A 55573-nucleotide genomic window follows, 5' to 3' on the forward strand; every position below is an offset into this window, starting at 1 on the left:
TCGTAGCCGAGTACTCTATCCAGCTGAGCTACGGATGCATCGGGAAATGCTTTTAGAAACAGTAAATGGTGCATCCGGGAGGATTACTCGGCTGCGCCTCGCCCTGCGGGCCGTTGCTGAAGCAACGTTATCCTCCCTGGTGCTTGCGATTAACTCGCAGACCTTGAAACAACAGCGTGGCTATTATCTCGGAGAATATGGTGCATCCGGGAGGATTCGAACCTCCGACCGCTCGGTTCGTAGCCGAGTACTCTATCCAGCTGAGCTACGGATGCATCAGGGTACTGCTTTCAGAAATAGTAAATGGTGCATCCGGGAGGATTCGAACCTCCGACCGCTCGGTTCGTAGCCGAGTACTCTATCCAGCTGAGCTACGGATGCATCAGGGTACTGCTTTCAGAAATAGTAAATGGTGCATCCGGGAGGATTCGAACCTCCGACCGCTCGGTTCGTAGCCGAGTACTCTATCCAGCTGAGCTACGGATGCATCGGGATTTACTACTGTACTGCTCGATATTCATATCACTTCTAAAGCAATATGAAGTAATAGATGGTGCATCCGGGAGGATTCGAACCTCCGACCGCTCGGTTCGTAGCCGAGTACTCTATCCAGCTGAGCTACGGATGCAAAATGGCGGTGAGGCGGGGATTCGAACCCCGGATGCAGCTTTTGACCGCATACTCCCTTAGCAGGGGAGCGCCTTCAGCCTCTCGGCCACCTCACCACACAACGCCTCTTTCGAGTGCTTCGAGTTACTCATTAAGAGCTTCTCGTCGCTGCGTGGCGCATATATTACTTTCTGGGACTTATAAGTCAAACAATTTTCCAAAAGCTTTTATCGTTTGCACAAATCACACGCAATTCGCATGTAAAAGCCGCAAAGAGGGTGTTTTATAAGCGGATTTTGCAGGCATCTTCACAGAAAACCTATGCAGAAATGGCGGCGTAGGGGCGAGTTTAGGGTAACAGAGTGGTTAAAAAGAGAGCGTTTGAATTTAAACGGTAACGTTGAGCAGGAAAAATGACAGGAGGGTTGCGTCTCGCCCGACAGCGAGACGCGACAATATCAGTAACTGGACTGCTGGGATTTTTCAGCCTGGATACGCTGGTAGATCTCTTCACGGTGGACAGATACTTCTTTAGGAGCGTTAACACCAATACGTACCTGGTTACCCTTTACCCCTAAAACTGTCACGGTGACCTCATCCCCAATCATGAGGGTCTCACCAACTCGACGAGTCAGAATCAGCATTCTTTGCTCCTTGAAAGATTAAAAGAGTCGGGTCTCTTGTATCCCGGCATTATCCATCATATAACGCCAAAAAGTAAGCGATGACAAACACGTAAAGTGTAAGCAGTCACGGCATCACATTCTGTTAAACGTAAGTTTAGCCGATATACACAAACTCAACCTGACTTTATCGTTATCGATAGCACAGTGAACAAGACGCCATAACGTTACCGCTATGGCGTCTGCTTGTGCTTTGTAGTTATTACAGTTTCGCGCTTACCCAGCTTTCAACGCTGGCCAAAGCTTGCGGAAGTGCCGCCGCATCCGTACCACCGGCTTGCGCCATGTCCGGACGACCGCCACCCTTGCCGCCCACCTGCTGAGCGACCATACCAATCAGTTCCCCTGCTTTTACGCGGTCGGTCACATCCTTAGAGACGCCCGCAATCAGAGAAACCTTACCTTCTGCCACTGTCGCCAGCACGATAACGGTAGAACCAAGCTGGTTCTTGAGATCGTCGACCATAGTACGCAGCATCTTAGGCTCAACGCCCGCCAGATCGCTGACCAGCAGTTTGACGCCCTTAATGTTTACAGCCTTGCTGGAGAGGTTTGCACTCTCCTGCGCCGCAGCCTGCTCTTTCAGCTGCTGCAGCTCTTTTTCCAGCTGACGCGTGCGATCCAGCGCAACGCGCACTTTCTCGCCCAGGTTCTGGCTATCGCCTTTCAGCAGCTGCGCGATGTCGTGCAGCTGATCGCTCTGCGCATGCAGGCTGGCAATCGCACCTTCACCGGTCACCGCTTCAATACGACGCACACCTGCCGCCGTTCCCGACTCGGAAACAATGCGGAACAGGCCGATGTCACCGGTGCGCGATGCGTGCGTACCGCCGCACAGCTCGGTAGAGAAGTCGCCCATGCTCAGCACGCGAACGCGCTCGTCGTATTTCTCACCAAACAGCGCCATCGCACCTTTTTTCTTCGCGTCCTCGAGCTCCATGATGTGGGTCTCGATTGGCAGGTTACGACGGATCTGCGCGTTCACCAGATCTTCCACCGCGCGGATTTCAGACGGTTTCATCGCTTCAAAATGCGAGAAGTCGAAGCGCAGCACTTTGTCGTTAACCAGAGAACCTTTCTGTGCAACGTGGGTACCGAGCACGTCGCGCAGGGCTGCGTGCATCAGGTGGGTTGCAGAGTGGTTCAGACGAATGCGCGCGCGGCGAGCTTCATCCACGTTAGCCTGTACGCCCTCGCCCACTTTCAGAGAACCGGAAACCAGTTTGCCCTGGTGACCAATCGCCTGACCGTATTTCTGGGTGTCGCTGACGCTGAAGCTGAAACCGTTGCCTTTCAGTTCGCCTTTATCGCCAACCTGACCGCCGGATTCCGCGTAGAACGGCGTTTTGTCCAGAATGACAACCGCATCCTGGCCCGCGCTGATGCTGTCCACGGCTTTACCGTCAACAAACAGAGCGGTCACTTTGCCGGTCAGTTCCAGCGCGTCATAACCTTTGAATTCTGACGCACTATCAACGCGGATCATCGCGTTGTAGTCTGCACCGAAACCGCTGGATTCACGCGCACGACGACGCTGCTCTTCCATCGCGGCTTCGAAGCCCGCTTCGTCAACTTTGATGTTGCGCTCACGGCAAACGTCTGCCGTCAGGTCAACCGGGAAGCCGTAGGTGTCGTACAGGCGGAAAGCGGTTTCGCCATCCAGCGTGTCGCCCTTAAGTTTCGCCAGCTCTTCGTCCAGCAGCGCCAGACCGCGCTCCAGCGTACGCGCAAACTGCTCTTCTTCGGTTTTCAGAACCTGCTCTACCTGTGCCTGCTGGCGTTTCAGCTCATCACCGGCAGCACCCATCACGCCAATCAGTGGCCCAACGAGTTTATAGAAGAAGGTGTCCTTCGCGCCCAGCATGTTGCCGTGACGGATGGCACGACGAATAATACGACGCAGCACGTAGCCACGGTTTTCATTCGACGGGATAACGCCGTCGGCAATCAGGAACGCACAGGAACGAATGTGGTCCGCGATAACGCGCAGCGATTTGTTGTTCAGATCGGTCGCGCCGGTAACGTCCGCAACGGCTTTGATCAGGGTGCTGAACAGATCAATCTCGTAGTTGGAGTTAACGTGCTGCAGAACCGCGGCAATACGCTCCAGGCCCATACCGGTATCGACGGAAGGCTTCGGCAGCGGCTCCATCGTACCGTCAGCCTGACGGTTGAACTGCATGAACACGATGTTCCAGATCTCAATGTAGCGATCGCCGTCTTCTTCCGGGCTGCCCGGAGGCCCACCCCAGATGTGGTCGCCGTGATCGTAGAAGATCTCGGTGCACGGACCGCAAGGGCCGGTATCACCCATCTGCCAGAAGTTGTCAGACGCGTATGGCGCGCCTTTGTTATCACCGATGCGAATAATACGCTCGCGCGGGATCCCGACTTCTTTTTCCCAGATTTCGTAGGCTTCGTCATCGGTTTCATAGACGGTAACCCACAGACGCTCTTTCGGCAGGTTGAACCAGTTTTCACCGGTCAGCAGTTCCCACGCATATTGAATAGCATCGTGTTTGAAGTAGTCGCCGAAGCTGAAGTTACCCAGCATTTCGAAGAATGTATGGTGACGCGCGGTGTAACCGACGTTTTCCAGGTCGTTGTGTTTACCGCCCGCACGCACGCAACGCTGTGAGGTTGTGGCGCGGGAATAATTACGCTTGTCGAGACCAAGGAACACATCCTTGAACTGGTTCATCCCGGCGTTGGTAAACAGCAGAGTTGGATCGTTGTTCGGTACCAGGGAGCTGCTGGCAACAACCTGGTGTCCCTTACTATGGAAAAAATCGAGAAACGCCTGACGGATCTCAGCGGTGCTCTTGCTCATAATTATCCTGAAATCAAGCTAACGAAATGTCGTAGCCAGCCTGTATCGGTAAACCGTTGGACAGACCAGCTACTGGAAAAAGTGGGAATAAGATAAGTTTTCTTTAGTGGGAAGTAAAATCCCGCATGCGTTCAATCGGCAAAATTACGCCAGATATCCTGAATATCTTCCATCAGAAAGCCGCGGTAGAGCAAAAAGCGCTGGATTTTGACTTTTTCTGAAAATTCACGCGGCAGCGGTTCGCCGTATTTACGAATCGCCTGTTCTCTGGCCAGCTCGCACCAGTCAGTATCGCATTCGCGCATCGCTTTTTCGATGGACTCCCGGGCCACCCCTTTCTGGTTCAGCTCCTGCCGGATGCGCGCGGGCCCATATCCTTTACGGCCGCGGCTGGCGAGAAACCGCGAGGCAAAACGCTCGTCATCAAGATAACGATGCTCGTAGCACCAGGCAATTACGCGGTCATAATCCTCCGCGGTGGCATCAATCTCTTCCGGCCCGTTTTTACTCATTACCGGCGCCGACAGTTTTCGCCGCAGCTCCTGTTCACTGTGGTCACGAACGGCCAGGATGCGCACCGCGCGGTCAAGTAAGCGTGCATACGCGGGTCGACGTGTTGTCGGTTCACTCATAAAAAAACCTGCTGGTTCAGAAATGCAAAAAGGGCCGCATCAGCAGCCCTTCATTTTTAAACGAAAGAATTAAAAGTCTTCGTTAGTTTCTTCAGCATCCGCGGCATCCACCACGAAATCAGGTTTGGAGTCCTGGTTGTTCAGCAGAAGCTCACGCACCTTCTTCTCAATCTCTTTCGCCGCAGCCGGGTTCTCTTTCAGCCAGGAGATCGCGTTCGCTTTACCCTGACCAATCTTGTCACCGTTGTAGCTGTACCAGGCGCCTGCTTTTTCAATCAGCTTCTCTTTCACGCCCAGGTCAACCAGCTCGCCGAGGAAGTTGATCCCTTCGCCGTAGAGGATCTGGAATTCAGCCTGTTTGAACGGCGCGGCGATTTTGTTCTTCACAACCTTCACGCGGGTTTCGCTACCGACCACGTTCTCACCCTCTTTCACCGCGCCGATACGGCGGATATCCAGACGGACAGAGGCGTAGAATTTCAGTGCGTTACCACCGGTAGTGGTTTCCGGGTTACCGAACATCACACCAATTTTCATACGGATCTGGTTGATGAAGATCAGCAGCGTGTTGGACTGCTTCAGGTTACCCGCCAGCTTACGCATCGCCTGGCTCATCATACGTGCCGCGAGGCCCATGTGAGAGTCACCGATTTCACCTTCGATTTCGGCTTTTGGCGTCAGTGCGGCAACGGAGTCGACCACGATAACGTCAACGGCACCAGAACGCGCCAGCGCATCACAAATTTCCAGCGCCTGCTCACCGGTGTCCGGCTGAGAACACAGCAGGTTGTCGATATCCACGCCCAGCTTGCGAGCATAAACAGGGTCCAGCGCGTGCTCGGCATCAATAAACGCACAGGTTTTACCTTCGCGCTGTGCCGCGGCAATCACCTGCAGCGTCAGGGTGGTTTTACCGGAGGACTCTGGCCCGTAGATTTCTACGATACGGCCCATAGGCAGACCGCCAGCGCCCAGCGCGATATCCAGAGAAAGCGAACCGGTGGAGATGGTTTCCACATCCATGGAACGGTCTTCACCCAGGCGCATGATGGAGCCTTTACCGAATTGCTTTTCGATCTGGCCCAGTGCTGCCGCCAACGCTTTCTGTTTGTTTTCGTCGATAGCCATTATTACTCCTGTCATGCCGGGAGAAGCGACTGTGCTTCACCGTGGATTTCTGTTCTGTTGGTGCAATTATACTGTATGGTCATACAGTATCAAGTGTTTTGTAGAAATTGTTGCCAGAGCGTTTTTAACGCATAAACGGTTGCCTGACGACGCACGCTTTCGCGATCGCCGCTGAAGCACTCCCGGCGGGTGATCCCTTCCCCTTTGGAGGTGGCGAACCCAAACCAGACGGTGCCGACAGGCTTCACGTCACTGCCGCCGTCCGGGCCCGCAATGCCGCTAATGGAAATGGCGTAATCTGCCCGCGCCTCTTTGAGCGCGCCAATGGCCATCTCGATCACCACCGGTTCGCTGACCGCGCCATGCTGTTCAAGCGTGGATTCACGCACGCCAATCATCTGAGCTTTAGCTTCGTTACTGTAGGTCACAAAACCGCGTTCAAACCAGGCTGAACTGCCGGCAATATCGGTAATCGCTTTCGCCACCCAGCCGCCGGTGCAGGATTCCGCGGTGGTGATTGTCGCGCCACGCTGCTTCAGCGCAAGGCCAACGATCTCGCTAAGCTGCATCAATTCATGGTCAGTCATTCTCGCTCCAGGCATCAGAAAAACGTGCTGCACAAGATAGCACTTTCTCGTCAGATGTGGGGATGCACTTCAGGTTTTACGAGGGGGCTTCAGAAAAAAGCCGGTACGGACGCACCGGCGGTGGAAAGGTTATTTCATGCTCTCAGCGAGGGTGTTCACATTGTGGCGAAACGCCTTAACGTAGGTGTCTGCCACCCCACCTTTTGCCGACAGCGCTTCGGGGTAAAGCTCCCCCCCGGGCTGTGCGCCCGTCGCCGACGCAATCTGTTTCACCAGACGCGGATCGAGTTGATTCTCCATAAACCAGGTTTTCACGCCGTCGGCTTTAATCTGATTGATAATCTCGGCGACCTGCGCCGCGCTGGCTTCGCTCTCAGACGACAGCCCCTGCGGCGCCATAAACGTCACGCCGTAGGCGCGGCTGAAATAGCCGAACGCGTCATGGCTGGTCAGCACGTGACGCTTCGCCGGCGGGATCTGGCTAAAGCGCGTTTTGGCCCAGTTATCCAGCTGGTTAAGCTGCGCGATATACGGTTTACCGGAGGCTTCCAGCGCGGCTTTGTCCTGCAGATCGGCTTTCACCAGCCCGTTCAGAATATTTTGTGCATACAGCGCCCCGTTCGCCGCGCTGTTCCACGCGTGCGGATCGGTCACAGTCTTTCCATCTTCCTCAAGCGTGTGGGTTTTCACCCCTGTTGAGGCGACAACCAGTTGCCCTTTGAACCCGGAGGCTTTTACCAGACGGTCAAGCCAGCCTTCCAGCCCCAGGCCGTTCACCACCACCACATCAGCCTTGCTCAGGGCCGCGCTGTCTTTCGGCGACGGTTCAAAGGTGTGCGGATCGCCGTCCGGACCGACCAGCGTCGTCACGTTCACATGGTCACCGCCTACCTCCTGCGTGATATCCCCCAGAATCGAAAAGCTGGTCACCACATTCAGCGTTTTCGCCATCACGCCGTGCGACATCATCCCCAGCGCGAGCGCCACTACAAATCCTGTACGTTTCATCGTTTCCCCTTGCGTTAAAAATACGCCCGCAGGCTGCCAGCGAGCCTGCTTCGCGTACCCAGTAAAATGGAAATAAAGAACAGCGCGCTGGCGGTGAGCACGATGGACGGCCCGGCCGGGAGGCTCATCGCCCAGGAGAGGCTCAGCCCCAGCCATGCGCAGAAAATACCGCTTATCCCCGCCATCAGAAGTAAGGCTGGTAGCGTGCGCACCCAGCAGCGTGCCGCCACGGCCGGAAGCATCATCAGCCCGACGGCCATCAGCGTGCCGAGCACCTGAAAACCAGCCACCAGGTTAAGCACCAGCAGCGCCAGAAACAGTCCGTGCAGCAGGCCAGGCAGCCAGCGGGCGTTCACCTGCAGCCAGGCAGTATCAAACGCTTCTGTGACCAGCCCGCGATAAAACAGCGCCAGTGTGATAAGGGTGAACATACACACGCCCGTGACAAACAGCGCGGCGTCCTTGTCCACGGCGAGGATAGAGCCAAACAGCAGATGCAGCAGATCGACATTCGACCCGCGCAGCGACACCAGCGTGACCCCCAGCGCCAGCGAGCCAAGATAAAACCCGGCAAAGCTGGCATCTTCTTTCAGCGGCGTGCGTCGACTGACCAGACCGGCCAGCAGCGCCACGGTAATTCCCGCGATAAAACCGCCAATACTCATCGCCAGCAGCGACATACCGCTGAGCAAATACCCCACGGCGACACCCGGCAAAATGGCGTGAGAAAGGGCGTCGCCCATCAGGCTCATCCGACGCAGCTGAAGAAACACGCCGAGCGCGGTGGTGCTGACGGAGAGCGCCAGGCAAACCACCAGCGCGCGACGCATAAAGCCGTACTCAATGAACGGCTGAAAAAAGAGATGCCAGATCATGCCACCCTCACCCGCTCGGTTTTCCACCGGGGAACGTCAGCATCCAGCCGCAGCGTCTGCGGAAAATGGCGCGACACGCGCTCGCTGTCGTGCAGTACCGCGAGCAGCGTTTGCCCCTGCATATACATCTCCAGCATCAAATCCATCAGCACGCTGCAGGTGGCTTCATCGACCCCGGTAAAGGGTTCATCCAGCATCACCAGCGGCGCCTGCTGCACCAGGACGCGGGCAAACAGCATGCGCTGAAACTGACCGCCGGAGAGTTCATCGATGGTGGATAACGCCATGGACTCAAGCCCGACGCGCTCAAGCGCGCTGGCAATGCGCAGCCGCGTTTCGCGACGAAACCCGGAAAAAAGCGAAATGCCCGGCCAGCAGCCCATGCTTACCACGTCCTGTACGGTCAGCGGAAACTGCGCCTCCAGGGCGTGACGCTGTGCCAGCCAGCCGATGACCGGGCGCTTACCCTGCCAGCGGAAACCGCCGCTGACGGGAGGAATAAACCCCGCCAGCGTTTTCAGCAGCGTGGATTTCCCGCAGCCGTTAGCGCCGATAATGGCGGTCATGCTGCCGCGTTCAATGGTGCCCGAGAGGGGCCGCGTAACGGGCAGGCGTTCATAACCCGCGACCAGTTCGTTCATCACGATCATGGCAATGCCACCGCCCAGCGCACGGCCAGCCCGATAAAGACAACAAGCACCAGCGCCAGCAAAAGCCGAACCATAGCAGACAGAGAAAAAAGGGACGTTGACATGTCGACACCACATTAAATGTTATAACATAACAATAATGAAAGGCGGTTAATATGTAAATGGCGGGTTTGAAAAGGGAGTGTGGCGAAATGTTTCTGAGAAAACCAGGACGGGCGCGAGGTACCCTCTCCCAAAGGGAGAGGGTGGAATAAGATGACTTACTGACTAAACGGCGACGCCGCCGGAACGCGCGCCTGAGACACTGCCAGCCCCAGCTGCCACACCGCCATTGCATAATGGGTGCTGTGGTTATAGCGGGTAATGGTGTAGAAGTTCGGCATGCCGTACCAGTACTGATAGCCGGTTCCCACGTCCAGGCGCAGCAGGCTCACCTGATCGACATTGCCCAGCGGCTGGGTTGGCGTTAAGCCCGCCGCCGTCAGCTGTGCGACGCTGTATTTGGTTTTGAAGCCGTTTTCCAGACCAAACGCCTCGCCGTTTGCCTGAACGGCAACCTGACCGCCCGGCGTCCAGCCGTGCGCTTTGAAGTAGTTCGCCACGCTGCCGATGGCATCCACCGGATCCCACAGGTTGATGTGACCATCACCGTTAAAGTCGACGGCATACTGCTTATAGGAGGACGGCATAAACTGACCGTAGCCCATCGCGCCGGCAAACGACCCTTTCAGATCGAGCGGATCGTCCTGCTCGTTGCGTGCCATCAGCAGGAAGGTTTCCAGCTCGGAAGAGAAATACTCCGCGCGCCGCGGGTAATTAAAGGAGAGCGTCGCCAGCGCGTCGAGGATGCGGGTTTTACCCATCACGCGGCCCCAGCGGGTTTCCACGCCGATAATCCCGACGATGATTTCAGGCGGTACGCCGTAGACCTGCCACGCGCGGTTGAGCGCATCTTCATACTGATTCCAGAACACCACGCCATTTTGCACGTTGTCCGGGGTAATAAACTGTTTGCGATAGCGCAGCCACGCGCCGTTTGGCCCGCTCGGCACCTGGGCGGTCGGCGCCTGCCTGTCCATCAGGCGCAGCACGTAGTCCAGGCGCTTGGCCTGAGACAAAATTTCGTGCAGTTGCTGTCTGTCAAAGCCGTGCTTGCTCACCATTTTATCGATGAACTGCTCGGCCGCCGGGTTATTCGCGAAGTCGCCGCCCATCTGCATCATATTGTGCTGCGGCTCCAGCAGGAATCCTCCGGAAGGCGCGCCCGCCGTTTGCTGAACGGCTTCGGTCTTAGGTTTGCTACTACAGGCAGACAGCAGAATAAGCGCAGGCAACAGCGCTGCATAACGACGCTTGAACATGAGACATCCATTTAACGGGTTCGATAAGAACCCAGTATGGTAAAGCATCCGCAACACCTCAAGGAAGCGGTACGCGCCTCCCCCACGCAAATCCGCGCTTTTTTCCACCGAAAATCATTCGCCCCGCCAATAAACTTTCAAAATAATCCTTTTTTCTTTCATTGTGAGATCTAATTAACACTTTAAAACCTTTCAAAGTGATTATTATTAGCCCAGTCAGACAAAAACAAAAAAGCCCCACAGGAGAGAAGAATGATAGAAACCATCACCCACGGCGCCGAGTGGTTCATCGGGCTGTTTCAGAAAGGCGGAGAAGTGTTCACCGGCATGGTGACCGGGATCCTGCCCCTGCTGATCAGCCTGCTAGTGATCATGAACGCGCTGATCAACTTTATCGGCCAGCAGCGCATTGAACGCTTCGCCCAGCGCTGTGCCGGGAATCCGCTGTCCCGCTACCTGGTACTGCCGTTCATCGGTACCTTCGTGTTCTGCAACCCGATGACCTTAAGCCTCGGCCGCTTCATGCCGGAAAAGTACAAGCCGAGCTACTACGCCGCCGCCTCCTACAGCTGCCATTCGATGAACGGCCTGTTCCCGCACATTAACCCCGGCGAGCTGTTTGTGTATCTCGGGATCGCCAGCGGTCTCACCACCCTTGGCCTGCCGCTCGGCCCGCTGGCGGTGAGCTACCTGCTGGTTGGCCTGGTCACCAACTTCTTCCGCGGCTGGGTGACCGACCTCACCACCGCCATTTTTGAGAAAAAAATGGGCATCCAGCTTGAACAGAAGGTCCATCTTTCAGGAGCCACAGCATGAACCGGATCCGCATTGAGAAAGGCACGGGCGGCTGGGGCGGCCCGCTGGAGTTCGACGCCACCGAAGGCAAAAAGATTGTTTACATCACCGCAGGCACGCGCCCGGCGATCGTCGACAGGCTTCGCGAGCTGACCGGCTGGGAAGCGGTCGACGGCTTCAAAGAAGGGGAACCACCGGAGGCGGAAATCGGCGTGGCGGTGATCGACTGCGGCGGCACGCTGCGCTGCGGCATCTATCCGAAGCGCCGCATTCCGACGGTAAATATTCACTCCACCGGAAAATCCGGCCCGCTGGCGCAGTACATCCTTGAAGACATTTATGTCTCAGGCGTGAAGGAGGACAACATCACGCTGGTGAATGACACTGCCGCGCCGCAAAAAGCGGCCCCGCGCGAGTATGACACCACTAAGAAAATCACCGAGCAGAGCGACGGCCTGCTGGCGAAGGTCGGGATGGGCATGGGGTCCGCCGTGGCGGTGCTGTTCCAGTCCGGGCGCGACACCATCGACACGGTGCTGAAAACCATTCTGCCGTTTATGGCGTTCGTCTCGGCGCTGATCGGCATCATCATGGCGTCCGGCCTGGGCGACTGGATTGCCCACGGCCTCGCCCCGCTCGCCAGCCACCCGCTCGGACTGGTGACGCTGGCGCTGATCTGCTCCTTCCCGCTGCTGTCGCCGTTCCTCGGCCCGGGCGCGGTGATTGCCCAGGTCATCGGCGTGCTGATTGGCGTGCAGATTGGTCTGGGGAACATTCCCCCGCACCTCGCCCTGCCCGCCCTGTTTGCCATTAACGCCCAGGCGGCGTGCGATTTCATCCCCGTTGGGCTGTCGCTGGCGGAAGCTCGCCAGGACACCGTGCGCGTGGGTGTGCCGTCCGTGCTGGTTAGCCGCTTCCTGACGGGCGCGCCGACGGTGCTGATTGCCTGGTTTGTCTCCGGCTTTATTTATCAATAAGAGGTTCCTGCGATGACCGTCATTTACCAGACCACCATTACCCGCATCGGCCAGAGCGCGGCCGACGCGCTGAGCGACCAGATGCTTATCACCTTCCGCGAAGGGGCGCCTGCGGATATCGAAGAGTTTTGTTTTATCCACTGCCACGGCGAGCTAAAGGGCGAGCTGAAGGCCGGGAGCCAGCTTGAGCTGGGCGAGGCGCGCTATGCCGTCACCGCCGTCGGCGACGTCGCCGAGCAAAACCTGCGCGAGCTGGGCCACATCACCCTGCGTTTCGACGGCCAGCCGCAGGCGGAATATCCCGGCACTGTTCACGTAGCGGGCCCGGTTCCGCAGGCTGTCACCCCAGGCTGCACGTTAAAATTTGTTGCGTAATTAAGGAGAAACACATGAGTCAGGTTGCCGTTGTCATTGGTGGAGGACAAACCTTAGGCGAGTTCCTCTGCCGTGGGCTTGCCGCAGAGGGCTACCGCGTGGCGGTAGTGGACATTCAGAGTGAAAAAGCCGCCCGCGTGGCGGACACCATTAACACCGAGTTTGGCGAAGGGATGGCGTACGGGTTTGGTGCCGACGCCACCAGCGAGCAGAGCGTGATGGCGCTGGCCCGCGGCGTGGACGAGATTTTTGGGCGTACCGACCTGCTGGTCTACAGCGCGGGGATTGCGAAAGCGGCCTTTATCAGCGATTTCGAGCTGGGGGATTTTGACCGTTCGCTGCAGGTGAATCTGGTGGGCTATTTCCTCTGCGCCCGCGAGTTTTCCCGTCTGATGATCCGCGACGGCATTCAGGGGCGCATCATTCAGATCAACTCCAAATCAGGGAAAGTGGGCAGCAAGCACAACTCCGGCTACAGCGCCGCGAAGTTTGGCGGCGTGGGGCTGACGCAGTCTCTGGCGCTGGATCTGGCCGAGTACGGCATTACCGTGCATTCGCTGATGCTGGGTAACCTGCTGAAATCGCCGATGTTCCAGTCCCTGCTGCCGCAGTATGCCACCAAGCTCGGCATCAAGGCTGAGGAAGTGGAGCAGTACTACATCGATAAAGTGCCGCTGAAGCGCGGGTGCGATTATCAGGACGTGCTGAACATGCTGCTGTTTTACGCCAGCTCGAAAGCCTCGTACTGCACCGGGCAGTCGATTAACGTCACCGGCGGGCAGGTGATGTTCTGATCGAGCGGGCTGATGCCCTCACCCTAACCCTCTCCCACGGGGAGAGGGAACAAAACAAGGAGCCGATATGGTCACCGCACTCATCACCATCGCCGCCCTCGCCTGGATCTGCCAGATGGCGTTTGGCGGCTGGCAGATCCACCAGTTTAACCGCGCGTTTGACGCGCTGTGTCAGAAAGGTCGCGTCGGCGTCGGACGATCCGGCGGACGCTTTAAACCGCGCGTCGTCGTGGCTATTGCGCTGGATGAAAACAATCACGTCTGCGATTCCCTCATCATGCGCGGCATGACCGTCTTCGCCCGTCCGGTGAAAATCCAGGCAATCAACGGCATTTCGCTGCAGGAATTACGGCCTGATGTGATCTTTCCCCATGATCCGCTCTGTCAGAATGCACTATCATTAGCGCTTAATCTGAAACATGGATAATTTCGTTGTGAAAGCTATAGACTTGCGAAATTATCATTTCGCAACCTAAGGAACGAAGCGCCTATGAAACCTCGTCAGCGGCAGGCGGCCATTCTCGAGCATCTGCAAAAGCAGGGAAAATGCTCGGTAGAGGATCTGGCCCACTACTTTGACACCACCGGCACGACAATACGCAAGGACCTGGTATTGCTCGAAAACTCTGGCGCCGTCATTCGAACCTACGGCGGCGTGGTGCTCAATAAGGACGAAGCGGACCCGCCTATCGACCACAAAACGCTGATCAATACCCACCAGAAAGCGCTGATTGCCGAAGCCGCCGTAAAATTTATCCACGATGGCGACTCCATCATTCTGGATGCAGGCAGCACCGTCCTGCAGATGATCCCGCTGCTCAGCCGCTTTAACAACATCACGGTGATGACCAACAGCCTGCACATCGTCAACGCCCTGTCGGAGTTTGACAGCGAGCAGACCATCCTGATGCCCGGCGGCACCTTCCGCAAAAAATCGGCGTCGTTTCACGGCCAACTGGCGGAGAATGCCTTCGACCACTTCAGCTTTGATAAACTGTTTATGGGCACCGACGGCATCGACCTGAACGCCGGCGTTACGACGTTCAACGAGGTGTTCAGCGTCAGTAAAGCCATGTGCAACGCCGCGCGGGAAGTGATTTTGATGGCAGACTCGTCGAAGTTTGGCCGTAAAAGCCCCAACATTGTCTGTAGCCTTGAAAGCGTTGATAAGCTGATTACCGACGCGGGTATCGACCCGGCGTTCAAAAAAGCGCTGGAAGAGAAAGGAATCGACGTGATCGTAACCGGAGAGAGAGATGAGTGATTTTCTGTTAGAAACGGGCCGCCAGACGCTGATGCTGGAACTGCAGGAAGCCAGCCGCCTGCCGGAACGTCTGGGCGAGGATTTTGTCCGCGCCGCCAACACCATTATCCACTGCGAAGGCAAAGTGATCGTGGCGGGCATCGGTAAATCCGGCCATATCGGCAAAAAGATTGCCGCGACGCTCGCCAGCACCGGCACCCCGGCGTTCTTCGTGCACCCTGCTGAGGCGCTGCACGGCGATCTGGGGATGATTGAAAGCCGCGACGTGATGCTGTTTATCTCCTACTCCGGTTCGGCCAAAGAGCTGGACCTGATTATTCCGCGCCTGCAGGAAAAATCGGTCGCCCTGCTGGCGATGACCGGGAAATCCCGCTCGCCGCTGGCGCTGGCCGCCAAGGCGACGCTGGATATTTCCGTTGAGCGTGAAGCCTGTCCGATGCACCTCGCCCCGACCTCCAGCACCGTTAACACCCTGATGATGGGCGACGCGCTGGCAATGGCGGTGATGCAGGCGCGCGGCTTTAACGAAGAAGATTTCGCCCGTTCGCATCCGGCGGGCGCGCTCGGCGCACGCCTGCTCAACAAGGTTCACCACCTGATGCGCACCGACGATGCCATTCCGCAGGTCAAGCTCGATACCAGCGTCATGGACGCGATGCTGGAGCTCAGCCGCACCGGTCTTGGGCTGGTTGCGGTGTGCGATGACGGCGGGAGCGTAAAGGGCGTGTTCACCGACGGCGACCTGCGCCGCTGGCTGGTGGGCGGCGGCAGGCTGGAAACCAAAGTGTCGGACGCCATGACCAAAGGCGGGCTGACGCTGAACGCCGAGAGCCGCGCCATTGAAGCCAAAGAGGTGCTGATGAAGCGCAAAATCACCGCCGCACCGGTGGTGGATGACGCCGGCAGGCTGTGCGGCGCCATCAACCTACAGGATTTCTATCAGGCCGGCATTATCTAACCCTTCAGCCCGAGACGCTTCGCCAGCCTGTGCAGGTTGGCGACGTCCACCTCCAGCGCCCGCGCGCACGCCGCCCAGCTGCGGTTATTCTGCTCCAGCGCGCGGGTAATCATCTGACGCTGAAACGCCTCCGTGGCTTCACGCAGATTTTCATTCGCTATCTCGGGTACTGCCTGGGCGATAGCCGGTGCGGTTTCATCCTGCAGCGCAAAATGCCGCGCGTGGAGCACCACTTCATCACCCGAACGCGTCGCCCGCGCCAGCACCACCGCGCGGTGAATCGCATGCTCCAGCTCGCGCACGTTACCCGGCCAGCCGTAGCTCAGCAGATGCGACCGTGCCTCCGGGCTCAGCACCACGCGGGAAAGCCCCATCCTGAGACGGCACTGCTCGCAGAAAAAGCCGGCCAGCAGCACCACATCGTCCCCACGCTCGCGCAGCGGCGGCACGGTAAGCGGGAACACGCTCAGGCGATGGAACAGGTCGGCGCGGAACTGTCCTGACAGCACCGCTTCGCGCAGGTCACGGTTGGTGGCCGCCAGCACGCGAACGTCCACTCTGTGGCTGCGGTCATCCCCCACGCGCTGGATGTCGCCGTACTGCAGCACGCGCAGCAGCTTGGCCTGCAGCGACAGGGAGAGCTCGCCGATTTCATCCAGAAACAGCGTGCCGTTATCGGCCATTTCGAACTTGCCGCTGCGGTTGCTGATGGCCCCGGTAAACGCCCCTTTAACGTGACCAAAAAGCTCGCTTTCCGCCACGCTTTCCGGCAGCGCGGCGCAGTTGAGGTACACCAGCGGATTGACCGCGCGCGGCGACGCTTCGTGAATGGACTTCGCCACCAGCTCCTTGCCGGTGCCGGTCTCCCCGAAGATCAGCACGTTCAAATCGGAGGCGGCGACAATCTCAATCTCTTTTTTGAGCTGCGCCATACCCGGAGAGAGGCCGATCATCTCCGTGTGCGTTACCTGCTCAAACGCCGCCGGGCTGCCGGGAAGGATGTTCTGGCTCTCCAGCTGTTCAATCAGCAGGGCATTGTTCAGCGCCCCGGCGGCCAGGGCGGCAATCAGGCGCAGCTCTTCGTCGCTAAAGGTGTCGAACTGGTCCGGCGAAAGGCCGTCGAGGGTCAGCGCGCCAATCAGGTTTTGTCCGGCAAATAAAGGCAGGCCGATACAGGCATGCACCTTGAGGCTCTCCTGTCCGGGAATAAGCCCGTCGTACGGGTCGGGCAAGTCGCTGTCCGCCGGGAAACGCACCACGTCACCAGCGCGGGCGATGGTTTCCAGACGCGGATGGCCCTCAAGGGTAAAACGCCGCCCGAGCACGTCCTTCGCCAGCCCGTCAATAGCCAGCGGAATAAACTGCCGCCCCTCGTAGCGCAGTAGCGCGGACGCATCGCACTCAAGCACGTGGCGCAGCGTGGAGATCAGCCGCTGAAAGCGGTCCTGATGGCCGATACCGGTCTGCAGCTCAATGGCGATCTTCGCCAGCACGTCTACGGAAAAGCTCATAGTGACCTCGCTGTCATTTTGACAATGCATATTGTCATATTGACACTTCTTTTGATAGTCATAATGACTACCCATTACGGTTCATGGAAATATTAATTAATTAAAATCAATAAATTAAGAACTGGCACGCAACTTGATATAGGCAAACCATCTTATTTGAAAATGCTGTATTACGTAGAGGTTGCTATGTCTATTCTGGTTAAAAATAACATTCATTGGGTGGGTCAACGTGACTGGGAAGTGCGCGATTTCCACGGGACGGAATACAAAACGCTGCGCGGCAGCAGTTACAATAGCTATCTCATCCGCGAAGATAAAAACGTGCTGATCGATACCGTCGATCACAAGTTCAGCCGCGAGTTCGTGCAGAACCTGCGCAGCGAAATCGACCTGGACGCCATCGACTACATCATCATCAACCACGCGGAAGAAGATCACGCCGGCGCGCTGACCGAGCTGATGTCTTACATTCCGAACACGCCGATCTACTGCACCACCAACGCCATCGACTCGATCAACGGCCACCACCACCATCCGGAGTGGAATTTCCACACCGTGAAAACCGGAGACGCGCTGGATATCGGCAACGGCAAGCAGCTGATCTTCGTGGAAACCCCGATGCTGCACTGGCCGGACAGCATGATGACCTACATGACCGGCGACGCGGTGCTGTTCAGCAACGACGCCTTCGGCCAGCACTACTGCGACGAGCGCCTGTTCAACGACGAAGTGGACCAGACCGAGCTGTTCGAGCAGTGCCAGCGCTACTACGCCAACATCCTGACGCCGTTCAGCCGCCTGGTGACGCCAAAAATCACCGAGATCCTCGGCTTCAACCTGCCGGTGGACATGATTGCCACCTCCCACGGCGTGGTATGGCGTGAAAATCCAACCCAGATTGTGGAGCTCTACCTGAAATGGGCGGCGGACTATCAGGAAGACCGCATCACTATTTTCTACGACACCATGTCCAACAACACCCGCATGATGGCGGACGCCATTGCTCAGGGCATCAACGAAGTGGACCCCAACGTGGCGGTGAAAATCTTCAACGTGGCGCGCAGCGATAAGAACGAGGTATTGACCAACGTCTTCCGTTCTAAGGGCGTGCTGGTGGGCACCTCCACCATGAACAACGTGATGATGCCGAAAATTGCCGGTCTGGTAGAAGAGATGACCGGCCTGCGTTTTCGCAACAAGCGCGCCAGCGCCTTTGGCTCCCACGGCTGGAGCGGCGGCGCGGTAGACCGTCTGTCTACGCGTCTGCAGGATGCGGGCTTTGAGATGTCTCTCAGCCTGAAGGCGAAATGGCGTCCGGATATCGACGCCCTGGAGATCTGCCGCCAGCACGGCCGCGACATTGCCCGTCAGTGGGCGCTCGCTCCGTTGCCGGAAGCGGCGGCAAAACCAAGCGGAAAGCAGGACGCCTGCCCTGCCGCGGAAGCCGCCGATCCCGGACCGCGCATGCAGTGCAGCGTCTGCCAGTGGATTTACGATCCTGAGCTGGGCGAGCCGCTGCAGGATGTCGCGCCGGGCACGCCGTGGCGCGACGTACCTGACAACTTCCTCTGCCCGGAATGCTCCCTCGGAAAAGACGTTTTTGACGAACTGGGTACGGAGGCAAAATGAGCAACGGAATCGTCATCATCGGCTCGGGCTTTGCCGCCCGCCAGCTGGTGAAAAGCATCCGCAAGCAGGATGCCAGCGTGCCGCTGACGGTGATTGCCGCCGACAGCATGGACGAGTACAACAAGCCTGACTTAAGCCACGTGATTAGTGAGAATCAGCGCGCCGAAGACCTCACCCGCCAGACGGCGGGGGAGTTCGCCGAGCAGTTTAACCTGCGTCTGTTTCCCTACACCTGGGTCACCGACATCGACGCCGCCGCCCACGTGGTAAAAGCAAAAGAGAAGACCTGGCAGTACGACAGGCTGGTGCTCGCCACGGGTGCCTCTGCGTTTGTGCCTCCGGTTGAGGGCCGCGAGCTGACGATCACCCTCAACAGCCAGCAGGAGTATCAGGCCAGCGAAACGGCGCTTCGCGACGCACAGCGCGTGATGATTGTCGGCGGCGGGCTGATAGGCACCGAGCTGGCGATGGATTTCTGCCGGGCGGGTAAATCCGTGACTCTGGTCGACCACGCGGCGAGCATTCTGTCGTCGCTGATGCCCGCAGAAGTAAGTAGTCGCTTACAGCATCGCCTGACCGACATGGGGGTGCATCTGCTGTTGAAATCGCAGCTGCAAAGCCTGAGTAAAACCGAAGGCGGCATTCTTGCCACGCTCGACCACAGGCGCAGCGTTGAAGTGGATGTCGTGGTTGCCGCAACGGGCCTGCGCCCGGAAACCGCGCTGGCGCATCGCGCAGGCGCCGAAATACAGCGTGGCGTGAAGGTAAATAGCTACCTGCAAACCACGCAACCTGATATTTACGCGTTAGGCGACTGCGCTGAAATTAACGGTCAGGCACTGCCCTTTTTACAGCCAATTCAATTAAGTGCGATGTATCTGGCGAAAAACCTGCTCGGCGGCAACGCGCCGCTGAAATTACCCGCCATGCTGATTAAAGTCAAAACGCCGGAATTACCGCTGCATCTTGCCGGTGAAACGCAACGTCAGGATCTGAACTGGCAAATTACCCTCGAACCGCAGGGAATGGTCGCGCGGGGCGCGGATAACGAGGGTCAGCTTCGCGCTTTTGTGGTTAGTGAAGACCGGATGAAGGAGGGTTTCGCTCTGCTGAAACAGTTACCTGCCTAACCCTCGCTTTGCCGGGCGGCGCTTCGTTTACCCGGCCAACAACGAGTCTACGCAGAGTTAACCTTTGAATTTTATTATTCACCGCCCCGATATTCCGGGGCTTTTTCTTACGCATTCTATTCATCAAATAAATACAAAGCAGATATATCATCGCCATCAATCCCTTATTTATTATTTTCGTAAATGCTTTACTATGAAACAGCTTAAAAACATCATCCAGTTTTATTATTGGCAGCCAACTCAGTCTGAATAGATATCATCAGCAGGAGGCAAATCATGGCGAATTTTTATAAATAACTCAATTATCTTTATCGCTATTTCACACAAGCGAAGAATGCGGAATATATTTTATTCCGCAAAAGTCCTATATTTTCAGCATCTTTTTATCGGTATGCCGCTATGCGCCAGCCATCGAGGAAGTCGCGGAGGTTGCGCCATGCAGGAGCCGGTTCAGGAACGTACCACCAGCGCGTCGTAGCCGCGCCAGCGGTAGTTGACCATGGAGATCAGCCAGCAGGCGACAAACAGCCCAACCACCACAAACCCGGCGTTGCCCAGATTGTCGTTTACCGTGCCAATCAGATCCCACACGCCGCCGCTGAGGGCAAATTTGTCCATCAGCAGACCCAGCGCTTCCAGCCCGCCGATAAACAGCGCCACCACCACGGAGGTGCCGGTGATGGTTATGTTGTAGTAGAGCTTGCGCTGCGGCTTGTTGAACGCCCAGCCGTAGGCGCCGACCATCAACAGGTTATCGAGGGTATCCACCAGCGCCATGCCGCTGGCGAAGAGCGCCGGGAAGACCATGATTGACCACACCGACATCCCGCTTGACGCGCTGGCGGCAGAGATCCCCAGCACGCCAATCTCGGTGGCCGTATCAAAGCCGAGGCCAAACAGGAAACCGACCAGGTACATCTGCCAGCTTTTATTCACCAGGCGGAAGGTTTTGCCAAACAGCCAGTTCATGACGCCACCCTGGGCAGGGAGCGTGATGTCGCCCTGCACGGGCCTGCCCTGCTTCAGCGCCTGAAAACTGCGCCAGACGCCGCGCAGGATCACCATGTTCACCAGCGCCATCGCCAGCAGGAAGGTGGCGGACACGGCGGTGCCGATCAGGCTGCCGGTTTCGTGGAACCATTCCATGTTTTTCTGAAACGCCGTCGCGGTCGCTGCGATAGCAATGGAGGCCAGCACTACGATGGTGGAGTGCCCCAGCGAGAACCACGCCCCCACGCCGGACGGACGTTTGCCCTGCTGCATCATCTTACGCGTCACGGTATCAATGGCCGCAATATGGTCAGCGTCCACCGCGTGACGAAGCCCGTAGCACCACGCCAGCAGGCTGGCGGCCATCAGCGCCGTGCTGCCGCTAAAAGCGTGCCATGCCCATCCCCAGGCCAGCAGGTTTGCCATTACCAGAGCCAGCAGCAGAAGCGCGGCGCGAGGTTCATTGCGTAAGAGTCGTAACATTTTAAGTCCTTTGTGAACATGACCGGGCAGCGGCAACCACCGCCTGCCCGAAGGAGATCGCTCCGTCACCTGCGGGCAGGCGCGAAGGAAAAAGAAGCGTAAAGTCAGAAAGATAATGACGCAGGCGCGCGCGCAGCAGACGGTTGTGCAGCACGCCGCCGCTGAGACAGATTGTCGACAGCGACAGTCGTCGGGCATGGCGCGCGGCGAGTTCCGCCAGCCCTTTTGCCAGCGCGTCGTGAAACGCCCACGCGCGCTCGCAGGGCTCAGCCTGCCAGGCAAGCCACTGCTGCCAGAACTGCGCGAGGTTATACACGTTCAGCGTCACCGGATGGTCGACGCCCGCACACTGCGAAGCCAGCGCTTCCAGCCGGCAGGCCGCTTCACCTTCCCAGGATTGGGTTTCAATACCCAGCACGCAGGCGACCGCATCAAACAGGCGACCACAGGACGAGGCCTGCGGCGCGTTGATGCCGCGCCGGATCGCCGTTGCCAGCAGCGGCCAGTTTTCACGCTGAACCGCGCGCGTTTCCGGGTACTGCTGCCAGTCAGGGACAAACGCCAGGCAGTGGGCGAGCAGATTGCGCCACGGCTGCCGCGCCGCCAGATCGCCCCCCGGCAGCGCAACGGCAGGCAGCCCGCCCAGACGCTCGCACGCGAGATAGCTCACCCGCAGGCACTCCCCGCCCCACAGCGCGCCGTTCTCGCCCATGCCGATCCCGTCCAGCGTCAGGGCAATCGCGTCTCCGCCGTTCAGCGGCCAGCCGTTCTCCGCCAGGCACGCCGCCGCATGGGCGTGATGGTGCAGTACGGTTTCGACCGGCAGCCCCTGCGCCTGCGCCCATCGTTGTGTGTGATAGCCCGGATGGGCGTCGCACACCACGCGCCTCGGCTGGAAGGCGTAAATTTTCTGCATCAGCGAGAGCGCGCCTCGCCACTGCGCTTCGACGCCCTCGTCACCGAGATCGCCAAAATGCTGGCTCAGCACCGCCTGGCTGCCACGCACCAGGCAGAAGGTGTTTTTCATCTCCGCGCCGGTGCACAGCATGGCGGGGATATTCTCAAAACCCGCAGGCAACGTGACGGCATCGGGCACAAAACCGCGCGCGCGGCGAAGCATCGTGCCGTCGCGATCCATCACTGAATCATCCATCCGCTGCAGGATATCGCGGTTATGCAGCAGGAAGCCGTCCGCGATGTCGCCGAGCTCATCCAGCGCCTGCTGGTTGGTCATGGCAGGCGGTCTGCCGCTGAGGTTGCCGGAAGTCATCACCAGCGGGCGCTGGAAGTCCATCATCAGTAAATGTTGCAGCGGGTTAGCGGGAAGCATGATGCCAATACAATCGAGTCCCGGTGCAATCCCTTCGGGAAACCCGGGAAGCGAGGCTTTTGGGGTCAGCACAATCGGCGCTGCGGAGGAGCGCAACAGCGTCTGGATCGCCTCCGGCACGCCGTCCGCGTTTGGGATCATCACCGCCAGCGGCTTCGCGGGACGCTGCTTGCGTACCCGGAGCGTCGCGACCGCCTGCGGATTACGCGCGTCGCAGACGAGATGAAAACCGCCCAGCCCTTTGACCGCGACTATGCCGCCGCTTTTCAGCATCGCCACCGCCGCGCGCAGCGCAGCCTCGCGGGAAGCGGTGTTGTCGCCCGCGCGCCATTCCAGCGCTGGCCCGCAGTCCGGGCAGGCTACGGGCTGGGCGTGAAAGCGGCGGTCAGCAGGGTTACGGTACTCCGCTTCGCACGGCACGCAGAGGGGAAATGCGGCCATTGACGTGGCCGGACGGTCATAGGGCATCGCGCGGATAATGGTAAACCGCGGCCCGCAGTGCGTGCAGTTGATAAACGGATAGCGATAGCGGCGCTCGCCGGGGTCGCGCATTTCAGCCAGGCACGCCGGACAGGTCGCGGCATCGGGGACAATCTGCGTGTCCATCGTCCCGCCCGCGCTGTGGCGGATGGTAAAGTCCTCCGGCACCTGCGCCCAGGTAAACGGCTGCGTTTCCACGTGGTCAATGCGTGCCAGCGGCGGACAGTCCTGATGCAGCCTCGCGGTAAAGGCCCCCCCATTACCCGCGAGGCGCACCAGCACGCCCTCTCCATCATTGCAGACGTCACCGGTCAACTGAAGCGCCTGCGCCAGCTGCCAGACGAAGGGGCGAAACCCCACGCCCTGCACCTTGCCGCGCACGCGCAGCTGTACGCCGTTGCTGCACATAGGGTTCAGAACAGCAGCGATGACGACGTGTCGAATGCCGCGCGACGGCGCTTTTCGGCGCTCATCTGCTCAAGCTTGTCGCGATCCACGCAGACAAGCGCATGCGTCGGGCAGGCTTCCATGCAGGCCGGACCGGCGTCGCGGTGATAGCAAAGATCGCATTTGTTGGCTTCGGCTTTCTCCGCACGTACGCTCAGCCCCATGCCGCTGTTGCGTACAACCGGACGAACAACCACCTCCATCGCGCCGTACGGGCAGGCGACCACGCAGGTTTTGCAGCCAATGCAGCGCTCCTGCATGACGTGCACAAAGCCTTTCTCGCGTTTAATTGCCCCGTTCGGGCAGACGTTCGCGCACGGTGCGTCTTCGCACTGGCGACAGATGGCGGCGGTGGAAATATTCACGCCTTTGATGACGTGGATACGCGGCAGGAAGGTGTCAGGGGTAAGCGACGCGCAGTCCTGCTCCGCCTGATGGGAAACCACGCACGCCACTTCACAGGTACGGCAACCAATACACTTACTGGCATCGGCCATAATAAAACGGTTCATCTGCTTCTCCAGCATTACAGTTATGCGCGGAGATATTCATAAACCGTGCCAATAATTAACTTATTGATTTCATATGAATTTAAAAAATACGGAGGCGCTGTCATCGTCACTTATGACGATGACAGCTGTCGACATCAGCGGTGCGGGCCGTCAATAACGGAGTCGCGCAGGACAAGCTCGCCGGAGAAGGTTTGCTGATACTTAAACTCACCGCCGTCGAGCATGAAGATCAGGCGGCTGATGGTCTCTTTGATCATCTCCGTTACCGGGATGCGGACGCTGGAAAGCGACGGCACGATGTAAGGCGCGATAGCCACGTCGTCAAAACCGATCACCGACACCGCGTCCGGTGCGGCCACGCCGCTGTCGTGCAGCTGCTTCATGGCGCCGATCGCCATGTCGTCATTACTCGCCACCAGCGCCGTAAACCGTTCACCGCGAGCAAGCAGTTCGGCAACCGCCGCCGCGCCGCTGGCGGGGTTCCACTTCCCACGCGCAATAAGGCCCTCGCGCAGCGGAATACCGTGCTGCGCCAGCGCGTCCTTGTAGCCGGAGAGACGCTCAACCCCGGTGGGAGAATCCAGCGAGCCGGTGATAAACGCGATCTCCCGGTGCCCTTTCGCAATCAGCTGCGACACCGCCTCCTGGCTGGAGGCTTTATGATCTGACCAGACGCAGTGGCTGCTGTTTTTCCGCAGGCGACGGTTGAGCACCATGATGGGCTGCTCGCACTTCTCGACGATCTCATCCATCTCTTCCACGCTCAGAAAACGCGGATAGATAATCACCGCGTCGCAGCGCATATCGAGCAGGTACTGGATCGCCTCGCGCTCTTCATCCGCGCTGTGCTTGCCGTCCGCGAGGATCAGCTGCCGCCCCTTTTCTTCCGTCATGCGCGCGGCGTGAAACAGCAGTTCGCTAAAGTAGACGCCGTGATAGAGGGTGTTCGTCACCACCAGCCCCAGCGTCTGGGTACGTTTGGTTGCCAGGTTTCGCGCCAGCAAATTCGGGCGATAGCCGCTCTCTTCAATGGCCTGAAACACCCGGTCTTTGGTCTCCTGGCTGACGTAGCCATTTCCCGACAGCACCCGGGACACCGTGGCTTTCGAAACGCCTGCCCGCTTCGCCACTTCAAGCATCGTGGTCATGTTGTTATTCCATCTGAATCTGATGAAGCGCAGTGTACTGCACTGCAAAAAAATTGTCGCAGCGGTGAATTCACGCTTTCGATACCCCATTGAGATCTGCATCACGAAACGAAAAAATGGTCAAAAAGCGATCTTGTTTCATTCATAGAAACTCATGATGATTATGTGGAACCGGTTTCCTACATGTCTCACAACAATAACAGGATCACATCCGATGGCCAAAAACTACGCTGCGCTGGCGAACGACGTTATCAGCGCGCTGGGCGGCAAAGAGAACATCGTCGCCGTCACCCACTGCATGACGCGTCTGCGTTTCGTACTGAAAGACGAAAGCCTGACCGACGCTGCGCGCCTGAAAAGCATCAGCGGCGTCCTCGGCGTGGTGCGCAACGACAACCAGTGCCAGGTGATTATTGGCAACACGGTTTCACAGGCGTACCGCGAAGTGGTGAGCCTGCTGCCCGCTGACCTGCAGCCCGCAGTGCCGGAAGGTCCGCAGAAGATGACCTTACGCCGAATTGGCGCCGGGATCCTCGACGCGCTGATCGGCACCATGTCCCCGCTGATCCCGGCGATCATCGGCGGCTCGATGGTCAAGCTGCTGGCAATGATCCTCGAGATGACCGGTGTGCTGCCAAAAGGCGCGCCGACGCTCACTATTCTGACCGTCATCGGCGACGGTGCCTTCTTCTTCCTGCCGCTGATGGTGGCAGCCTCGGCGGCGGTGAAATTCAAAACCAACATGTCGCTGGCCATCGCCATTGCCGGCGTGCTGGTGCACCCGAGCTTTATCGAGCTGATGGCGAAAGCCGCACAGGGCGAGCACGTTGAGTTCGCCTTCATTCCGGTGACGGCGGTGAAGTACACCTACACCGTCATCCCGGCGCTGGTGATGACCTGGTGCCTGTCATACATCGAACGCTGGGTGGACCGCATTACCCCAGCGGTGACGAAAAACTTCCTCAAGCCGATGCTGATCGTGCTGATTGCCGCCCCGCTCGCCATCGTGCTGATTGGCCCGCTGGGGATCTGGATCGGTAGCGCCATCTCCGCGCTGGTCTACACCATTCACGGCTACCTGGGCTGGCTCTCCGTCGCCATCATGGGCGCGCTTTGGCCGCTGCTGGTGATGACCGGGATGCATCGCGTGTTTACGCCGACCATCATTCAGACCATTGCCGAAACGGGCAAGGAAGGGATGGTGATGCCGTCGGAAATCGGCGCCAACCTGTCGCTCGGCGGCTCGTCGCTGGCGGTGGCGTGGAAAACCAAAAACCCGGAGCTGCGCCAGACGGCGCTGGCGGCGGCAGCCTCCGCAATTATGGCGGGGATCTCTGAACCGGCCCTGTACGGCGTGGCGGTGCGTCTGAAACGTCCGCTGATTGCGAGCCTGATCAGCGGCTTTATCTGCGGGGCGGTCGCCGGCATGGCCGGTCTTGCCAGCCACTCGATGGCGGCACCGGGGCTGTTCACCAGCGTGCAGTTCTTCGACCCGGCGAACCCGATGACCATCGTCTGGGTGTTCGGCGTGATGGGGCTGGCAGTCGTGCTGTCGTTTGTTCTGACCCTGCTTTTAGGGTTTGAGGATATCCCGGTCGAAGACGAGGCTGAAAAAGCGCGCGCCCTGCAGACCGCACCGATACAGAACAACGCAGCAAAAGCATAAAATTGAAAGCGAGGTAAGAATGTCTGTTTTTCCACAAGGATTTTTATGGGGCGGCGCGCTTGCCGCCAACCAGAGTGAAGGTGCTTACCGTGAAGGCGGCAAAGGACTGACGACGGTCGATATGATCCCCCACGGCGCGAATCGCCTGGCGGTGAAGATCGGTAAGGAAAAGCGTTTCTCGCTGCGTGACGACGAGTTCTACCCGAGCCACGAAGCGATTGATTTTTACCATCGCTATAAAGAAGACATCGCCCTGATGGCGGAGATGGGCTTTACGGTGTTCCGCACCTCAATTGCCTGGAGCCGCCTCTACCCGAACGGCGACGAACCTTTGCCGAACAAAGAGGGCATTGCCTTCTATCGCGCAGTGTTCGAGGAGTGCAAAAAGTACAACATCGAGCCGCTGGTAACGCTCTGCCACTTCGACGTGCCGATGCACCTGGTGACGGAATACGGCTCGTGGCGCAACCGCAGGATGGTCGATTTCTTCGCCCGCTACGCCCGCACCTGCTTTGAAGAATTTAACGGGCTGGTGAAATACTGGCTGACCTTCAACGAAATCAACATCATGCTGCACAGCCCATTCTCCGGCGCGGGGCTGGTGTTTGAGGAAGGTGAAAACGAAGACCAGGTGAAATACCAGGCCGCGCACCACGAGCTGGTGGCAAGCGCGCTGGCGACCAAAATCGCCCACGAGGTGAACCCGGAAAACCAGGTCGGCTGCATGCTGGCGGGCGGAAATTTCTACCCGTACTCCTGCAAGCCGGAAGATGTGTGGATGGCGCTGGAGAAAGACCGCGAGAATTTGTTCTTTATCGACGTGCAGGCGCGCGGCAGCTACCCGGCCTACTCTGCCCGTGTGTTCCGCGAGAAAGGCGTGGTGATTGTGAAAGATCCGGGCGACGACGACCTGTTAAAGAACACCGTCGACTTTGTCTCGTTCAGCTATTACGCCTCGCGCTGCGCGTCGGCGGACATGAACGCGGGCAACACCAGCGCGGCGAACATCTTGAAGTCCCTGCGTAACCCGCATATTCAGGTGAGCGAATGGGGCTGGGGCATCGACCCGCTCGGCCTGCGCATCACCATGAACATGATGTACGACCGCTACCAGAAGCCGCTGTTCCTCGTGGAAAACGGCCTCGGGGCGAAAGACGAGATTGACGTCAACGGCGAGATCAACGATGACTACCGCATCAGCTACCTGCGCGAGCACATCCGCGCGATGGGCGACGCGATCGAGGACGGCGTGCCGCTGATGGGCTACACCACCTGGGGCTGTATCGACCTGGTGTCGGCCTCAACGGGCGAAATGAGCAAGCGCTACGGGTTTGTGTACGTTGACCGCGACGACGCAGGTAACGGCACGCTGGACAGAAAACGCAAGAAATCGTTCTGGTGGTATAAGAAGGTGATTGCGAGTAACGGGGCGGATCTCGAGTAGCCTGTCCTTACCCCTCACCCTAACCCTCTCCCCATAGGGGAGAGGGAACCGTTTGGTGCGGTTTTCACCCTCTTTACTCCGGGAATAAAGGACTGCTCGGCGCGGTTTTCACCCTCTCCCCTCTGGGGAGAGGGCCGGGGTGAGGGGTTCAAACCCGCCGTCCCCAACCCACTCCGCAAGCCGTGAATACACCACGTCCACCGCCTCTTTCACCGGCGGCGTCATCGGGTAATAAAACCCCACGATGTCCGGCTGAATCCCCAAAAACAGCACCTCGCCCACGTCGTCTTTAATCTGATCGACCAGGTAGTTCAGCGGCATATTGTGGGTGGTCATCATAAACATCTCGGCGATGTCGTCCGGGTCAATCAGGCGGATCTCACCGGGGTTGAGCCCCATATCGGTGGCATCGACGATTAACAGCCTCTCCGGGCGCAGCTCGCGGATGGCGACCACGTCGTTTTCCGGCGCGCTCCCGCCGTCAATCACCACCCAGTTGCCCTGCGGATTCGCGGCGCACATCTCTGCCAGCAGCGGGCCCGCGCCGTCGTCGCCCATCATGCTGTTGCCGACACACAGTAAAACGTCAGTCACGTAATCTCCTCACCATCAGGTAGATGGCGCTCTCCTGATGAATATCATGCAGCATGCCGAGCAGCGTTTTGCTCCACGCCTGCTGCTCGTGGGTTTGCCTGGCGAGCGCCGCGTCAAAGGCGTTGGCGAGCATCGCAATGTGGTTGGCGTCGATGACGATCTCGCCGTACTTCGGCACGCCCTCCATTTTGCGCCGCGCCGTGCTGCCCTCCTCCAGCGTGGCGATCCACGCCAGGTACTCGGGCCACGGGCAGCTCAGCGCGGCCTCCAGGCAGTCAATCACCCCGAGGTGATGCCCAATCGCCAGGCTGTAATAGACCACCTGCTGCGCCGCATCCGGCGTGGCATCGTTCTCATCAATAAACTTACGGCTCAGCTGGCTGAACACCACCGTTTCACTCATCGGATACGCGCCTCATCCACGATGCTGTTCAGGTTCGCCACGATCTCATTGAGACGCGGATCGTTTTCCGCCTCCAGCCAGCGCGCCACCTGATGGTCGCCCTGGCTCAGCAGGCGCAGATAATCATCGGCAATCTGACGCCCGTAACGATAGCCCGCCAGCCTGCGCGCCGTGCGGTCAATCTTCACCCGCAGCGGCTGCACCATGTCCGGGTGCAGAATGGCCGCCGGCCGGTTGTCCAGCTCGCCCGGCTCGCGCGCGTGGATTTTCTGCTCCAGCAGGCCAAGCGCCATCGCGAAGCCGTACAGCGTCGCGGCAGGCGTCGGCGGACAGCCCGGAATGTAGACGTCCACCGGCACAATTTTGTCGGTGCCGCCCCAGACGCAGTAGAGGTCGTGGAAGATGCCGCCGCTGTTGCCGCAGGCGCCGTAGGAGATGCAGATTTTCGGGTCCGGCGCGGACTGCCAGGCGCGCAGCGCCGGCGAACGCATGGCGCGGGTGACGGCCCCGGTAAACAGCAGAATGTCCGCATGACGCGGGGACGGCACCACTTTGATGCCGAAGCGCTCGGCGTCAAACAGCGGCGACAGCGTAGCGAAGATCTCAATCTCGCAGCCGTTGCAGCCGCCGCAGTCCACGCGGTAGACGTAGGCCGAGCGTTTGATTTTTTTCAGCAGCGATGCCTTCATGCTGGCGATGGACTCCTCCATCGTCATCGGCACCGGAATGCCGTTAGCGTCGCGCGGGCCCAGTAGGTTTTCCATCAGCTGGCCTCTCTCATATGGCGGGTGATATCAATGCGGTCGGACGGCAGGAGACACTTCTGACGCTTGCACTCCGGGCAGGTTTCAAAGCTTTCGCGGTGGTGCTCCGCGCGAGCGTCGCCGTTGTGCTGCAGCAGCGCGATGGCGTAGTCGATCTCTTTTTGCACGGCGAACGGGCGCCTGCAGACGCGGCAGCTACACAGGTCAAAGCGCGACTGCTGCAGAAAATCCTCTTTCTTCCACACCGCCAGCTCGTACTCCTGCGACAGGCGAATGGCGACCGTCGGGCAGACCTCCTCGCAGCGGCCGCAGAAGATGCAGCGCCCGAGGTTAAACTGCCAGGCCAGCTCGCCGGTTTTGAGATCCGTTTCCACCGTTAAGGCGTTCGACGGACAGGCATTCACGCAGGCCGCGCAGCCGATGCACTGCTGCGGGTTGTGCTCCGGCTTGCCGCGAAAGTTTTTATCCACCGGCATCGGCTCCAGCGGGTAGCTGCTGGTCTGCGTGCCGGTTTTGATTACTTTTTTGATAAAGGTAAACATGGCGAGTCCTTATTTCAGCGGCGAGTTTTTACGCTCGATGCTGTAGCGCTCAAGCTCTTTGTAAGGCACCACCTGGCTTTTCTTCTTGCGCACGTCGACCACGGTCATGCGGTCGGTGCACGAGTAGCACGGGTCGAGGCTGCCGATGATCAGCGGCGCATCGGAAACCGTGTTGCCGCGCAGCATATAGCGCAGGGTTGGCCAGTTGGCGTAGGTGGCCGCACGGCAGCGCCAGCGGTAGAGCTTCTGGTTGTCGCCGGTCATGCTCCAGTGGATGTCGTCCCCGCGCGGCGCTTCGGCAAAGCCGAGGGCGAAGCGGTTCGGAATGTAGGTGAAGCCCTCCACCATCAGCGGACCGCCCGGCAGGTTATCGAGGCCGTAGTCGATCATGTTCAGGGCAGTGAACACCTCGTTGATGCGCACCTTGAGGCGCGAGATGACGTCGCAGCCCTGCTCGCTGTGCACGGTCATCGGCAGCAGCCCGTAACCGACGAACGGGTGATCGGCACGGGTGTCGCGGGCGTGGCCGCTGGCGCGCACCATCGGGCCGACGTTGCTGAAGTCGCGGGCAATTTCCGGGTCAAGACGGCCGATGCCGACGGTGCGCTGCTCGATGTTTGGCGTGCTGAGCAGCATGTCCACCAGCTCCTGCACGTCGCGGCGCATCTGCTGCGCCAGCTGGCGGGTCTGGATCATGTCGTCCTTCAGCAGGTCGCGGCGGATCCCGCCGATCAGGTTCAGGCCGTAGGTTTTACGCGCCCCGGTGAGGATCTCCGCCATCTTCATTGACGCTTCACGCACGCGGAAGAACTGCATAAACCCGGAGTCAAAGCCGACGAAGTGGCAGGCCAGGCCGAGGTTCAGCAGGTGCGAGTGCAGACGCTCCACCTCCAGCAGAATGGCGCGGATCATCTGCGCGCGCTCCGGCACCACGATCCCCATGCCGTTCTCCACCGAGGTGGTGTAGGCGGTGCTGTGGGCGAAGCCGCAGATACCGCACACGCGGTCAGAGAGGAACGTGACCTCGTTGTAACCCATGCGGGTTTCCGCCAGCTTTTCCATGCCGCGGTGGACGTAGAACAGGCGGTAGTCGGCGTCGATGATGTTTTCGCCGTCGACGAACAGACGGAAGTGGCCCGGTTCGTCTGAGGTGACGTGCAGCGGGCCGATCGGCACCACGTTGTTCTTCTTGCTGCCCAGCTCGTTGATGAACTCGTAGGTTTCGCTGTCGGTGGTCGGCGCCGGGCGCTGGCGGTAGTCCATGCTGTCTTTGCGCAGCGGGTAGAGTTCGTCCGGCCAGTCGTCCGGCAGCACCAGGCGGCGCTCGTCCGGCAGGCCGACCGGCACCAGGCCGTACATGTCGCGCACTTCGCGCTCGCCCCAGACGGCGGCGGGCACGCGCGGCGTGACGGACGGGTATTCAGGCTTAGACGGGTCGACTTCGACGCGCACGGTGAGCCAGCACTTCTCGCCCTGCTCCATCGACATCACGTAGTACACGGCGTAATTGCCGCACAGCTGGCGCTCGTCGTTGCCGAACAGCACCGACAGCCAGCCGCCCTGCTGGTAGTAGAGAAACTCCACCACTTCCGGCAGATAGTTCACCTTAATGGTGACGGTTACCTGGTCTTTGGTTTGCCAGGACTCCTCCAGCACCACGCCGGGGAAAGCCTGATGCAACGCGGCGAGATACTGCTGACCTTTCTTTTCTTCAGACATAAACACTCTCTTTAATCACGCCACCAGCAAGGAGACGAACGCTAAAAATGCAAAACCAAAACCGGCCCAGGTAATGCGAGACGTTTCCACAAAACGCAGACGCGCCATGCTGTTTTCGAACAGGGCAATGACCAGCACGCCGACCAGCAGCTTGAGGACGGCAACCACGACGGCCAGCAGCAGACCGCCCGCGGAGAAGTGCGTCATCTGCCCCCACGGGAAGAAGACGCCGACAAACATCTGCAGCACCACCAGCTGTTTGAGGCTGATGCCCCACTTCAGTACCGCAAAGCCATAGCCGCTGTATTCGGTAAGCGGCCCTTCCTGCAGCTCCTGCTCGGCTTCTGCCAGGTCGAACGGCAGTTTGCCCATCTCAATAAACGTCGCGAACGCGCAGGCGCACAGCGCCAGCACCAGCGGGATCGAGCGCGCCACCGGCCAGTGGTAAACGGTGTGGGTGATAAAGCTGATGTGGGTAGAGCCCGCGACCTGCGCGGCGACCCACAGCCCCAGCAGCAGGATCGGCTCCACCAGCACGCCGAGCATCGCCTCGCGGCTGGCACCGATGCCGGTAAAAGGACTCCCGGTGTCCAGGCCCGCAATCGCAAAGAAGAAGCGGGCGATGGCGAAGAGGTAAATCAGCGTGATCAGATCGCCAAGCACGGGCAGCGGCGACGCCACCGTCACCACCGGCAGCGCGGTGGCGATGGTCAGCATCACGCCCACCATCACGAACGGCGTCAGGCGGAAGACCCAGCCTGCAGCATCCGGGGCCACGCTCTGACGAGAAAGCAGTTTGAAGAGATCGCGATACTCCTGGAGCACCCCGGGCCCGCGACGGTTATGCATTCGGGCGCGTGCCACGCGCGTGATGCCCGACAGCAGCGGCGCAGCGGCGAACAGCACCAGCGCCTGAAGAATGGCCAGTAACAAACTCATGTCAGGCTCCTCGTGAAATCACAATGATCACCAGCACCGCCAGTTCGATCAGCGCCAGACGACGGAACACCATGGGCGCGGCGGCGCTCTGCCAGCCGGGTACCCAGTCCACCGGGTTCAGCCAGTGGCGCAGCTTCAGCACGACGGCGAAGTTCTCCTTCACCGGCATGGCGAAACCGTGGGCGGTGATGACCATCGACTGTTCGTGTTCGTAACCGCAGGCCCACGCCGCACCGCGCGAGCGGGAGGCGAGCCGGTCGCGTTTGAAGAACAGCATCAGCACCAGCGGCAGCAGCGGTGCGCCTATCAGCAGCAGCGCGATCATGGGCTGGGAAACGGTGGTATTCGCCACGGTCAGCGGCAGCGGAATGGCATTGCCCAGCAGCGGCAGCAGCCACGGCGCGGCGACGCCGCCCGCGATGCAGCACTGCGCCAGCGCGACCACGCTCACGCCCATCAACAACGGTGCGCAGCAGGCGTTTTCCGCTTCGCGGGTGCGCGGCGCGCCGAGGAAGGTCACGCCGTAGACTTTCGCCATGCACATCACCGCCAGCGCCCCGGTAATCGCCAGACCGACCGCCAGCAGCGGGCCGAGCAGACGCGCGATAAAGACATCGCTCTGACCGAGCGCGAAGAAGGACTGATAGATCACCCACTCCCCGGCAAAGCCGTTCAGCGGCGGCAGCGCGGCCATCGCCATCAGCCCGACCAGCATCGCCAGCGAAATCACCGGCATCTTTTTGCCAATCCCGCCGAGCTTTTCAATATCCCGATGGCCGGTGCGGAACCAGACGCTGCCCGCCCCGAGGAACAGGGTGCTTTTAAACAGGCTGTGGTTGACGAGGTGATACAGACCGCCGATAAACCCGGCGGCAATCAGCGCCGGATGATTGAGCGCCAGCCCGGTCACGCCCGCGCCAATGCCGAGCAGGATGATGCCGATATTCTCCAGGGTGTGGTACGCCAGCAGGCGCTGGATATTGTGCTCCATCAGCGCGTACAGACCGCCGACGAACGCGGTAATCATTCCGGCGACCAGCAGCACGACGCCCCACCACAGCGGCGGTTGTCCGCCGGTCAGCGTAATCGCCAAAATCCCGAACAGACCCACTTTCATCACCACCACAGAAAACAGCGCGGCGGCAGGCGCGGAGGCATTGGCGTGCGCCTGCGGCACCCAGCCGTGCAGCGGGATGATGCCAGCGAGCAGGCCAAAGCCGAGCACGCCCAGCAGCCAGACGTCGTTCCCCAGCGGATGCCCGTTGAGCGCAGCGAAGTCCAGCGTGCCAAAGCGGTGCCACACCATCCAGCAGGCCAGCGCCAGCAGCAGCGTGCCGAGGCGACCCAGCGCAAACCACAGCTTGCCGGAGGCGCTGCAGCCCGTCAGGAACACGCCGCACAGCGCCATGATCTCCGCCATCACCACCAGCGCGCCGAGGTTGCTGGCGATAACGGTGCAGACCGCCGCCGCCATCAGCAGGTTAACCAGCAGTCCGTTAGCCCTGACGTGCGGATGGCGGTGCCAGTCGATATTGAACAGGCTGATAAACACCCCGCACAGGCCAAACGTCACCAGCCAGATGGCGTTCAGCGGCGTGATCTCAACCGTGTGGCGAATCAGCGGCATCACGGTCTCTGCGGACTGGCCGCCGAGCAGGACAACGCCGCCTGCCGCCAGCGTCATCAGGCTAGCGGCCGCCCCGCCGATCCCGGCGATCGCGCCGCTGAGCATTTTATGGAATGAGAAGATCAGCGCCAGAACAGCGGCGGCAGCAAAACAGGCTACCGCGCCGGTAATCATCATCGCCGCGTTCATTTCGCCCCCTCGTTAAGCGCCTGTAGCAGAGAAAGGTCGCCAAAATCACTGTTGATGGTCAGCTCGCGTTTACGCTTGCTGGTACGGGCGATGTCGCGAATGTTAACCAGAATCAACGCCTTAGTCGGGCAGGTGCGCACGCATGCCGGGCCCTGCTCATCGAAGCTGCACAGGTCGCATTTCACCGCAACGGCACGAATGCCGGGCACCCAATCCAGCAGCGTGCTTACGCGTGCAGGTGCCGGGGGCGCGGGCGGGGCTTTTGGCGAGTTGGCGTTCGCCGGAATATGCAGCGGACGGCTGCCGGAAAATTCAATCGCGCCGAACGGGCAGGCAATGCCGCACAGCTTGCAGCTTACGCACAGGCTTTCGTTCAGCTGGACAGCGCCATCAACGCGGGTGATGGCATTCACAGGGCAAACGCCCGCGCAGGGGGCATCTTCACAGTGATGGCAGAGCTGCGGGGCAGACTCTTTTTCATTACGCATGACGTGCAGACGCGGCATGGACTGCAGCCCATGCAGGCGATGCGTTTCCGAACACGCCGCCTCACAGGTTCGACAGCCAATACAGACCGTCGAGTCGGCAATTACAAAACGGTTCACCGGGTTATCCTCTGGTGATAGTCATTTTTGACGAAAAACTGTCTTGTCGACACTTCTCGACACACATGGGTCAGGCCACGTTCGCTGAGGTATTTCCATCCATCAGCTGCTTCAGGTTGACCGGAAGATCGTGTTCAACGGCGGCGTACAGGCCGTTATAGACCGGCGCGATTTTTTCCAGATAGTGCTCCAGCACCTGCTGGCGATCGCGGTTGCTGACGTGGCCGTCCACCATGCCGTCGGCCATTAGCTGCGCCTTCGCAATACACTGTTTTTCGCCGTCTTTTGTCTCGAGGTGGTACTCAATGGTGTGGCTGTTGAAGTTATCCGCCAGGGTAACGTTGATGATGAAATGGCCGAAGAGGACAAAGCGCATGTCGCCCTGCGCCGCGCAGCTCATCGCGTGGTGAAGACGCGCTTTCGAGAGGGTTATGCCCTGAACCAGAGAGTTGCAGTAGAGGTGCCACTGGTCCTGCAGCTGCTGATGACGCTGCGCGATGTAATCCGCTTTTTCGCTGATTTCCCAAATAGTCATAGAAGGTATCCGGTTAATGGAGATAGCGGCTGTTAAGCAGATTCCATGCCAGTTTTTATCCTGCTGATTTTAAATAGATTTAATTACAAAACCGCTGTCAACGCCGCGGTGTCGACGTGTCATTTCGACAGCGTTGACATCGTCACGCCTTAACAAAAATTAAGCTGGCACCGTTATTGCATTCAATGGCGCAATTCATTGAGGAGGCGTCATGCACGAAATCACCCTCTGCCAGCGGGCTCTGGAACTTATCGAACAGCAGGCAGTGCAAAACCACGCGAAGCGCGTCACCGGCGTCTGGCTGAAGGTCGGGGCGTTTTCCTGCGTCGAGCCCAGCGCCCTGCATTTCTGTTTTGAGCTGGTGTGTCGCGGCACGCTGGCGGAAGGCTGCGAGCTCCATATCGAAGAGCAGCAGGCGGAGTGCTGGTGCGAGCAGTGCCAGCAGTACGTCACCCTGCTGTCATCAAAGGTTCAGCGCTGTCCGCAGTGTCAGAGCACCGGTCTTCGCATCGTGGCGGACGACAGCATGCAGATCCAACGCCTCGAAATCGAGAAGGAGTAAAGTATGTGTAGCACCTGCGGTTGCGCCGAAGGCAACCTGTATATAGAAGGGGATGAACACCGTCCCCATTCCGCGTTTCGCTCCGCGCCCTTTTCCCCTGCCCCGCGTCCTTCTGCGGCACTGACCGGTATCACTTTCTCTCCGCAACGGTCCGCTGCGGGCGATCTCCACTACGGCCACGGCGAAGCGGGTACCCACGCGCCGGGCATCAGCCAGCGCCAGATGCTGGAGGTGGAAATCAACGTACTGGACAAAAATAACCAGATCGCCGACCGCAACCGCGCGCGCTTTACTGCCCGCAAACAGCTGGTGCTGAACCTGGTCTCCAGCCCCGGCTCCGGCAAAACCACGCTGTTAACGGAAACGCTCAAACGCCTTAACGGGCGCGTCTCCTGCGCGGTGATTGAAGGCGACCAGCAAACCGTTAACGACGCGGCGCGCATTCGCGAAACCGGCACCCCGGCGATTCAGGTCAATACTGGCAAAGGCTGCCACCTGGATGCGCAGATGATTGCCGACGCCGCCCCGCGTCTGCCGCTGGCGGATAACGGCATTCTGTTTATTGAAAACGTCGGCAACCTGGTCTGCCCGGCGAGCTTCGATCTGGGCGAACGCCACAAGGTAGCGGTGCTTTCGGTGACCGAAGGCGAAGACAAGCCGCTGAAGTACCCGCATATGTTTGCCGCCGCGTCCATCATGCTGCTGAACAAAGTCGACCTGCTGCCGTACCTGAATTTCGACGTGGATAAATGCCTGGCGTATGCCCGTGAGGTGAATCCGGAGATCGAGATCCTGCTTGTCTCCGCCACGCGCGGCGACGGGATGGATGCATGGCTGAACTGGCTGGAGAGCGAACGATGTGCATAGGCGTACCGGGACAAATCCATTCAATTGACGGGAACCAGGCCAAAGTGGAGGTCTGCGGCATCCTGCGCGACGTCGACCTGACGCTGGTGGGCAGCAGCGATGAAACGGGCGCATCGCGTCTCGGCCAATGGGTGCTGGTCCACGTGGGGTTTGCCATGAGCGTGATTAACGAAGCGGAAGCCCGCGACACGCTGGATGCATTGCAAAACATGTTCGACGTGGAGCCTGACGTGGGCGCGCTGCTTTACGGCGAGGAGCGTTAGCCATGCGTTACGTTGATGAATACCGCGCGCCGGAGCAGGTGCTGCAGCTTATCGGGCACCTGAAAACGCGCGCGGCGCTGCTGGACTACACGAAAGAGAGACCGCTGCGGATCATGGAGGTGTGCGGCGGACACACGCACGCCATCTTCAAATTTGGCCTCGACCAGCTGCTGCCGGAGAACATCGAGTTTATCCACGGCCCCGGCTGCCCGGTGTGCGTGCTGCCGATGGGGCGCATCGACAGCTGCATCGAAATTGCCAGCCAGCCCGACGTCATTTTCTGCACCTTTGGCGACGCGATGCGCGTGCCGGGGAAAAACGGCTCTCTGCTGCAGGCAAAAGCGCGCGGAGCCGACATCCGGCTCGTCTATTCGCCGATGGATGCCCTGACGGTGGCGGAGGACAACCCAACGCGCAAGGTGGTTTTTTTTGGCCTGGGGTTTGAAACCACCATGCCCGCCACCGCCATCACGCTGCAGCAGGCGAAAGCACGCGGCGTCGATAACTTTTTCTTCTTCTGCCAGCACATTACGCTTATCCCCACCCTGCGCAGCCTGCTGGAAGAGCCGGAAAACGGCATTGACGCCTTTCTGGCACCGGGCCACGTCAGCATGGTGATTGGCACAGACGCCTACGGTTTTATCGCTCAACAGTACAATCGTCCGTTAGTGGTCGCTGGTTTCGAACCACTTGATCTACTGCAAGGTGTGACCATGCTGGTTGAGCAGAAAATAGCGGCCCTGAGTGCAGTGGAAAACCAGTACCGCCGCGTGGTGCCGGATGCGGGAAATGAACGGGCGCAGCAGGCGATAGTCGACGTGTTCAGCGTTGAGGGCGACAGCGAATGGCGTGGTCTGGGGCTGATTGCCGAATCCGGCGTGCGCCTGACGCTGGCCTATCGCGCGTTCGACGCCGAAGCGCATTTCCGCCCGCAGCCGCAGCAGGTTTGCGACGATCCCCGGGCACGCTGCGGCGACGTGCTCACCGGTAAATGCAAACCGCATCAATGCCCGTTATTTGGCAATACCTGTAACCCGCAAACGGCGTTTGGCGCGCTGATGGTCTCCTCCGAAGGGGCGTGTGCCGCGTGGTATCAGTATCGCAACCAGGAGAGTGAAGCATGAATACGGTTGAAATGGCGCACGGCAGCGGCGGACAGGCGATGCAGCAGCTGATTAACCGGCTGTTTATGGAAGCCTTCAACAACCCCTGGCTCGCCGAACAGGAAGACCAGGCGCGCATTGACCTCGCCACCCTCACCGCGCAGGGCGACAGGCTGGCCTTCTCCACCGACAGCTACGTGATCGATCCGCTGTTCTTCCCCGGCGGCGATATCGGCAAGCTCGCCGTCTGCGGCACGGCCAACGACGTGGCGGTCAGCGGCGCTATTCCGCGCTACCTCTCCTGCGGGTTTATCCTCGAAGAGGGGTTACCGATGGAGACGCTCACGGCAGTGGTCAACAGCATGGCGCAGACCGCGCGCGAGGCGGGGATAGCTATCGTCACCGGCGATACCAAAGTGGTGCAGCGCGGCGCGGCCGACAAGCTGTTTATCAACACCGCCGGCATGGGGGCGATCCCCGCCGATATTCACTGGGCGGCGCAGCAGCTTAGCGTGGGCGACGTGCTGATCGTCACCGGAACGCTGGGCTGCCACGGGGCGACCATCCTTAACCTGCGCGAAGGTCTGGGGCTGGATGGCGAACTGCGCAGCGACTGCGCGGTGCTCACCCCGCTGATTCAGACGCTGCGGGGTATTCCCGGCGTGAAAGCCCTGCGGGACGCGACGCGAGGCGGCGTGAACGCCGTGGTCCACGAATTTGCAGCAAGCTGCGGGTACGGGATTGAACTCACCGAGCGCAGCCTGCCCGTTAAGCCTGCCGTTCGCGGGCTTTGCGAACTGCTGGGCCTTGACCCGCTCAACTTTGCCAACGAAGGCAAACTGGTGATTGGCGTTGAACGCGCGGCAGCGGAAGCCGTTCTTGAACAGCTGCGGGCTCATCCGTCAGGAAAAGAGGCGGCGATGATTGGTGAAGTGGTTGAGCGCAAAGGGGTGCGCCTGGCCGGGCTGTATGGCGTTAAACGCACGCTGGATCTGCCGCACGCGGAACCCTTACCCCGTATTTGCTAGAACCGCGCCAAAAGCGGTCAGCACTGAATCTCTTTTTTGCCAGTTTCTATTGGAAAGCAATATGCCGTATACACCGATGAGCGATCTTGGACAGCAGGGCCTGTTTGACATCACGCGCACACTTTTACAGCAGCCCGACCTCGGTGCGCTGAGCGATGCCCTGACGCGGCTGGTCAGGCAATCGGCGCTGGCGGACAGCGCCGCGATTGTGCTCTGGCATAGCGGAACGCAGCGCGCGAGCTACTACTCGACGCGTGATAATGGCAAAACGTTTGAATACGAAGACGAAACGTATCTGGCGCATGGCCCGGTGCGCCGCATACTCTCCCGGCCTGAAGTGCTGCACTGCAATTTTGCGGAGTTCCGCCAGGCGTGGCCGCGGCTCGCGGAGAGCGATCTCTATCAGCCTTTCGGGCATTACTGCATGCTGCCGCTGGCGGCAGAGGGCCAGATTTTTGGCGGCTGCGAGTTTATCCGCACGACCGATCAGCCGTGGCGGGAGGCGGAATACGAGCGCCTGCATACCTTTACCCAGATTGTGGCCGTCTTTGCGGAGCAGATCCAAAGCCGCGTAACCAATAACGTCGATTACGACCTGCTGAGCCGCGAGCGCGACAACTTCCGCATTCTGGTCGCCATCACCAACGCCGTGCTCTCCCGCCTGGACATGGACGAGCTGGTCAGCGAAGTCTCGAAAGAGATCCACCACTATTTCAAAATCGACGCCATCAGCATTGCGCTGCGCGGGCATCGCAAGGGCAAGCTGAACATCTACTCCACGCACTATCTCGATGAAGCCAACCCGGCGCACGAGCAGAGCGAGGTGGACGAAGCGGGCACCCTTTCGGAGCGGGTCTTCAAGAGCAAAGAGATCCTCCTGCTCAACCTGAACGAGCAGGACCCGGTCGCGCCGTACGAGCGGATGCTGTTCAACACCTGGGGCAATAAAATTCAGACCCTGTGCCTGCTGCCGCTGATGTCCGGCAACACCATGCTGGGCGTGCTGAAGCTGGCGCAGTGCGAGGAAGGCGTGTTTACTACCGCCAACCTGAAGCTGCTGCGCCAGATTGCCGAGCGTATCTCTATTGCCCTGGATAACGCCCTCGCCTATCAGGAAATTCATCGCCTGAAAGAGCGGCTGGTGGATGAGAACCTGGCCCTGACCGAACAGCTCAACAACGTGGACAGCGAGTTTGGTGAAATCATCGGGCGCAGCGACGCCATGTACAGCGTGCTTAAGCAGGTTGAGATGGTGGCGCAAAGCGACAGCACGGTGCTGATCCTGGGCGAAACCGGCACAGGCAAAGAGCTGATAGCCCGCGCAATCCACAACCTGAGCAACCGCAACAGCCGACGGATGGTGAAGATGAACTGCGCCGCGATGCCTGCGGGACTGCTGGAAAGCGATCTGTTCGGCCACGAGCGTGGTGCATTCACCGGGGCCAGCAGCCAGCGGCTGGGCCGGTTTGAGCTGGCGGACAAAAGCTCGCTGTTCCTCGACGAAGTGGGCGATATGCCGCTGGAGCTACAGCCGAAACTGCTGCGCGTCCTTCAGGAGCAGGAGTTTGAACGTCTTGGCAGCAACAAGCTTATCCAGACTGACGTGCGGCTGATTGCGGCCACCAACCGCGACCTGAAAAAAATGGTCGCCGACCGCGAGTTTCGCAGCGATCTTTACTATCGCCTGAACGTCTTCCCGATCTTCCTGCCGCCGCTGCGCGAACGCCCGGAGGATATCCCCCTGCTGGTCAAAGCCTTTACCGCGAAGATCGCGCGCCGTATGGGGCGAAACATCGACAGTATTCCTGCCGAGACGTTGCGTACCCTTTCATCGATGGAATGGCCCGGCAACGTGCGCGAGCTGGAAAACGTCATCGAACGCGCGGTGCTGCTGACGCGCGGAAACGTGCTGCAACTCTCCCTGCCTGAAGTTACGCTTCCTGACGTAACCGCGCCCGCCGCCGAGACAGCGAAAGAGGGAGAAGATGAATATCAGCTCATTATGCGCGTGCTGAAAGAGACCAACGGCGTGGTCGCCGGGCCAAAAGGTGCCGCCCAGCGTCTGGGGTTAAAACGCACCACCCTGCTGTCACGCATGAAGCGTCTCGGGATTGATAAAGAGAGCCTGGTTTAATCCCCCAATCCGGCGGTGTTTTTCTGGCACCGCCTTTCGTTACCCTGCGCAATTGTCCCTCATTGACACAAAATCGTTTCCTCTGTATAAAATTCCGCCTTAATAATGAGTTTCATTTGCATCAATAATAATATTAATGAAGGGTAGCGTTTCATGAAGAAGGTCATCTGCGCGTTAGGCCTGGCGGTTGCGTCGGTCAGTTCTGCTCTGGCAACCACATATCCTCTGACCATTGAAAACTGTGGCTATAAAGAGACATTCACCAAAGCGCCGGAACGCGTCGTGGCTCTGGGCCAGAACACCGTCGAAATTTTACTCCTGCTGGGGCTGGAAGATAAGGTGAAGGCCAGCGCCTTCTGGCCGACCAAAGTGCTGCCGCAGCTGGCGGAACAGAACGCAAAAATCAAAACCCTGACGGTCGAAATCCCTACCCTTGAATCCGTGCTTGCGCAAAATCCCGACTTTGTCCCCGCGCAGTCACCGCTGCTGCTGGGGCCGGAAAGCAAGGTCGCAAAACGCGACGATCTGATGACCCTGGGCGTGAACAGCTACGTGTCCCCGGGCATGTGTGCGACCAAAAAAGCCACCGGCGATATGTACGGCAGCCGCCAGAAGCTTTGGGATATGACGTATCTCTACAAAGAGATTGAGGATTTCGCCAAAATCTTTAACGTTGAAGATCGCGGTCAGGCCGTGATTGCCGATTTCAAAAAACGCGAGGCCGACCTGCGTAAGGAATTCGGCAAGAGTAAAAAAGATCTTTCGTTTGTCTTCTGGTTCTCCAGTTCATCCCCTTCTGCTGACGCCTACGTCGGCGGTAAAAATAGCCCCTCCGGGTTTATCGCCAGCCTGATGGGCGGTCATAACGCCATTACGTCCGAGACCGAATGGCCAACCGTAGGCTGGGAAAGCATTATTGCCGCCAATCCGGATGTGATTGTGGTCTCCAGCCTGGACCGCAACCGCTGGGCGCTGGATAACGCGGAAGAGAAAATCAAATTCCTGAAGAGCGATCCGGCGGTCAGCCAGCTGGACGCGGTGAAAAAAGGCCATATCGTGGTGATGGACGGCCAGGCGATGAATCCGACGATCCGTACGATTTACGGGGCTGAGCAGGTCGGCGAACAGCTCAGAAAGCTGGGGCTGAACTGATGACAACCGCCGTTCTTCAGGCCCGGCAGAGCCTGGTTCTGACGACCTCGGCTTTGCTCGCCCTGGTACTGTTATTTCTGACGATCGCGCTGAGCGTCAGCGTCGGCGAGCTGTCCATCCCGCTGCAGAACGTGTTTTACGCCATCAGCAATAAAATGGGGCTCACCGAGGTTCCGCTCACCCGCGTCTATGAGAGCGTGATCTGGGACTTTCGCCTGAGCCGCGCGCTGGTTGCGGCCTGCTGCGGCGCGGGGCTGGCCATCTGCGGTGCCGTATTGCAGAGCCTGCTGAAGAACGCGCTGGCGGAACCCTACGTGCTCGGCGTGTCCGCGGGCGCGTCGACCGGGGCGGTTTCTGTCGTCGTATTGGGGATCGGCACCGGTGCGGTCTCCCTCTCTGCCGGTGCCTTCGCCGGGGCGTTCGCCGCGTTTGCGTTTGTCGCGTTTCTGACGAACGGCGCGCGCGGGGGAAATGAACGTACCATTCTGGCTGGCGTTGCCGCCTCGCAGCTTTTCAACGCCATTACGGCCTATACCATCAGCACCTCTGCCAGCGCCCAGCAGGCGCGCGACGTGATGTTCTGGCTGCTGGGCAGCTTCAGCGGCGTACGCTGGCCTGAATTGCAGCTGGCACTGGTCGTGGTGCTGACTGGATTAGCCGTTTGCCTCTACTATTCCCGGGCGCTGGATGCCTTTACGTTCGGTGATGACGCCGCCGCCTCTTTAGGTATTGCCGTCCCGTGGGTTCGCCTGACGCTCTTTACCACTACCGCGCTGATTACCGCGACGATTGTCAGCATGGCGGGCTCAATCGGCTTTGTCGGGCTGGTAGTGCCGCACGTGATGCGCTTCCTGTTCGGGCCGCTGCACCGCACGCTGCTGATTGCCAGCGCGCTGGCAGGGGCGATCCTGATGGTGCTGGCTGATATTGCCTCGCGCATGCTGATTGCGCCGCAAAGCCTGCCCGTCGGCGTGGTCACCGCGCTGGTTGGCGTGCCTTTCTTTGCCGTGATTATCTACCGCTCAAGGAATAAGTGATGAGTATTTGCGCTGAAAATATTACCTGGAAGGTCGGCAAAAAGGTCATCGTTAACAACGTCTCGCTGAAAGTTTCTCGGGGCGAAACGGTAGGACTGCTTGGCCCTAACGGCTGCGGTAAATCGTCTCTTTTACGTATCCTGGCGGGGCTGCGTCGCCCGGATGCGGGCTGTGTGACGCTGGACGGGCAGGACATCTCTCGTATTGCCAAAAAGCAGCTTGCCCGCCGGTTCGCCTTCGTCGAACAGCACGGCATGACTGACGCCAACATGCGCGTTCGTGACGTGGTGAAACTCGGGCGTATTCCGCACCACTCCGCTTTTTCCAACTGGAGCAACCACGATGACGAAACCGTCACCGCCGCCCTGCAGCGCGTGGATATGCTGGATAAAAGCGACCAGGGCTGGCTGAGCCTCTCCGGCGGCGAGCGCCAGCGCGTGCATATTGCCCGCGCCCTGGCTCAGACCCCAACGGAAATCCTGCTGGACGAACCGACCAACCACCTCGACATTCATCATCAGATGCAGCTGATGCAGTTAATCAGCGAATTACCGGTCACCAGCATTGTCGCTATCCACGATCTCAACCACGCCTCGATGTTCTGCGACTCGCTGATTGTGATGCAGAAAGGGCAAATTGTGGCCTCGGGGACACCGCAGGACATCTTATCCGAGTCTTTGTTGTGGAATGTCTTCCGGGTCAAAACCAAAATCGAGATCTCGCCGTTCCATGGCAAAAAGCACATCCACTTTATCGTTTAGGGACGAGTGAACGACGATGCCCCTTCGCCCTGCCGCCACGCTCTGGCCGCCCGTCTTACTGGGTAGCCAGTTTGTTTTCAACATTGGCTTTTACGCCGTCGTTCCCTTCCTGGCGATATTTCTGCGCGACGACATGCTGCTCTCCGGCGGACTGATCGGGCTGATCCTGGGCCTGCGTACCTTCTCGCAACAGGGGATGTTTATCGTTGGCGGTGCGCTGTCGGACCGGTTTGGCGCGAAAGTGATTATCCTGAGCGGCTGTATTGTTCGTGTTTCAGGCTATCTGCTGCTGGCCTTCGGGGAATCCCTGTGGCCGATTATTCTGGGAGCTTGTCTGACGGGCGTTGGCGGCGCGTTATTCTCCCCCTCGATTGAGGCACTGCTGGCAAAAGCGGGCACCCACAGCGAGGCGAAAGGCAAACGAAGCCGCGCGGAGTGGTTTGCGCTCTTTGCCGTCTGCGGAGAGCTCGGCGCGGTACTGGGCCCGGTTGCTGGCGCCCTGCTCACCGGCCTCGGCTTTCGTCAGGTGGCGCTGGCGGGGGCTGGCGTCTTTATCATTGCGCTAGTAGTGCTCTTCTTTTGTCTGCCTGCTGCTGGCCACCGTTCACAGACGCTGAAAATACAGCCCTGGTGGACAACGTTCCGTCAGCCGCGCTTTGTCGCCTTTATCATTGCCTACAGTTCATGGCTGTTAAGTTATAACCAGCTTTATCTGGCGCTGCCGGTGGAGATCCAGCGTTCTGGCGGTAACGAGAAAGAACTCGGCCCACTTTTTATGCTGGCCTCCGTTCTGATCATCACCTTACAGCTGCCGCTGGCGCGTTTCGCCCGTCGCGTGGGCGCGGTAAGAATTCTGCCGGTGGGATTTTTGCTCCTTTCAGCCGCCTTTGCGAGCGTGGCGACGTTCGCCCCAATGACGCCACCGCAAGGCTGGCTGCGCTTACTGCCTTCTGTCTTTTTTGTGACGCTGTTGACGCTGGGGCAAATGCTGCTGGTGCCCTCGGCTAAAGATCTGATCCCTCGGTTTGCGGAGGAATCCACGCTTGGCGCGCACTACGGCGCACTCGCTACCGCCGGAGGCATAGCGGTACTGGCGGGAAACTTGTTGTTTGGTAGCCTGCTGGATCGCGCGCTGGTGCCCTCAACGCAGGCGATGTATCCCTGGCTGCTGCTGGCCCTCTTCCCGCTCTGCAGCGCGCTGGCCCTGAAGGTGATTTGCCGCCCGCTGAGACGCTGAACCGATCACTTTTTCGAACGGTACTTCTCGGGAAGTTCCGGCACGGGACGGCGGTCATCCATCAGATGACGGACGGTCAGGATGGGGTGGCGCCATAACATACGCGGGCCTGCCCAGCGCATAACCTGCTTCATCTCTTCGCGTCTGGCAGGCTGGTAGCAGTGGACCGGACACTGTTTACAGGCGGGCTTTTCCTCCCCGAAAACGCACTTATCCAGGCGCTTATCGGCATACGCGTTGAGCGCCTGATAGTGCCCTTCCTCCTGAGATGCCTGCGGACACTGCTTTTCATACAACGCGATCATTTTCGCGATGGTCTCTTTTTCTCGTGAGATGCGTTTACCGGACATAGCGGATTACCGAATAATAAAGTGCATCAATAATACACCTTTCAATGCTGGATTTCAGCGGTTGCATTTCGTTTCCTGAAGGCTGATTCCAGTTTTAGCCCAGCACCGGCTAACAATCACTGGTATTTTATACAGGCATCAGAAACGACCTTTGTCCGTGTTGTCTGGAGACCCTATGCAAGAGCTCACGATCGGCAAACCCTATCGCCATTTGAAAGTGGGATATTTTAGAAAGCGCCATGAAGACCGCAATACCAAGATACCGAAGCGCTACAGCGTCCATGCGGCGCTGAGCTTAAAAGGTGACTGGCTTGAAAAGGCCGGGTTTACGACCCACTCAAGGGTCAGAGTGGGCGTGGAGCATGGAAAAATTGTCATCGAATTAATGTCGGAAGATGCCTCGTAAAGCCACGACATTTTTCTGCGCCGGACCTTTTTTTCATGCGACAATAGAAGGAACAAACGGCCATTGAGCCCATCAAAACGATTTATTTTCAAAGAAATGGACATCATAACTCCATGAGCACAATCGACAATTTCGACGCACATACGCCGATGATGCAGCAGTATCTGAAGCTGAAAGCACAGCATCCAGAAATCCTGCTGTTTTACCGTATGGGCGATTTTTACGAGCTGTTTTATGACGATGCTAAGCGTGCATCGCAGCTGCTCGACATCTCTCTGACCAAACGTGGCGCATCGGCAGGCGAGCCCATTCCTATGGCAGGTATCCCGCACCACGCGGTAGAAAATTACCTGGCGAAGCTGGTGAATCAGGGCGAATCCGTTGCCATCTGCGAACAGATCGGCGATCCAGCGGCCTCAAAAGGCCCGGTGGAACGCAAAGTCGTGCGCATCGTTACGCCTGGCACCATCAGTGATGAAGCCCTGTTACAGGAGCGCCAGGATAACCTGCTGGCAGCGCTGTGGCAGGACGGTAAAGGGTTTGGCTACGCGACACTGGACATCAGCTCCGGGCGTTTTCTTCTGAGTGAACCGGCTGACCGTGAAACGATGGCCGCCGAACTGCAGCGCACCAACCCGGCAGAATTACTCTACGCCGAAGATTTCGCCGAAATGGCCCTGATTGAAGGTCGTCGCGGACTGCGCCGTCGTCCGCTGTGGGAATTCGAAATTGATACCGCGCGCCAGCAGCTGAATCTGCAGTTTGGCACCCGCGATCTGATTGGCTTTGGCGTTGAAAATGCCCCGCGCGGGCTGTGTGCGGCCGGTTGCCTCCTGCAGTACGTGAAGGATACCCAGCGCACCGCCCTGCCGCATATCCGCTCTATCACCATGGAGCGCCAGCAGGACAGCATCATCATGGATGCCGCCACGCGCCGTAATCTGGAGATCACGCAGAACCTGGCGGGTGGCGTCGAAAATACGCTCGCGTCGGTCCTCGACAGTACGGTAACGCCAATGGGCAGCCGCATGCTGAAACGCTGGCTGCATATGCCGATCCGCAATACCGAGACGCTGGTTTGCCGTCAGCAGACGATTGCCGCGTTGCAGGATCGCTATACCGAGCTGCAGCCGGTTCTGCGCCAGGTGGGCGATCTGGAGCGTATCCTTGCTCGTCTGGCACTGCGAACAGCTCGACCGCGCGATCTCGCGCGGATGCGTCATGCTTTCCAGCAGTTGCCGGAACTGCGTGCGCAGTTGAGTGACGTTGACAGCGCGCCGGTACAGAAACTCCGCGAAACCATGGGCGAATTTACCGAGCTACGCGAACTGCTGGAGCGCGCCATTATCGATGCGCCTCCGGTTCTGGTGCGTGATGGTGGCGTGATTGCCCCTGGCTACAACGAGGAGCTGGACGAATGGCGCGCGCTGGCCGACGGTGCGACGGACTACCTCGATAAGCTGGAAATCCGCGAGCGCGAGCGTCTAGGGCTCGACACCCTGAAAGTGGGGTATAACGCGGTACACGGTTACTACATTCAGATTAGCCGCGGGCAGAGCCACCTGGCGCCGATTCACTACGTTCGTCGCCAGACGTTGAAAAACGCCGAACGCTACATCATTCCTGAACTGAAAGAGTACGAAGACAAAGTTCTCACTTCGAAAGGTAAGGCGCTGGCGCTGGAAAAACAGCTGTATGACGAGCTGTTCGACATGCTGATGCCGCACCTGGGCGACCTGCAGCAGAGCGCCAGCGCGCTGGCGGAGCTGGACGTGCTGGTGAATCTGGCAGAACGCGCTGAAACGCTGAACTACATCTGCCCAACCTTTACCGACAAGCCCGGCATTCGCATCACTGAAGGCCGTCACCCGGTGGTAGAGCAGGTGCTGAACGAACCGTTCATCGCCAACCCGCTGAGCCTGTCACCACAGAGAAGAATGTTGATCATTACCGGTCCAAACATGGGCGGTAAGAGTACCTATATGCGTCAGACGGCGCTGATTGCGCTGCTTGCGTATATCGGCAGCTACGTCCCGGCGCAAAATGTGGAGATTGGCCCCATCGACCGTATCTTTACCCGCGTCGGGGCAGCGGACGATCTGGCGAGCGGTCGCTCAACCTTCATGGTCGAGATGACCGAAACGGCAAACATTCTGCATAACGCGACGGAGCACAGCCTTGTGCTGATGGATGAAGTCGGACGCGGAACGTCAACCTATGATGGTCTGTCGCTGGCATGGGCCTGTGCGGAAAGCCTTGCGAATAAAATCAAGGCCATGACGCTGTTTGCCACCCACTATTTCGAACTGACGCAGCTGCCGGAGAAAATGGAAGGGGTTGCGAACGTTCATCTGGATGCGCTGGAGCACGGCGATACCATTGCCTTCATGCACACGGTGCAGGATGGCGCGGCGAGCAAGAGCTATGGTCTGGCCGTTGCTGCACTGGCCGGTGTACCGAAAGAAGTGATTAAGCGCGCGCGTCAGAAACTGCGTGAACTGGAAAGCCTGTCACCGAATGCGGCGGCGACGCAGATTGATGGTACGCAGATGTCGCTACTGGTGCCTGCGGAAGAGACGTCGCCTGCGGTGGAAGCGCTGGAGAACCTCGACCCGGATTCGCTGACGCCGCGTCAGGCGCTGGAGTGGATTTACAGGTTGAAGAGTCTGGTTTAGTTTTCTGCGGTCTTTTGCCCGGTGGCGCTGCGCCACCGGGCTTTTTTTTACAGCAGCGGCGGGATCGTCGGTACCTGTGGTGCCTCATCAATATCCTTCTGCGTCATACGGAACGCTTCCGGGTAGTGCTCACGGCTGGTACGACGCAGCGGTTCGGTATCGCGCCAGGTATACAAACAATGCTGGCACTGGAAAACGGTCCAGATCCCTTTCACCGGCGACGTCGCCATCACTTCAATATGCTCATCGGCACAACGTGGACAAATCATCTTTTCCTCCTTATTGACGTGCTGCCAGCATCGCGGTCAGTTTTTCAGCCCAGGCTTTGGTTTCAGGCAGATCCTGTACCGGCTGGCTGTAGTGGCCCCGGGTGTCCGGCGCGACAGGCGTGGTGGCATCGATAATCAGTTTGTCGGTAATGCCCGCCGGGCTGGAGCCAGGATCGAGTTCAAGGACCGACATGTTCGGCAGTTGCACCAGATCGCCTGCCGGGTTGACCTTCGATGACAGCGCCCACATCACCTGCGGGAGGTTGAACGGATCGACATCCTCATCCACCATGATCACCATCTTCACGTAGCCCAGGCCGTGCGGCGTGGTCATGGCACGTAAACCGACCGCGCGGGCAAAACCGCCGTAGCGTTTTTTGGTAGAGATAATCGCCAGCAGACCGTGGGTGTACATCGCATTCACCGCCTGCACTTCCGGGAATTCCGCTTTCAGCTGCTGGTAGAGCGGCACGCAGGTGGCCGGTCCCATCAGATAGTCAATCTCGGTCCACGGCATGCCGAGGTAAAGGGATTCGAAAATCGGCCTGGTGCGGTAAGAGACTTTGTCGATACGCACAACCGTCATGTTACGGCCACCGGAGTAGTGCCCGGTAAACTCGCCAAACGGCCCTTCAATTTCGCGCTTACGGCCTTCAATCACCCCTTCCAGGATCACTTCAGAACCCCACGGCACATCGAAGCCGGTCAGCGGCGCGGTGGCAATCGGGTAAGGGCTTTCACGCAGCGCGCCGGCCATTTCATACTCCGACTGATCGTATTTCAGCGGCGTCGCGCCCATCAGGGTGATGATCGGGTCGTTGCCCAGCGTAATCGCAATCGGCAGGTCTTCACCGCGCTCTTCCGCCTTGTGCAGATGCAGGGCGATATCGTGCATCGGAACAGGCTGCAGGCCCAGCTTGCGCTTGCCCTTCACTTCCATGCGGTAGATCCCGACGTTCTGCTTGCCGAAGTTGTCCGGGTCGAGCGGATCGCGCGAGACAACGCACGCTTTATCGAGATAAAAACCGCCGTCACCGTCGTTCAGGCGAAACAGCGGCAGGATATCGAACAGGTTAATGTCTTCACCGTCCACCGAATTCTGCGCCCAGGCAGGGTTGGCGCGGCGCTCTGGCGCAATCGGGAATTTATCCCAGCGGCGGATAAACTCGTCGATCTGCTTTTTTACCGGGGTGTTCGCAGGCAGCCCCATCGAAATGGCGTGGTTCTGCCAGGAGCCGATGGTGTTCATCACCACGCGGGCATCGGTAAACCCGCGAATGTTGTCGAACCACAGCGCGGGCGCGCCGTCGCCAATGCGGCCGGTCGCGTTGGCTGCCGCCGCCAGATCGGGCTCGGCGTTAACCTCTTCCTCAATTTTCAGCAGTTGCCCTTGCTCATCGAGCGCCTGCAGGAAGCTTCTCAAATCATCAAATGCCATCTTTATTCTCCTGTGAAAAATGTTTCGCCTCCCGCAACCCGTTCCAGCGGCGCGCCTTTTTATGCTCCAGACCGAACTGGTCAAGCACGCGGGTCACAATATGCTGGGTAATGTCATCGGCGGTTTGCGGGTGGTTGTAATACGCAGGCATAGGCGGCACCATCGCCACGCCCATGCGGGAGAGCGCAAGCATATTCTCCAGATGAACGGTGCTGAGCGGCGTTTCACGGGGCACCAACACCAGCTTGCGCCCCTCTTTTAGCACCACATCCGCCGCACGTCCCACCAGCCCTTCGGCATAGCCCGCGCGGATCCCGGCCAGCGTTTTCATGCTGCAGGGAATGACGATCATGCCGTCGGTACGAAACGAGCCGGAGGAGATGGTGGCGGCCTGGTCAGCCGGGCTGTGGACAACGTCAGCCAAAGCAGCAACGTCTTGCGCGGTGTATGGCGTTTCCAGCTCAATAGTGGTTTTTGCCCACTTCGACATCACCAGATGCGTCTCTACTTCCGGCATTTCCCGCAGCGCCTGCAGCAGCGCCACGCCCAGCGGAGCACCCGTTGCCCCCGTCATTCCCACGATTAATCTCATTCAACACCTCAATCAATTTGTTCGTACACGAACATTATGAGTAAACTACTCCCTGATCGATTTCCTGACAAGATTGTTCGCATACGATCACACGAATTGCTAAAAAATGCCGCGTTAATATCCAGAGTAATAGCGGCTATCATAGGAGGAGATTTTTTCCGTCGGAGTGATCATGGAACTAAGACAAGAGGCGTTCCACCTGTTACGTCAGCTTTTTCAACAGCATACCGCCCAGTGGCAACATGCCTTACCGGAACTGACCAAGCCGCAGTATGCGGTGATGCGCTCTATTGCCGAGCATCCGGGTATTGAACAGGTGGCGTTGACCGAAGTGGCGGTCAGCACGAAAGCGACCCTGGCGGAGATGCTCAGCCGCATGGAGGCGCGCGGGCTGGTCAAACGCGAGCACGATCCGGCCGATAAGCGCCGCCGGTTTGTCTTTCTGACGCCAGAAGGTGAAGCCCTGCTTGCGGGCTGTAAGCCGGTTGGCAACGAGGTGGATGAGGCGTTTTTAGGACGTCTTAACAAGGCCGAGCGGGAGCAGTTCTCTGCGCTCATCAAAAAGATGATGCACGATTAATTCACGGTGGTGCGCATAAAATCGATAAAAGTGCGCACCTTCGCCGACACGTGCCGGGCATCGGGATAAACCGCATAGATGCCCTGCCGCGCAAAGGTATATTCCGGTAACACCGGGACCAGTTTTTCCGCATCAATCGCATCGCGCGCCAGCCATTCCGGCAGTAACGCCACGCCTCCGCCCGCGAGTGCAAAGGCCATAAGAGCCTGTGCGCTGTCGGCAAACAGGCGCGGCGCTTTTTTAATCTCCAGCATGTCAGGTGCACCGCTGGCATCTCTCACCTGCCAGCGCAGCGGCGAGGCCAGGCGCTCGTGAATAATCCAGTCGGCGTGGGCCAGCTGCGCAAGCGTTTCGATCGGATGGTTGACCAGCCACCCGGGCGCCGCGACGGGGAGAATAGAGAAGTGCGAAATCAGCGCGGCGTGGTTGCGCGAATCGGCAAGCGTTCCCAGACGGATAGCCACGTCAAAGCGCTCCGAGATAAGGTCGGCGTGCAGGGACGACGAAACATGCCGAACGCGAAGATCCGGATGCTGCTGGCTAAACCTAGCCAGCAACGGCACCACCACCTGGGAGCCATATTCAGGCGTGGTCGTGATCCGCAGTTCACCGGTAAGCCCCGCATGATTCGCGCGGACATCATCCTGCAGCCGTTCCGCATCCTTCAGAAGCGCCACGCTGCGTTGATGAAAGAGCGCGCCCGCCTCGGTTAACGTCAGGCGGCGGGTGGAGCGCAGCAGCAGCGTAACGCCCAGCTCATCTTCAAGCTGGCGAATATTGAAGCTGACCACCGCTTTTGTCAGGCCCATTGCCTCGGCTGCGGCAGTGAAACTGCCGGTATCGGCCACCGCGACAAACATCTGCGTTCGCTGTAGGTTAATCATCATCACGCCTTTTACTGTCAAAATTTTTTTGACAGTATATCGCGCTTTGTCAGGTTTATCCGTGATTCCCGAGCCGATACGATACGCCACCTCACCGGAGGATCCACCATGACGTATCGCAGCAAAGTCGCCGTTGTCTATCTGCTGGGCTTTTTTCTTGATTTGATCAACATGTTTATTGCCAGCGTCGCCTTTCCGGCAATGGCTCACGCCTTTAACACCACGCCTTCAGCCCTTGCCTGGGTCAGTAACGGGTACATAGCCGGCCTGACGCTGGCGATCCCGTTCAGCAGCATGCTCACGCGCCGCATCGGGCCAAAGCGCGTCATCCTGCTCTCGCTTTTTCTGTTCAGCGCAGCCTCCGCTGCGGCGGGCCTGTCAGCAACGCTTGAAAGCCTGATCGCCTGGCGAGCGATCCAGGGCGTGGGTGGAGGCTTACTGATCCCCGTCGGACAGGCGCTGACCTGGCAACAGTTTAAGCCTCACGAACGTGCCAGACTCTCCTCGGCGGTGATGCTGGTGGCGTTACTTGCCCCGGCCTGCTCCCCTGCTATCGGGGGACTGCTGGTGCAGACGCTCAGCTGGCGATGGATATTTTTCGCCACGCTACCGGTCGCTATCGTGACCTTTGTTTTGGCCTGCCTGTGGCTGAAACACGAAATGCCCGCGATGAAAGCGGCCAGACTGCTAAACCTGCCGTTGCTCGCGGACCCGCTTTTGCGTTTTTCGATGCTTGTTTATTTATGTGTTCCCGGCGTATTTATTGGGGTGAACGTCACGGGCATGTTTTATCTTCAGCACGTGGCGAACATGAGCCCAGCCGCAACGGGGATGCTCATGCTGCCGTGGTCCGTGGCATCGTTTATCGCCATCACGGCAACGGGACGCTATTTTAACCGCATCGGCCCCCGACCTCTGATCGCCATCGGCTGCCTGCTGCAGGCGACGGGTATTCTGCTTTTGATTAACGTTAGTTCGGCTACGCTACTACCTGCCGTTGCGTTTATCCTGATGGGCGCGGGGGGAAGCCTGTGCAGCAGTACGGCTCAAAGCAGCGCTTTTCTGACGACGCGCCGGGAAGAGATGCCGGACGCCAGCGCCCTGTGGAATCTCAATCGCCAGCTGAGCTTTTTTGCCGGTACTCTGCTGCTGGCGCAGGCGCTGAACCTGGCGCAGGCCTGGCTGCCAACGCTCGCCGCCTGGCACGCGATGTTTATTTTGGCCGCAGGTATCACCTTGCTGCCTGTACCGTACGTTTTTCGTCTTAACAATACGCAGGTGCTTACCCAGCTGCGACAGGAGAATTCATGACGCCTTTCGAACACGACATTATCGACCTCCACATTGCGCTTGAAGACTGGTTAGGCAAAGGCGAAGGCGATGCCGACGCCCTGCTCACCCGATTCCATCCGGATTTCCTGATGATCCCGCCTGGCGGTGTGCAGATCGACTATAGTGGTCTTGTCAGTTTTCTGGAAAACCAGCGCGGAAGCCGTCCCGGACTGAAGATCGTCATTGACGAATTATCCACGATCCAGCGCTGGGATCGTGGCGCGGTGCTTCACTACCGCGAGACGCAAAACCGGCCAGATCTGCCCGTTAACGTGCGCTGGTCAACCGCGGTGCTCAATCAGGAAGGCGACAAAATAACGTGGCGTCTGCTGCACGAGACGGCAGCACAGCCGTAACACAAAAGAAAAAGGCCCGTCTCACGACGGGCCTTTTTTGACGAAAGGTTGCTTATTCGCGGAACAGCGCTTCGATATTCAGACCTTGCCCCTGCAGGATTTCACGCAGGCGACGCAGACCTTCAACCTGAATCTGACGAACACGTTCACGGGTCAGGCCAATTTCGCGGCCGACGTCTTCCAGTGTCGCAGCTTCATACCCCAGTAAACCGAAACGACGTGCCAGCACTTCACGCTGTTTGGCGTTCAGCTCGAACAGCCATTTGACGATGCTCTGTTTCATGTCATCGTCCTGCGTGGTGTCTTCCGGGCCGTTATCTTTTTCATCGGCCAG

55 protein-coding genes and 5 tRNA genes (1 of these 60 only partly in view) are annotated in these 55573 nt (G+C 59.0%); 26 read left to right on the top strand and 34 right to left on the bottom strand.

Annotated features, from left to right (window positions below; genetic code table 11):
* Positions 1–198 precede the first annotated feature (198 nt).
* From ACOTZB_RS14370 to mltB, 14 genes are all read right to left on the bottom strand, one after another.
* A tRNA-Arg gene (locus ACOTZB_RS14370) sits at positions 199–275 on the bottom strand.
* 29 nt (positions 276–304) lie between these two features.
* Positions 305–381: transfer RNA gene (locus ACOTZB_RS14375), tRNA-Arg, on the bottom strand.
* Between the two features lie 29 nt (positions 382–410).
* Positions 411–487, bottom strand: a tRNA-Arg gene (locus ACOTZB_RS14380).
* Between the two features lie 64 nt (positions 488–551).
* Positions 552–628 (bottom strand) — tRNA-Arg (locus ACOTZB_RS14385).
* 4 nt (positions 629–632) lie between these two features.
* Positions 633–725: transfer RNA gene (locus ACOTZB_RS14390), tRNA-Ser, on the bottom strand.
* 342 nt (positions 726–1067) lie between these two features.
* Positions 1068–1253 carry a carbon storage regulator CsrA gene (gene csrA / locus ACOTZB_RS14395; protein WP_000906486.1) on the bottom strand — a complete coding sequence of 62 codons (186 nt, stop codon included), beginning with the start codon at positions 1251–1253 and terminating at the stop codon, positions 1068–1070.
* Between the two features lie 241 nt (positions 1254–1494).
* Positions 1495–4122, bottom strand: a complete 2628-nt coding sequence (alaS, locus tag ACOTZB_RS14400) for an alanine--tRNA ligase (protein ID WP_214577187.1) — start codon at positions 4120–4122, stop codon at positions 1495–1497.
* Between the two features lie 131 nt (positions 4123–4253).
* The gene (recX, locus tag ACOTZB_RS14405; protein WP_033146366.1) at positions 4254–4754 is read right to left on the bottom strand and encodes a recombination regulator RecX; all 501 of its coding nucleotides are present in this window, start codon (positions 4752–4754) and stop codon (positions 4254–4256) included.
* A 69-nt stretch (positions 4755–4823) separates the two neighbouring features.
* On the bottom strand, positions 4824–5882 hold the full coding sequence (gene recA, locus ACOTZB_RS14410) for a recombinase RecA (RefSeq protein ID WP_023308943.1): 1059 nt from the start codon (positions 5880–5882) through the stop codon (positions 4824–4826).
* Positions 5883–5971: 89 nt separating this feature from the next.
* Positions 5972–6469: a nicotinamide-nucleotide amidase gene (pncC, locus tag ACOTZB_RS14415; RefSeq protein WP_023308944.1), complete on the bottom strand. Its 498-nt coding sequence runs from the start codon at positions 6467–6469 to the stop codon at positions 5972–5974.
* 129 nt (positions 6470–6598) lie between these two features.
* A complete protein-coding gene (locus tag ACOTZB_RS14420; RefSeq protein WP_193805755.1) occupies positions 6599–7477 on the bottom strand; it encodes a metal ABC transporter substrate-binding protein in 879 nt (292 codons plus the stop codon).
* 14 nt (positions 7478–7491) lie between these two features.
* Positions 7492–8352 (bottom strand): metal ABC transporter permease, encoded by an 861-nt coding sequence (locus ACOTZB_RS14425; protein WP_023308946.1) that lies wholly within the window; start codon positions 8350–8352, stop codon positions 7492–7494.
* A complete protein-coding gene (locus ACOTZB_RS14430) occupies positions 8349–9002 on the bottom strand; it encodes a metal ABC transporter ATP-binding protein (RefSeq protein ID WP_421627538.1) in 654 nt (217 codons plus the stop codon). The genes ACOTZB_RS14425 and ACOTZB_RS14430 overlap by 4 nt, the downstream gene beginning before the upstream one ends.
* Positions 9003–9262: 260 nt before the next feature.
* Positions 9263–10363 carry a lytic murein transglycosylase B gene (mltB, locus tag ACOTZB_RS14435; protein WP_200882512.1) on the bottom strand — a complete coding sequence of 367 codons (1101 nt, stop codon included), beginning with the start codon at positions 10361–10363 and terminating at the stop codon, positions 9263–9265.
* Between the two features lie 252 nt (positions 10364–10615).
* Here mltB and srlA point away from each other — a divergent pair, with 252 nt between their 5' ends.
* From srlA to gutQ, 7 genes are all read left to right on the top strand, one after another.
* The gene (srlA, locus tag ACOTZB_RS14440; RefSeq protein WP_023333189.1) at positions 10616–11179 is read left to right on the top strand and encodes a PTS glucitol/sorbitol transporter subunit IIC; all 564 of its coding nucleotides are present in this window, start codon (positions 10616–10618) and stop codon (positions 11177–11179) included.
* A complete protein-coding gene (gene srlE / locus ACOTZB_RS14445) occupies positions 11176–12135 on the top strand; it encodes a PTS glucitol/sorbitol transporter subunit IIB (RefSeq protein ID WP_421627540.1) in 960 nt (319 codons plus the stop codon). Before srlA ends, srlE begins: the two co-directional genes overlap by 4 nt.
* A 12-nt stretch (positions 12136–12147) precedes the next feature.
* Positions 12148–12510 carry a PTS glucitol/sorbitol transporter subunit IIA gene (gene srlB, locus ACOTZB_RS14450; protein ID WP_023308951.1) on the top strand — a complete coding sequence of 121 codons (363 nt, stop codon included), beginning with the start codon at positions 12148–12150 and terminating at the stop codon, positions 12508–12510.
* Positions 12511–12524: 14 nt separating this feature from the next.
* Positions 12525–13304, top strand: coding sequence for a sorbitol-6-phosphate dehydrogenase (gene srlD, locus ACOTZB_RS14455; RefSeq protein ID WP_421627542.1), 780 nt, complete (start codon positions 12525–12527; stop codon positions 13302–13304).
* Between the two features lie 67 nt (positions 13305–13371).
* Positions 13372–13731, top strand: coding sequence for a transcriptional regulator GutM (gutM, locus tag ACOTZB_RS14460; protein ID WP_421627544.1), 360 nt, complete (start codon positions 13372–13374; stop codon positions 13729–13731).
* A gap of 63 nt (positions 13732–13794) precedes the next feature.
* On the top strand, positions 13795–14568 hold the full coding sequence (gene srlR, locus ACOTZB_RS14465) for a glucitol operon DNA-binding transcriptional repressor SrlR (protein ID WP_032640855.1): 774 nt from the start codon (positions 13795–13797) through the stop codon (positions 14566–14568).
* Complete coding sequence (gene gutQ, locus ACOTZB_RS14470) at positions 14561–15526, top strand: arabinose-5-phosphate isomerase GutQ (protein WP_033146372.1); 966 nt, start codon at positions 14561–14563, stop codon at positions 15524–15526. Before srlR ends, gutQ begins: the two co-directional genes overlap by 8 nt.
* Here gutQ and norR read toward each other — a convergent pair.
* Complete coding sequence (norR, locus tag ACOTZB_RS14475) at positions 15523–17037, bottom strand: nitric oxide reductase transcriptional regulator NorR (RefSeq protein WP_421627545.1); 1515 nt, start codon at positions 17035–17037, stop codon at positions 15523–15525. The genes gutQ and norR overlap by 4 nt on opposite strands.
* A gap of 186 nt (positions 17038–17223) precedes the next feature.
* On the opposite strand from norR, the gene norV reads away from it, so the two are divergent.
* Both norV and norW read left to right on the top strand, forming a co-directional pair.
* Positions 17224–18666, top strand: coding sequence for an anaerobic nitric oxide reductase flavorubredoxin (gene norV / locus ACOTZB_RS14480; RefSeq protein ID WP_421627547.1), 1443 nt, complete (start codon positions 17224–17226; stop codon positions 18664–18666).
* On the top strand, positions 18663–19796 hold the full coding sequence (norW, locus tag ACOTZB_RS14485; RefSeq protein ID WP_421627548.1) for an NADH:flavorubredoxin reductase NorW: 1134 nt from the start codon (positions 18663–18665) through the stop codon (positions 19794–19796). Before norV ends, norW begins: the two co-directional genes overlap by 4 nt.
* A 450-nt stretch (positions 19797–20246) precedes the next feature.
* On the opposite strand, the gene ACOTZB_RS14490 is transcribed toward norW, so the two are convergent.
* From ACOTZB_RS14490 to ACOTZB_RS14505, 4 genes are all read right to left on the bottom strand, one after another.
* A complete protein-coding gene (locus ACOTZB_RS14490; protein ID WP_047650296.1) occupies positions 20247–21269 on the bottom strand; it encodes a HoxN/HupN/NixA family nickel/cobalt transporter in 1023 nt (340 codons plus the stop codon).
* 1 nt (position 21270) lies between these two features.
* Positions 21271–23487: a carbamoyltransferase HypF gene (gene hypF, locus ACOTZB_RS14495; protein WP_421627549.1), complete on the bottom strand. Its 2217-nt coding sequence runs from the start codon at positions 23485–23487 to the stop codon at positions 21271–21273.
* 5 nt (positions 23488–23492) lie between these two features.
* The gene (gene hydN / locus ACOTZB_RS14500) at positions 23493–24038 is read right to left on the bottom strand and encodes an electron transport protein HydN (protein WP_023308960.1); all 546 of its coding nucleotides are present in this window, start codon (positions 24036–24038) and stop codon (positions 23493–23495) included.
* Positions 24039–24172: 134 nt separating this feature from the next.
* Positions 24173–25186: a LacI family DNA-binding transcriptional regulator gene (locus tag ACOTZB_RS14505; RefSeq protein ID WP_047650294.1), complete on the bottom strand. Its 1014-nt coding sequence runs from the start codon at positions 25184–25186 to the stop codon at positions 24173–24175.
* 214 nt (positions 25187–25400) lie between these two features.
* Here ACOTZB_RS14505 and ascF point away from each other — a divergent pair, with 214 nt between their 5' ends.
* Together ascF and ACOTZB_RS14515 are read left to right on the top strand one after the other, a co-directional pair.
* A complete protein-coding gene (gene ascF / locus ACOTZB_RS14510) occupies positions 25401–26852 on the top strand; it encodes a PTS cellobiose/arbutin/salicin transporter subunit IIBC (protein WP_258754878.1) in 1452 nt (483 codons plus the stop codon).
* Between the two features lie 19 nt (positions 26853–26871).
* On the top strand, positions 26872–28296 hold the full coding sequence (locus tag ACOTZB_RS14515; RefSeq protein WP_421627551.1) for a 6-phospho-beta-glucosidase: 1425 nt from the start codon (positions 26872–26874) through the stop codon (positions 28294–28296).
* 108 nt (positions 28297–28404) lie between these two features.
* On the opposite strand, the gene hycI is transcribed toward ACOTZB_RS14515, so the two are convergent.
* The 9 genes from hycI to hycA all read right to left on the bottom strand — a co-directional run bounded on the left by hycI (position 28405) and on the right by hycA (position 36213).
* The gene (hycI, locus tag ACOTZB_RS14520) at positions 28405–28890 is read right to left on the bottom strand and encodes a hydrogenase maturation peptidase HycI (RefSeq protein ID WP_421627553.1); all 486 of its coding nucleotides are present in this window, start codon (positions 28888–28890) and stop codon (positions 28405–28407) included.
* Positions 28883–29293 (bottom strand): formate hydrogenlyase maturation HycH family protein, encoded by a 411-nt coding sequence (locus ACOTZB_RS14525; RefSeq protein WP_421627554.1) that lies wholly within the window; start codon positions 29291–29293, stop codon positions 28883–28885. Before ACOTZB_RS14525 ends, hycI begins: the two co-directional genes overlap by 8 nt.
* Positions 29290–30057, bottom strand: a complete 768-nt coding sequence (locus ACOTZB_RS14530) for an NADH-quinone oxidoreductase subunit B family protein (RefSeq protein ID WP_421627555.1) — start codon at positions 30055–30057, stop codon at positions 29290–29292. Before ACOTZB_RS14530 ends, ACOTZB_RS14525 begins: the two co-directional genes overlap by 4 nt.
* The gene (locus tag ACOTZB_RS14535; protein ID WP_023308967.1) at positions 30057–30599 is read right to left on the bottom strand and encodes a formate hydrogenlyase complex iron-sulfur subunit; all 543 of its coding nucleotides are present in this window, start codon (positions 30597–30599) and stop codon (positions 30057–30059) included. Before ACOTZB_RS14535 ends, ACOTZB_RS14530 begins: the two co-directional genes overlap by 1 nt.
* 9 nt (positions 30600–30608) lie before the next feature.
* Positions 30609–32318 carry a formate hydrogenlyase subunit HycE gene (hycE, locus tag ACOTZB_RS14540; RefSeq protein ID WP_421627557.1) on the bottom strand — a complete coding sequence of 570 codons (1710 nt, stop codon included), beginning with the start codon at positions 32316–32318 and terminating at the stop codon, positions 30609–30611.
* 15 nt (positions 32319–32333) lie between these two features.
* Positions 32334–33257 (bottom strand): respiratory chain complex I subunit 1 family protein, encoded by a 924-nt coding sequence (locus ACOTZB_RS14545; protein WP_193805739.1) that lies wholly within the window; start codon positions 33255–33257, stop codon positions 32334–32336.
* Position 33258: 1 nt separating this feature from the next.
* A complete protein-coding gene (gene hycC, locus ACOTZB_RS14550) occupies positions 33259–35073 on the bottom strand; it encodes a formate hydrogenlyase subunit 3 (protein ID WP_421627559.1) in 1815 nt (604 codons plus the stop codon).
* Complete coding sequence (locus tag ACOTZB_RS14555; protein ID WP_023308971.1) at positions 35070–35678, bottom strand: 4Fe-4S dicluster domain-containing protein; 609 nt, start codon at positions 35676–35678, stop codon at positions 35070–35072. Before ACOTZB_RS14555 ends, hycC begins: the two co-directional genes overlap by 4 nt.
* 70 nt (positions 35679–35748) lie before the next feature.
* On the bottom strand, positions 35749–36213 hold the full coding sequence (hycA, locus tag ACOTZB_RS14560) for a formate hydrogenlyase regulator HycA (protein WP_045404197.1): 465 nt from the start codon (positions 36211–36213) through the stop codon (positions 35749–35751).
* A gap of 211 nt (positions 36214–36424) precedes the next feature.
* On the opposite strand from hycA, the gene hypA reads away from it, so the two are divergent.
* The 10 genes from hypA to ACOTZB_RS14610 all read left to right on the top strand — a co-directional run bounded on the left by hypA (position 36425) and on the right by ACOTZB_RS14610 (position 46357).
* Complete coding sequence (hypA, locus tag ACOTZB_RS14565) at positions 36425–36775, top strand: hydrogenase maturation nickel metallochaperone HypA (RefSeq protein ID WP_421627562.1); 351 nt, start codon at positions 36425–36427, stop codon at positions 36773–36775.
* Between the two features lie 3 nt (positions 36776–36778).
* Positions 36779–37642, top strand: coding sequence for a hydrogenase nickel incorporation protein HypB (gene hypB / locus ACOTZB_RS14570; RefSeq protein WP_421627564.1), 864 nt, complete (start codon positions 36779–36781; stop codon positions 37640–37642).
* Positions 37633–37905 (top strand): HypC/HybG/HupF family hydrogenase formation chaperone, encoded by a 273-nt coding sequence (locus ACOTZB_RS14575; RefSeq protein WP_023308975.1) that lies wholly within the window; start codon positions 37633–37635, stop codon positions 37903–37905. Before hypB ends, ACOTZB_RS14575 begins: the two co-directional genes overlap by 10 nt.
* A gap of 2 nt (positions 37906–37907) precedes the next feature.
* On the top strand, positions 37908–39029 hold the full coding sequence (gene hypD / locus ACOTZB_RS14580; protein WP_421627566.1) for a hydrogenase formation protein HypD: 1122 nt from the start codon (positions 37908–37910) through the stop codon (positions 39027–39029).
* Positions 39026–40036, top strand: coding sequence for a hydrogenase expression/formation protein HypE (gene hypE, locus ACOTZB_RS14585; protein ID WP_421627567.1), 1011 nt, complete (start codon positions 39026–39028; stop codon positions 40034–40036). Before hypD ends, hypE begins: the two co-directional genes overlap by 4 nt.
* 61 nt (positions 40037–40097) lie before the next feature.
* Complete coding sequence (gene flhA / locus ACOTZB_RS14590) at positions 40098–42170, top strand: formate hydrogenlyase transcriptional activator FlhA (RefSeq protein WP_421627568.1); 2073 nt, start codon at positions 40098–40100, stop codon at positions 42168–42170.
* A 153-nt stretch (positions 42171–42323) separates the two neighbouring features.
* Positions 42324–43322 carry an ABC transporter substrate-binding protein gene (locus tag ACOTZB_RS14595; protein WP_213751593.1) on the top strand — a complete coding sequence of 333 codons (999 nt, stop codon included), beginning with the start codon at positions 42324–42326 and terminating at the stop codon, positions 43320–43322.
* On the top strand, positions 43322–44359 hold the full coding sequence (locus ACOTZB_RS14600; RefSeq protein ID WP_421627570.1) for a FecCD family ABC transporter permease: 1038 nt from the start codon (positions 43322–43324) through the stop codon (positions 44357–44359). Before ACOTZB_RS14595 ends, ACOTZB_RS14600 begins: the two co-directional genes overlap by 1 nt.
* Positions 44359–45120: an ABC transporter ATP-binding protein gene (locus ACOTZB_RS14605; protein WP_421627572.1), complete on the top strand. Its 762-nt coding sequence runs from the start codon at positions 44359–44361 to the stop codon at positions 45118–45120. Before ACOTZB_RS14600 ends, ACOTZB_RS14605 begins: the two co-directional genes overlap by 1 nt.
* A 16-nt stretch (positions 45121–45136) precedes the next feature.
* On the top strand, positions 45137–46357 hold the full coding sequence (locus ACOTZB_RS14610) for an MDR family MFS transporter (RefSeq protein WP_421627573.1): 1221 nt from the start codon (positions 45137–45139) through the stop codon (positions 46355–46357).
* A gap of 5 nt (positions 46358–46362) precedes the next feature.
* Here the strand turns inward: ACOTZB_RS14610 and ACOTZB_RS14615 are convergent, their stop codons facing one another.
* Positions 46363–46707 (bottom strand): nitrous oxide-stimulated promoter family protein, encoded by a 345-nt coding sequence (locus ACOTZB_RS14615; RefSeq protein ID WP_421627575.1) that lies wholly within the window; start codon positions 46705–46707, stop codon positions 46363–46365.
* Between the two features lie 175 nt (positions 46708–46882).
* Between ACOTZB_RS14615 and ACOTZB_RS14620 the strand changes: the two genes are divergently transcribed.
* The gene (locus tag ACOTZB_RS14620; RefSeq protein WP_047650274.1) at positions 46883–47113 is read left to right on the top strand and encodes a SymE family type I addiction module toxin; all 231 of its coding nucleotides are present in this window, start codon (positions 46883–46885) and stop codon (positions 47111–47113) included.
* 113 nt (positions 47114–47226) lie between these two features.
* Positions 47227–49788 carry a DNA mismatch repair protein MutS gene (mutS, locus tag ACOTZB_RS14625; RefSeq protein WP_421627576.1) on the top strand — a complete coding sequence of 854 codons (2562 nt, stop codon included), beginning with the start codon at positions 47227–47229 and terminating at the stop codon, positions 49786–49788.
* A gap of 47 nt (positions 49789–49835) precedes the next feature.
* Here the strand turns inward: mutS and ACOTZB_RS14630 are convergent, their stop codons facing one another.
* The 3 genes from ACOTZB_RS14630 to ACOTZB_RS14640 are packed head-to-tail and all read right to left on the bottom strand — an operon-like array spanning position 49836 to position 52087.
* Positions 49836–50057 (bottom strand): non-oxidative hydroxyarylic acid decarboxylases subunit D, encoded by a 222-nt coding sequence (locus ACOTZB_RS14630; protein WP_421627578.1) that lies wholly within the window; start codon positions 50055–50057, stop codon positions 49836–49838.
* Positions 50058–50067: 10 nt separating this feature from the next.
* Positions 50068–51495 carry a non-oxidative hydroxyarylic acid decarboxylases subunit C gene (locus ACOTZB_RS14635; RefSeq protein ID WP_421627579.1) on the bottom strand — a complete coding sequence of 476 codons (1428 nt, stop codon included), beginning with the start codon at positions 51493–51495 and terminating at the stop codon, positions 50068–50070.
* Positions 51485–52087: a non-oxidative hydroxyarylic acid decarboxylases subunit B gene (locus ACOTZB_RS14640; protein WP_421627580.1), complete on the bottom strand. Its 603-nt coding sequence runs from the start codon at positions 52085–52087 to the stop codon at positions 51485–51487. The genes ACOTZB_RS14635 and ACOTZB_RS14640 overlap by 11 nt, the downstream gene beginning before the upstream one ends.
* Positions 52088–52259: 172 nt before the next feature.
* On the opposite strand from ACOTZB_RS14640, the gene ACOTZB_RS14645 reads away from it, so the two are divergent.
* Complete coding sequence (locus tag ACOTZB_RS14645; protein ID WP_023308984.1) at positions 52260–52667, top strand: MarR family winged helix-turn-helix transcriptional regulator; 408 nt, start codon at positions 52260–52262, stop codon at positions 52665–52667.
* Here ACOTZB_RS14645 and ACOTZB_RS14650 read toward each other — a convergent pair.
* A complete protein-coding gene (locus ACOTZB_RS14650; protein WP_421627645.1) occupies positions 52664–53551 on the bottom strand; it encodes a LysR family transcriptional regulator in 888 nt (295 codons plus the stop codon). The genes ACOTZB_RS14645 and ACOTZB_RS14650 overlap by 4 nt on opposite strands.
* 108 nt (positions 53552–53659) lie before the next feature.
* On the opposite strand from ACOTZB_RS14650, the gene ACOTZB_RS14655 reads away from it, so the two are divergent.
* Complete coding sequence (locus tag ACOTZB_RS14655) at positions 53660–54862, top strand: MFS transporter (RefSeq protein ID WP_421627582.1); 1203 nt, start codon at positions 53660–53662, stop codon at positions 54860–54862.
* The gene (locus ACOTZB_RS14660; RefSeq protein ID WP_421627584.1) at positions 54859–55239 is read left to right on the top strand and encodes a DUF4440 domain-containing protein; all 381 of its coding nucleotides are present in this window, start codon (positions 54859–54861) and stop codon (positions 55237–55239) included. Before ACOTZB_RS14655 ends, ACOTZB_RS14660 begins: the two co-directional genes overlap by 4 nt.
* Before the next feature lie 52 nt (positions 55240–55291).
* Here the strand turns inward: ACOTZB_RS14660 and rpoS are convergent, their stop codons facing one another.
* Positions 55292–55573, bottom strand: partial view of an RNA polymerase sigma factor RpoS gene (gene rpoS, locus ACOTZB_RS14665; RefSeq protein ID WP_008499600.1) — the 3' end only. It continues 711 nt past the right edge of the window; 282 of the gene's 993 nt are visible here — the last part of the coding sequence; the start codon falls outside the window, past its right edge — the gene reads right to left on this strand; it ends in the stop codon at positions 55292–55294.

It is taken from the genome of Enterobacter cloacae complex sp. SHL020, from assembly GCF_049236945.1.
In the GTDB taxonomy this organism is placed as follows: domain Bacteria; phylum Pseudomonadota; class Gammaproteobacteria; order Enterobacterales; family Enterobacteriaceae; genus Enterobacter; species Enterobacter dykesii.

What these genes read in the sequence shown, in the direction of transcription:
- csrA (WP_000906486.1), bottom strand. Translation starts at nt 1,253, where the DNA reads ATGCTGATTCTGACTCGTCGAGTTGGTGAGACCCTCATGATTGGGGAT.
- alaS (WP_214577187.1), bottom strand. Translation starts at nt 4,122, where the DNA reads ATGAGCAAGAGCACCGCTGAGATCCGTCAGGCGTTTCTCGATTTTTTC.
- recX (WP_033146366.1), bottom strand. Translation starts at nt 4,754, where the DNA reads ATGAGTGAACCGACAACACGTCGACCCGCGTATGCACGCTTACTTGAC.
- recA (WP_023308943.1), bottom strand. Translation starts at nt 5,882, where the DNA reads ATGGCTATCGACGAAAACAAACAGAAAGCGTTGGCGGCAGCACTGGGC.
- pncC (WP_023308944.1), bottom strand. Translation starts at nt 6,469, where the DNA reads ATGACTGACCATGAATTGATGCAGCTTAGCGAGATCGTTGGCCTTGCG.
- ACOTZB_RS14420 (WP_193805755.1), bottom strand. Translation starts at nt 7,477, where the DNA reads ATGAAACGTACAGGATTTGTAGTGGCGCTCGCGCTGGGGATGATGTCG.
- ACOTZB_RS14425 (WP_023308946.1), bottom strand. Translation starts at nt 8,352, where the DNA reads ATGATCTGGCATCTCTTTTTTCAGCCGTTCATTGAGTACGGCTTTATG.
- ACOTZB_RS14430 (WP_421627538.1), bottom strand. Translation starts at nt 9,002, where the DNA reads ATGATCGTGATGAACGAACTGGTCGCGGGTTATGAACGCCTGCCCGTT.
- mltB (WP_200882512.1), bottom strand. Translation starts at nt 10,363, where the DNA reads ATGTTCAAGCGTCGTTATGCAGCGCTGTTGCCTGCGCTTATTCTGCTG.
- srlA (WP_023333189.1), top strand. Translation starts at nt 10,616, where the DNA reads ATGATAGAAACCATCACCCACGGCGCCGAGTGGTTCATCGGGCTGTTT.
- srlE (WP_421627540.1), top strand. Translation starts at nt 11,176, where the DNA reads ATGAACCGGATCCGCATTGAGAAAGGCACGGGCGGCTGGGGCGGCCCG.
- srlB (WP_023308951.1), top strand. Translation starts at nt 12,148, where the DNA reads ATGACCGTCATTTACCAGACCACCATTACCCGCATCGGCCAGAGCGCG.
- srlD (WP_421627542.1), top strand. Translation starts at nt 12,525, where the DNA reads ATGAGTCAGGTTGCCGTTGTCATTGGTGGAGGACAAACCTTAGGCGAG.
- gutM (WP_421627544.1), top strand. Translation starts at nt 13,372, where the DNA reads ATGGTCACCGCACTCATCACCATCGCCGCCCTCGCCTGGATCTGCCAG.
- srlR (WP_032640855.1), top strand. Translation starts at nt 13,795, where the DNA reads ATGAAACCTCGTCAGCGGCAGGCGGCCATTCTCGAGCATCTGCAAAAG.
- gutQ (WP_033146372.1), top strand. Translation starts at nt 14,561, where the DNA reads ATGAGTGATTTTCTGTTAGAAACGGGCCGCCAGACGCTGATGCTGGAA.
- norR (WP_421627545.1), bottom strand. Translation starts at nt 17,037, where the DNA reads ATGAGCTTTTCCGTAGACGTGCTGGCGAAGATCGCCATTGAGCTGCAG.
- norV (WP_421627547.1), top strand. Translation starts at nt 17,224, where the DNA reads ATGTCTATTCTGGTTAAAAATAACATTCATTGGGTGGGTCAACGTGAC.
- norW (WP_421627548.1), top strand. Translation starts at nt 18,663, where the DNA reads ATGAGCAACGGAATCGTCATCATCGGCTCGGGCTTTGCCGCCCGCCAG.
- ACOTZB_RS14490 (WP_047650296.1), bottom strand. Translation starts at nt 21,269, where the DNA reads ATGTTACGACTCTTACGCAATGAACCTCGCGCCGCGCTTCTGCTGCTG.
- hypF (WP_421627549.1), bottom strand. Translation starts at nt 23,487, where the DNA reads ATGTGCAGCAACGGCGTACAGCTGCGCGTGCGCGGCAAGGTGCAGGGC.
- hydN (WP_023308960.1), bottom strand. Translation starts at nt 24,038, where the DNA reads ATGAACCGTTTTATTATGGCCGATGCCAGTAAGTGTATTGGTTGCCGT.
- ACOTZB_RS14505 (WP_047650294.1), bottom strand. Translation starts at nt 25,186, where the DNA reads ATGACCACGATGCTTGAAGTGGCGAAGCGGGCAGGCGTTTCGAAAGCC.
- ascF (WP_258754878.1), top strand. Translation starts at nt 25,401, where the DNA reads ATGGCCAAAAACTACGCTGCGCTGGCGAACGACGTTATCAGCGCGCTG.
- ACOTZB_RS14515 (WP_421627551.1), top strand. Translation starts at nt 26,872, where the DNA reads ATGTCTGTTTTTCCACAAGGATTTTTATGGGGCGGCGCGCTTGCCGCC.
- ACOTZB_RS14525 (WP_421627554.1), bottom strand. Translation starts at nt 29,293, where the DNA reads ATGAGTGAAACGGTGGTGTTCAGCCAGCTGAGCCGTAAGTTTATTGAT.
- ACOTZB_RS14530 (WP_421627555.1), bottom strand. Translation starts at nt 30,057, where the DNA reads ATGGAAAACCTACTGGGCCCGCGCGACGCTAACGGCATTCCGGTGCCG.
- ACOTZB_RS14535 (WP_023308967.1), bottom strand. Translation starts at nt 30,599, where the DNA reads ATGTTTACCTTTATCAAAAAAGTAATCAAAACCGGCACGCAGACCAGC.
- hycE (WP_421627557.1), bottom strand. Translation starts at nt 32,318, where the DNA reads ATGTCTGAAGAAAAGAAAGGTCAGCAGTATCTCGCCGCGTTGCATCAG.
- ACOTZB_RS14545 (WP_193805739.1), bottom strand. Translation starts at nt 33,257, where the DNA reads ATGAGTTTGTTACTGGCCATTCTTCAGGCGCTGGTGCTGTTCGCCGCT.
- hycC (WP_421627559.1), bottom strand. Translation starts at nt 35,073, where the DNA reads ATGAACGCGGCGATGATGATTACCGGCGCGGTAGCCTGTTTTGCTGCC.
- hycA (WP_045404197.1), bottom strand. Translation starts at nt 36,213, where the DNA reads ATGACTATTTGGGAAATCAGCGAAAAAGCGGATTACATCGCGCAGCGT.
- hypA (WP_421627562.1), top strand. Translation starts at nt 36,425, where the DNA reads ATGCACGAAATCACCCTCTGCCAGCGGGCTCTGGAACTTATCGAACAG.
- hypB (WP_421627564.1), top strand. Translation starts at nt 36,779, where the DNA reads ATGTGTAGCACCTGCGGTTGCGCCGAAGGCAACCTGTATATAGAAGGG.
- ACOTZB_RS14575 (WP_023308975.1), top strand. Translation starts at nt 37,633, where the DNA reads ATGTGCATAGGCGTACCGGGACAAATCCATTCAATTGACGGGAACCAG.
- hypD (WP_421627566.1), top strand. Translation starts at nt 37,908, where the DNA reads ATGCGTTACGTTGATGAATACCGCGCGCCGGAGCAGGTGCTGCAGCTT.
- hypE (WP_421627567.1), top strand. Translation starts at nt 39,026, where the DNA reads ATGAATACGGTTGAAATGGCGCACGGCAGCGGCGGACAGGCGATGCAG.
- flhA (WP_421627568.1), top strand. Translation starts at nt 40,098, where the DNA reads ATGCCGTATACACCGATGAGCGATCTTGGACAGCAGGGCCTGTTTGAC.
- ACOTZB_RS14595 (WP_213751593.1), top strand. Translation starts at nt 42,324, where the DNA reads ATGAAGAAGGTCATCTGCGCGTTAGGCCTGGCGGTTGCGTCGGTCAGT.
- ACOTZB_RS14600 (WP_421627570.1), top strand. Translation starts at nt 43,322, where the DNA reads ATGACAACCGCCGTTCTTCAGGCCCGGCAGAGCCTGGTTCTGACGACC.
- ACOTZB_RS14605 (WP_421627572.1), top strand. Translation starts at nt 44,359, where the DNA reads ATGAGTATTTGCGCTGAAAATATTACCTGGAAGGTCGGCAAAAAGGTC.
- ACOTZB_RS14610 (WP_421627573.1), top strand. Translation starts at nt 45,137, where the DNA reads ATGCCCCTTCGCCCTGCCGCCACGCTCTGGCCGCCCGTCTTACTGGGT.
- ACOTZB_RS14615 (WP_421627575.1), bottom strand. Translation starts at nt 46,707, where the DNA reads ATGTCCGGTAAACGCATCTCACGAGAAAAAGAGACCATCGCGAAAATG.
- ACOTZB_RS14620 (WP_047650274.1), top strand. Translation starts at nt 46,883, where the DNA reads ATGCAAGAGCTCACGATCGGCAAACCCTATCGCCATTTGAAAGTGGGA.
- mutS (WP_421627576.1), top strand. Translation starts at nt 47,227, where the DNA reads ATGAGCACAATCGACAATTTCGACGCACATACGCCGATGATGCAGCAG.
- ACOTZB_RS14630 (WP_421627578.1), bottom strand. Translation starts at nt 50,057, where the DNA reads ATGATTTGTCCACGTTGTGCCGATGAGCATATTGAAGTGATGGCGACG.
- ACOTZB_RS14635 (WP_421627579.1), bottom strand. Translation starts at nt 51,495, where the DNA reads ATGGCATTTGATGATTTGAGAAGCTTCCTGCAGGCGCTCGATGAGCAA.
- ACOTZB_RS14640 (WP_421627580.1), bottom strand. Translation starts at nt 52,087, where the DNA reads ATGAGATTAATCGTGGGAATGACGGGGGCAACGGGTGCTCCGCTGGGC.
- ACOTZB_RS14645 (WP_023308984.1), top strand. Translation starts at nt 52,260, where the DNA reads ATGGAACTAAGACAAGAGGCGTTCCACCTGTTACGTCAGCTTTTTCAA.
- ACOTZB_RS14650 (WP_421627645.1), bottom strand. Translation starts at nt 53,551, where the DNA reads ATGATTAACCTACAGCGAACGCAGATGTTTGTCGCGGTGGCCGATACC.
- ACOTZB_RS14655 (WP_421627582.1), top strand. Translation starts at nt 53,660, where the DNA reads ATGACGTATCGCAGCAAAGTCGCCGTTGTCTATCTGCTGGGCTTTTTT.
- ACOTZB_RS14660 (WP_421627584.1), top strand. Translation starts at nt 54,859, where the DNA reads ATGACGCCTTTCGAACACGACATTATCGACCTCCACATTGCGCTTGAA.